The following is a 55,436-nucleotide window of genomic DNA, read 5'->3' on the forward strand; positions in this document are numbered from 1 at the left end:
ATCGACGTCTACTCGCTGCGCCAGCCGCTGGGCGTGGTAGCGGGCATCACCCCGTTCAACTTCCCGGCCATGATCCCGCTGTGGAAGGCCGGGCCTGCCCTGGCTTGCGGGAATGCCTTCGTACTCAAGCCGAGCGAGCGCGACCCCTCGGTTCCGGTGCGCCTCGCTGAGTTGTTCCTCGAGGCGGGCCTGCCGCCCGGGGTCTTCCAGGTGGTGCACGGCGACAAGGAAGCGGTCGACGCGATCCTGCATCACCCTGACATCCAGGCGGTGGGCTTCGTCGGCAGTTCCGACATCGCTCAGTACATCTACAGCCATTCAGCCGCCACCGGAAAGCGTTCCCAGTGCTTCGGCGGCGCCAAGAACCACATGATCGTCATGCCGGACGCCGACCTCGATCAGGCCGTCGACGCACTGATCGGCGCCGGTTACGGCAGCGCCGGCGAGCGCTGCATGGCCATCAGCGTCGCCGTCCCGGTCGGCGAGCAGACCGCAGACCGGTTGCGCGCCAGGCTGGTCGAGCGAATCAACGGCCTGCGCGTCGGACACAGCCTGGACCCGAAGGCCGACTACGGCCCGTTGGTCACCGAGGCCGCACTCAACCGGGTACGTGACTACATCGGCCAGGGCGTGGAAACCGGTGCCGAACTGGTCATCGACGGACGCGAACGCGCCAGCGACGACTTGACTTTCGGCGACGCCAATCTCGAAGGCGGCTTCTTCATCGGACCGACGTTGTTCGATCATGTCACTCCGGACATGTCGATCTACACCGACGAGATCTTCGGGCCCGTGCTGTGCATCGTCCGCGCCCACGATTACGAAGAGGCACTGCGGTTGCCGTCCGAGCACGAGTACGGCAACGGCGTGGCGGTCTTCACCCGTGACGGCGACACCGCGCGCGACTTCGTCGCCCGGGTGCAGGTCGGCATGGTCGGCGTCAACGTGCCGATTCCGGTTCCGGTGGCCTATCACACCTTCGGCGGCTGGAAGCGGTCCGGTTTCGGCGACCTCAACCAGCACGGTACGGCGTCGATCCAGTTCTACACCAAGGTCAAGACCGTCACCTCCCGCTGGCCCTCCGGCATCAAAGACGGTGCCGAATTCGTCATCCCCACAATGAATTAGCGGCATGTTTACCCTTAACGACGAAGAACGGGTGATCACCGAGACGGCGGCAGCCTTCGCCGACAAGCGGATGGCGCCCTACGCACTGGAATGGGATGCCACCAAGCACTTCCCCACCGACGTGCTGCGCGAAGCCGCCGAGCTCGGGATGGCGGCGATCTACTGCCGCGACGACGTCGGTGGTAGCGGACTGCGCCGCCTCGACGGGGTGCGCATCTTCGAGCAGCTGGCTATCGCCGACCCGGTCACCGCGGCGTTCCTGTCCATCCACAACATGTGCGCCTGGATGATCGACCGCTACGGCACCGACGAGCAACGCAAGGCGTGGGTGCCGCGGCTGGCGAGCATGGACGTCATCGCCAGCTACTGCCTCACGGAGCCCGGCGCGGGCTCCGACGCCAGCGCGTTGAGCACGCGGGCAGTGAAGAACGGCTCGGATTACGTGCTCGACGGGGTCAAGCAGTTCATCTCCGGCGCCGGGGCATCCGACGTCTACGTCGTGATGGCGCGGACGGGCAGCGAGGGCCCGCGCGGCATCTCCGCCTTTGTCATCGAAAAGGACACGGCGGGGCTGAGTTTCGGCGCGCTCGAGGAGAAGATGGGTTGGCATGCCCAACCCACCGCGCAGGTGATCCTGGACGGCGTGCGGGTGCCGGCGGACGCCATGCTGGGCGGGACCGACGGCGAGGGCACCGGATTCGGCATCGCGATGAACGGCCTCAACGGCGGACGGCTCAACATCGCCGCCTGCTCGCTGGGGGGCGCCCAGTCCGCCTTCGCCAAGGCGGGCGGCTACGTCCGCGACCGTCAGGCATTCGGCTCCGCCCTGCTCGACGAACCCACCATCCGGTTCACCCTGGCCGACATGGCCACCGGACTGGAGACATCGCGAATGATGTTGTGGCGGGCGGCAAGTGCGCTGGATGAAGATGCCGCCGACAAAGTCGAGTTGTGCGCGATGGCCAAGCGCTACGTCACCGACACCTGCTTCGAGGTGGCCGACAAAGCGCTCCAGCTGCACGGCGGCTACGGCTATCTGCGCGAGTATGGTCTGGAAAAGATCGTCCGCGACCTGCGGGTGCATCGGATCCTGGAAGGGACCAACGAAATCATGCGGGTGGTCGTCGGCCGAGCCGAGGCCGCGCGCTTCCGGGCCAGCGCCTAGAAGGGCACTATGACAACACGTCTCGCGATCGCGTTCTTGGGGCTCGGCAACATGGGCGGGCCCATGGCGGCGAATCTTCTTGGCGCGGGCCATCTCGTGCGCGGCTACGATCCGGTACCCGCAGCCGCCGCCGCAGCGGCCGACAAGGGCGTGACACTGTTCGACACCGCACCCGAAGCGGTGGCCGACGCAGACGTCGTCATCACGATGCTGCCCAGCGGCGAGGTGGTCAAACGTTGCTACGCCCAGGTGCTGCCGGCCGCACGCCACGGGGCGTTGTTCATCGACAGCTCCACCATCTCCGTCAACGATGCCCGCGAGGCGCACGCGCTGGCCGGGTCGCACGGAATGCAGCAACTCGACGCACCGGTCTCCGGTGGGGTGAAGGGCGCGACGGCCGGAACGCTGGCGTTCATGGTCGGCGGCGAATCCGACGCCCTGGAACGTGCCCGCCCGGTGCTGGAACCCATGGCGGGCAAGGTCATTCACTGCGGAGCCGCCGGCGCCGGCCAGGCCGCCAAGGTCTGCAACAACATGGTGCTGGCGGTAGAGCAGATCGCGATCGGCGAGGCGTTCGTCCTGGCCGAGAAGCTCGGCCTGTCGGCGCAGTCGCTCTTCGACGTCATCACCGGGGCAACCGGCAACTGCTGGGCGGTGCACACCAATTGCCCGGTGCCAGGCCCGGTTCCGACATCACCGGCCAACAACGATTTCAAGCCCGGCTTCGCGGCGGCTTTGATGAACAAGGACCTGGGCCTGGCCATGGACGCGGTGGCCTCCACCGGTTCGGCTGCTCCGCTGGGCACCCACGCCGCCGAGATCTACGCTCGATTCGCCACCGACCACGCCGACAAGGACTTCAGCGCGGTCATCGAAATGCTGCGCAACGGCTGAGTCAGAAGTCACCGGCGTTGCGGCGCAACGTCTCGATGGACGACACCAACGCGCTGGACTCGGAAGCGTCCATACCGATATCGGCGAACACCTGCTCGTTGAGGGTCACAGTGGCATCCTCGACCGTCGAGCGGCCCAGTTCGGTGATCTCCACCAGCGTGGTGCGCCCGTCGGTGGGGTGCGGCGCCCGCCGTACCAGTCCATCGGATTCCAGCCGCCGGATCGCATGCGTGACGCTGGTGACGTGCACCTGCAGGCGGTCCGATGCTTTGGTGATCGGCAGCGACCCGGTCCGGCTGAACGCGAGCAAGCGCAGCAACTCGTAGCGGGAGAAGCTCAGATCGTAGGGACGCAGCGCGGTCTCGACGCGGGCCAGCAGGATCTGGTGCGCGCGCATCACCGACGTCACCGCGACCATGCCCTGCGAGACATCGCCCCATCCGGCGCGTTCCCAGTTGGTTCGCGCCACGGCGATCGGATCGCGCTTGTGAGAGTCGGCCACGCCCTTTCTTACCGCACCGGGCAAGCTAGATCGAACGCTCGAGCAGAACTTGGCCGCTGTCGGCGGCCACTACCCGCACCGAGGCGATCTGATCCATCGGCGTCGAGATGCTGCCCGCCGGGGTGGCCATATGGCCGGGTTCGGCCACCCAGGTCGCCAGCCGGGTCTGGCTGCCGTCTCGACCCACCACCACCATGGCCAGCGTGTCGTGATGAGCGTCCGGCGGAGCCAGGCAGAAGCACTGCAGGTTGATGAAGGTGCCCCAGTGCTCGTTGGACAGCGACACCGTCGAGGTCAGCATCTTGGTGCCCACCTGCGCCATCGGCTGCGCCGCGACGGCCACCGGCTGCGACTGCGTCCCGACATAGGTGTTGACCCCCACCAACACACCGATACCCAGTACGACGGCCGCCGCAGCGGAGGCCAGCCAGGTCAGCCGGGTACGGCGACGGCGCCAGCGCACCGCCTCCAGCAATGACGGCACTAGCTCCGGTGTCCTCGGCGCCGGACCGGCCTCGTTGATCGCGACCACGTCTTCGCGGCTCAGCTGCGACAGCAGCGCCGGTACCCCGCTGAGTTCGGCGACGGCTTCGCGGCACGACGCGCAATCCGCCAGATGCGTTTCGAATTCCCGCCGTTCGGCAGCCGACAGCGACCCCAGCACATAGGCGGCATCCCACGTCGCGTAGCGGTGCGCGTCGCCGGGCTGATCGTGTCTCACCTGTCCCGTCATGTCATCCACCTCCTGTCACCCTCAAGCTTGGGGAGCCGCGTCATCGCGTGACTCCCAGTTCCTGCAGAGTGAGCCGTAGCGCGCGCACGGCATAGTGCAGGCGCGACTTCACGGTTCCCTCTGCGATTTTCAAATCTGCCGCAATCTGGGCGGTGGTCCAGCCACGGTAGTACGACCGCTCGATCACGGCGCGGTGCTCGACCGACAGCTGGGCCATCGCCTCGGCGATCAGCAGCCGGTCCAGCGCCGCATTGACCTCGTCCGGCGTGGACTGTTCCGGCGTGCCCTCTTCGTCGGTCGAGCCGACGACGTTGCGGTACCGGGCGCTGCGGCGATCGTCGATGATCATGTTGCGGGCAACGGTGAACAACCATGCCCGCGCCGAGCGCTCGGTATCGCCGATGACCTCCGGATGCTGCCAGGCCCGCAGCAGCGTCTCCTGGACGACGTCCTCGGCTTGACTGGCGTCTCCGGTCAATCGCAACGCATACCGCCACAACACCGCGGCGTGTTCGTCATAGAGCGCTTTCATCAGAGCGGCCTCAGCAGCCCCGGTGCCGGCCACACGAGCCACCTGATCACCTCCCGCTACTCATACGAGTCAAGAAGGCGGTTAGTTCAAAAGCGTAAGAACACGCGGGCCATCTTCTGTCACGGCCACGGTGTGCTCCCAGTGCGCGGCGCGGGAGCCGTCGACGGTGGTGACCGTCCACTTGTCGTCGAGGACGACGGTCTTTCCAGTTCCCAGCGTCAGCATCGGCTCGATGGCCAGCACCGAGCCCACCGCCAGCGCGGGACCCCGGCCGGGCGCTCCCTCGTTGGGCAGGAAAGGATCCATGTGCATCTGCCGGCCGATACCGTGGCCGCCGTAACCTTCGACGATGCCGAATGCGCGGTCGTAGCGGGCCGCGGCGGCATGGGTACCGGTTTCGATGGCATGCGCGACGTCGGTCAGCCGGTTACCGACGACCATCGCGGCGATTCCGGCCTCCAGCGATTCCCTGGTCGCCTGCGACAACGCCGCGTCGGCGGGGATCAGGTCGCCGACGCCGAATGTGACTGCCGCGTCGCCGTGCCAGCCGTCCAGCACCGCCCCGCAGTCGATCGACACCAGGTCGCCCGGTACCAGAACCTCGGCAGCGGACGGGATGCCATGCACGACACGGTCATTCACGGACGAACAGATAGACGCCGGGTAGCCGTGGTAGCCGAGGAACGACGGGATGGCGCCGGCTTCGCGTATCACCGACTCGGCGATCTCGTCGAGACTCAGCGTGGAGACACCCGCTACCGCAGCCGCTTGAACGGCCTTCAGCGCGGCGGCGACGACAGCGCCGGCCGCGGCCATCGCATCGAGCTCACCGGCGGTCCGCTGCGGTACCACTTTGCGGCCCCGCAGCCGTGCCAGGGCGCCCACGATTACTTGCCGAGGGCTTGGAGCGCGCGGGCGAACACCTCATCCAAGCTACCGACGGCGTCGACAGTCTTCAGCTCGTCGCTGTAGTAGTCCAACAACGGGGCGGTCTCTTCCCGGTACACCTTCATCCGGTTGCGGATGACCTCTTCGGTGTCGTCGGCGCGGCCACGGCCCGTCAGCCGGGTCAGCAGCTCGTCCTCGGAGACCCGGAATTCCACCACCGCGTCGATGTCGGTGCCGCGGCGTTCCAGCATCTCGTGCAGCGCCTTGGCCTGTTCCACCGATCGCGGGTACCCGTCGAGGATGAAGCCGTTCGCGGCGTCCGGGTCATTGAGCCGGTCGTCGACGAGTTCGTTGGTCAGCGAGGACGGCACCAGGTCGCCGGCGTCCAGATAACGCTTGGCCTCCACGCCGAGCTTGGTGCCTTCTTGGATATTGCTGCGGAACAGTTCGCCGGTCGAGATGTGCGGAATCCCCAGCTTTTCGGCCAGCTTCTCTGCTTGCGTCCCCTTGCCCGCCCCAGGCGGTCCCAGCAATACCACTCTCACTTGAGGAACCCTTCATAGTTGCGCTGCATGAGCTGACTCTCGATCTGTTTGACCGTATCCAACCCGACGCCAATCATGATCAGAACCGCGGTACCCCCGAAGGGTAGATTCTGTATCCCGCCGCTGTTGCCGATCTGCAGGAACAGGTTGGGCAGCACGGAGATGACACCGAGGTAGATCGAGCCGGGCAGGGTGATCCGGCTCAGCACAAAGCGCAGATAATCGGCGGTCGGGCGCCCGGGACGAATGCCGGGAATGAAGCCGCCGAATTTCTTCATTTCATCGGCACGCTCATCGGGATTGAACGTGATCGACACGTAGAAGTACGTGAAGAAGATGATCAACCCGAAATAGATGCTGATGTACACCGGGCTACTCGGGTCGGAAAGGTAGCTTCCGACGAATTTGTCCCACCAACTGTGACCGCCACCGCCACTGCCACTGCGGACCAGCTGGGTGATCAGATTCGGAATGTAAATCAGCGAGGACGCGAAGATGACCGGGATGACGCCGGCCTGGTTGACCTTCAGCGGAAGATAGGTCGAGGTGCCGCCGTACATCCGCCGGCCCACCATCCGCTTGGCGTACTGGACCGGGATGCGCCGCTGGCCCTGCTCGACGAACACCACGCCGACGATGATGACCAGCGCGGCCGCACAGACGGCCGCGAAGATCATGCCGCCCCGGCTCTGCAGGATCTGATTGCCCTCGGCGGGAATGCGCGCGGCGATGCCGACGAAGATCAGCAGCGACATGCCGTTGCCGATACCGCGCTCGGTGATCAGCTCGCCCATCCACATCACCAGTGCGGCGCCGGCCGTCATCACCAACACGATGACGATCTCGGAGAAGATGGTCTGGTTGGCCAGGATGTCCAGGGAGCAGCCCTGCAGCAGCCCGCCGTTGGCGGCCAGCGCCACGATGCTGGTGGCCTGCAGGACGGCCAGCGCGATCGCCAGGTAACGCGTGTACTGCGTCATCTTGGCCTGCCCGGCCTGGCCTTCCTTGCGCAGCTCTTCAAAACGCGGGATCACCACGGTGAGCAGCTGCACGATGATGCTGGCGGTGATGTAGGGCATCACCCCCACCGCGAAGACGGTGAGCTTCAGTAGCGCTCCGCCGGAGAACAGGTTGATCAGCGAGTAGATCTGACCGGCCTGGCCACCACTGGCTTCCTTGATGCACTGCTGCACGTTGGGGAAGTTCACGCCGGGTGAGGGCAGCGCGGCGCCGACGCGGTAGAGAACGACGATGCTCAGCGTGAAGAGGATCTTCCGTCTCAGGTCGGCTGTCCGCAGCGATGAGATGAAAGCCGAAAGCACTCTTCCTCCTGCGCAGCCGAACTCTGGTCGCGGCATGCCAACCGGGACTGGCCGGCTGGTTCCAATGTCTGACGTTGTCTAGGTCTGATACTTCCTGGGTTCATCCCGCGTCACGTGCCCAACACCAGCAGGCCAGGACGTACGGCCTGCAAGATCCAAGCGCGTCAAACCGTGTACGAGACTAACAGCTGGTGCGCGCCGGTCCGTCCAGGGTGGCCTCCGCTTACCGAAGCGCGCCGGTTTCCGCGTGACGACGATGCACAGCGCAGCCGTGCGGAGGAGTCGCGCAATCCGACCGAAGCGTACAGTCTGGGTAGTTCGTTATATTTGCTAAGTATCAGATCGCACTTCGGGAGCAGGTAGATGACCCAGACGGGCAGCGCACGATATGAGGGCGACACCTGGGACCTGGCGTCCAGCGTCGGTCTGACGGCCACCATGGTCGCGGCGGCGCGTGCCGTGGCAGCCAGGGATCCGCACGGTGCAGGGGCGGTGGCCTCGGACTCGTTCGCCGAGCCGCTGGTACGCGCGGTGGGCGTCGACTTCTTCTCCCGGCTGGCCAGCGGCGAGCTGGAACTGGCCGAACTGGACGAAGAAACGGCGACCGGCACGGTCCACTTCGCCAACGCGATGGCCGTGCGAACCCGGTTCTTCGACGACTTCTTCACCTCGGCCACGCAGGCCGGCATCCGGCAGGCCGTCATCCTGGCCGCGGGCCTGGACTCGCGTGCCTACCGGTTGCCCTGGCCGCCGGGCACCACCGTGTTCGAAGTCGATCAGCCCCAGGTGATCGAGTTCAAAACCGCGACGTTGTCCGGCCTGGGCGCGCAACCGACCGCGGACCGGCGCACGGTGGCGGTCGACCTGCGCGAGGACTGGCCGGCGGCGTTGCGTGCGGCCGGCTTCGACCCTTCGCAACGCACCGCATGGATTGCCGAGGGGTTGCTGGGCTACCTGCCCGCGGACGCCCAGGATCGGCTGCTGGATCAGATCGGTGCGCTCAGCATCCCGGGAAGCCGATTCGCGACCGAGGGGCTGTTGGACATCAACAAGCTCAATCAGGACGAACTGCGCAGCCGGATGAAGCGTCAGAACGAGCGGTGGAGCCGTCACGGTCTCGACTTCGACATGGCCGCGCTGGTGTATTTCGACGATCGCACCGACGCCGGCACCTATCTGTCCGCTCAGGGCTGGCAGACCACCAGCATGCGTAACTCGGAATTGTTCGCCAAGCACGGTTTGGAGCCGGCCTCCGGCGACGATGCCCCGTTCGGCGAGGTGGTCTACCTCAGCGCGGAGCGGCTTGCGGAAGGAACGGGCCATGGCGAGCACTGAGCGATCCGCCGGGGACACCTGGGACCTGGCCTCGAGCGTGGGCGCAACGGCCACGATGGTCGCGGCCGCCCGCGCGGTGGCTTCCGCGCAGGACAACCCGATCATCAACGACCCCTTCGCGGCGCCACTGGTCCGGGCGGTGGGCCTGGATTTCTTCACCCGTCTGGTCGACGGCGACCTGCCGATAGAGCAGTCGCTGCCGGACGCGGCCGACGGACGTGACCTCCAGTTCGAGACAGACTCGATCGCGGTCCGTACCCGCTTCTTCGACGACTTCTTCCTCGACGCGACCCGCGTCGGGGTGCGGCAGGCCGTGATCCTGGCCGCCGGCCTCGATGCCCGCGCCTACCGGCTGTCCTGGCCGCGCGCCACCGTCGTGTACGAGGTCGACCAGCCCGAGGTCATCGCTTTCAAGAACTCCGCGATGACGGCGCTGGGCGCCACACCCTCGGCGCACCGCAAGGCGGTCAGCATCGACCTGCGCGACGACTGGCCGGAAGCCTTGCGTAACAATGGATTCGACCCCACCAAGGCGACCGCCTGGAGTGCCGAAGGTCTGCTGATGTACCTCCCGCCGGAAGCTCAGGACCGGCTCTTCGACAACATCACCGCGCTCAGCGGACCAGGTAGCCGGATTGCCACCGAATACCACCCGGACTCGGGCGTGCCGATGAGTCAGCGTGCCCAGCAGTTCAATCAGCGCTGGGCCAACCTCGGCTGCGACATCAACCTGTCGAACCTGTTCTACGACGGTGAACGCAACAACGTCGTGGACTATCTGGACGCGCACGGCTGGACGGTGACCACCCGGCCGCGGCGGGAGTTCTACACCGACTACGGGCGCGTCTTCCCCGACGACCCCGATTCGGCCACGATGCGCAACATCGTCACGGTTATCGCGACGCGCTGAAGCCGTAGAGGTCGAAGCCGTGCGGCAGCGGCTTCGCCGGATTCAGCCGATCCCCCGACAGACTGGTGGCGCCGGCGTCGATCAAGTGGGCCAGCACCGTCTGACCCAGGAAAATCGACAGGTCCGCCCCGGGACAGACCTGCGGTCCGTGGCTGAAGAAGTTGTATGACCAGTCGCTGCCCGCATCTCCGCTGACCCACTCGCCCGGTGAGAACCGGTCGGCGTATGGAATGCGCTGCCGGTTGCGGTGATTGAAGACGTTGTAGATCAGCACCTGGGTTCCCTCGGGCAGCACGGCACCGCTGGGAAACTCGACGTCCCGGGCGGTGACCCGGCCGAACAACTGGGTGGTGGGCCACAACCGCATCGTTTCGAACAGGCACCCTGCCAGATACTCCAGCGAGGCGATGCCGGTGGCCGAGCCGATGTCCGCATCGGCCATCTCAACCTTGACCTCACGCAGCTGCTCGTCATGGCTCGCCAGCACGCCGAGCGTACGGAAAGTGTTGGCCGCCAGGGTGTCTCCCATTGCGAACATCCAGTGCACCAGCTGGCCGGCCGGGGCGGAGCCGGGGTCCGGCGCCTGCGGGATCAGTGCGGCCAGACTGCCTTCCGCGGGACTGTCGAGATAGCCCGCTATCCGTGCGATGAACTCGTCGTACTGGGGCGCCGGCTCATCGGGCATTTTATTGCCGGCCGACATCATCTCGCTGAGCGTCTCGGTGAGTGCCTCGTCGTCGGCCGCGGGATCGCCGAAAAGCACCCGCCGGGTCATCCGTTGAAAAGCCTTGTTCGCCGCCGGCCAGTCGATCTTGTCGCCGGCCAGCTCCCGTGCGGTCTGGGCTGCGACATCGACGAACGGCTGCGCCAGCCGGTGTACCGGTTTGCCGGTATCCAGCACTGCTTCGGCGAAATTGCGCCGCTGCTGCCACTCCTGCCCCCGCGAGAGGGTCAGGGCCTCAGGCTGAAACGCCTTCATCCCCTTACGTTTCGCCTCCGGGTCGGAAGCGAACGGGTCCGGGGAGCCGCCCAGCACGAAGTGCAGATCGTCGGGATGGTGCACCAGCAGGGCCTCGTCCTTGGCGACTCGCACGTAGAACGGCGCCGGGCCGTAGCTCCGCACCATGCCCTCCACCAGCCGGTAGCCGAGGTAGTCGGCCCCGACGGTGGAGGCGACCCGGCTGGGCAGCTGCCGCTTGTTGAACAGCCCCAGCACAACATTGGGAACCGCGACCTGGGCCGTGAACCTGATGCCTTCCAGTGTCGATGCGTGCTTGAAATCCTCACCCACGGATCAGGACCCCCACGGAATGTAGGCACGGACGGTGTCGGCGAGTTGCACCACTCGGCGCTTCTTTCCCTCGGCCGGCGCACCCAGCTTGGGCCACGGCGCGAACACCCGCTCCACGTCGCCGATCACCGTCTCGAGCTCCGGATAATGGCGCAGCAGAACGTCTTTCATCGTGGTGTGGTTCACCCAGTCATAGCCGATTTGGGTGTACACCTCGGGCCGGAAGTCCTTGGTGAAGAACCGGTCGCTCTTCAGCCGCCGCGACGCCATCAGGATGAAGATGCGGAACGCGGTGTCGGAGAAGCCGAAGCCCTTAGGCGGCTGCTCGGCCTGCATGCCGATCTGCAAATCCACCGCATCGACGTCGCCGTTGTAGACCTCGTTGATCTCTTTGGCCCACTGCTTGTTCGGAGTGATGTCGTCGATGGTCTTGCGCCTGGGCATCCGCAGCGCTTCCCGGAAGTCGTTGTAGCGGGGCACCCCCCGTTCCCGGTCGCGCACGATGTCCAGCGTCGCGAGGTCGGTGATCTGGCCGTCTACCCGGGTCAGCTGCCGTAACGCGTTCGGATAGTTGTGCAGGCACACCGCTCCCGCGCTGGCCAAACCGAACGAATACCACATGTCGCCGAATTCCATCCGGTCCATGAAGTCGCGGGTGAAACGTCCCTGCAGTTCCGTGAATTCGCGCTTCTCCAGGTGCTCTCCGGATGCCAGCGAGAAGAAGTTCCAGTCGTCGGGGATCAGCGGGTGCATGCGGTAGACCGAGACGAATTCCTCGGTCAGGGAGAACGGCGCGGAGTGGTGATCGGTGGGCGAGCCGATGATGCCCGACAACGCTTCGCTGTCTCCGACCCGACCGATGCGGTCACGGAACGTCTCACCCAGGGCGCCGTACCAGTTGGCATTCATGCCGATCTGCAAGGCGGGGTGGCGCAATACGCACGTGGTCCATTCGACCGTGTGGATCTTGGCGATCAGCGCGGAGACCACCAGGACTCCGAGTTCGAAGAGGCGCTGGTCGTCGAAACTGGGGTAGGCCTTCTTCAGGGCGTCGCACACGGCGTTGTGCTCGCGAGCAAAGAGGGTGTGCAGGATGCCCACCCCGACCCACCAGTTCTCCCGCATGCCGGTGAGGTCGATCCCGGGGATGTCACTCTTGGGCAGCCGGCCGTCATCGCCGACCTTGATCTTGCCGTCGACGAAGGTTCGCACCTCGGCTTGGCGTTCCTTGCCGCTGCCATAGATCTGCGATCCGTCCCACCAATGCGTTTCGACGTTGTTGAACACCGGCGCCGGGCAGCCGTCGATGATCTCTCCGCGCGGCGGGATGGTGCAGCGGATCCGCATCGGATCCTCGGGGAACTCGTCACCCTTGCGCAGTGGGATATCGATTGTCTTGTCCGCCAGTCCATCGCCGTGGAAGAACCAGTTGTGGTTTTCGAACTGCAGCCACGCGGCGGCCAATGCGTTGATGATTCCCGCGGGCTTGAATTCGTCGCGCGCCATCAGCCGCCGGCTGATGAGCCGCGGGTCCGGGTCGAGCAATCGCTTGGTGTGGGTGACAGTGTTCGCCAGCGGAACATTGCGGCCGAAACCTGTTCCCTTTGCCCCCATCCACGGTTCGGAGAGGTCGTTCCACGTGCCGTCCGGGGTGCGCGCCCGCTTGACTTCCTCGGTCGCTTCTCCGAGATCATCTTTGGGACGGATTCCATCACCCTCGAACAGGTTGTGGTCGCGCAGATCATTGCGCAGTCCGGCCAGCGCCTTGAGCTGCAGAACCAGCGAGGGATGCTCATACCATTGACGACTCACCTGGACCACCGTTCTGTAGAAGTTGCCAAGGCCCATTGGGAGTGCGAGGAAAACGCAAGAGGCATAACGAATTTAGCGCCGATCGGGCATGTTGGCTCAACCGATGGCACATAAACCCCCGCCAGTGGGCTGTGACGGTAATACGGACGGCTCGATCTTAAGCGCGTGTGACGAGCGTGTAAATGAACTGACGAAGATTCCGCGCGGCGTCAGCCGCAGCGGGGTCGCGTCCCGGCGTGTTACCCGGCGTTGGCCGCAGGCGCCCGAACGACCATCGGCACGGCCGGGAAGGCCCAGGCCATCTCTGAGCGCGACTTGCGCAGCGCCGCCGTGCCGTAGCCCTTCTTCCGGTGCTCGGGATGGATCCAGATCCTGACGTTCACTTCACCGTTGAGGAGTTCGCCGAACACCATGCCGACCTTCTCGCCGGCGTCGACGGCCACGAACCACACGGCCTCTTCGTCGTGCAGACGCTTGAGCGCCTTGCTGATCTCGTCGTCGATGCTGCCGGCGGGTGCACCGGAGCCGTCGCCGGCGGCCTTGATCTCGTCGGTGCGGGTCGTGAAGATGTCACGGTCCTGCGCGGCGGAGAAGGGACGCAGCTCGAGGGTCTCCCCCGAACTTGCCGGCCGGTCGCTGAGGGCGAAGCTGAGTTGCTTGTTCAGGTCGTCGAGCTCCGCGAGGATCTTCGCGCGCGCGTCCTGGGTCAGTTGATCGAACGACATACTCATCACGGCTTCGGCAGCAAGATGAGAGGTACCGAGCAATTGCACGATCGCCTCGACGGCGGCGGGCTTGTTCTTGGCCTCGACTATGGCATCGGCGACCTCATGCCGGCGTTCCAACGCGGCAAGCAAAGCGTCTGCGATCTCTCGACGGGCTGCGGTCTGGTCGTGGTCAGTCATTGCACTAGCGTAGAACGACAGAGCACTCACCGCGCCACCAGGCGGAGCCCAATTAGGGCGACCCGCAGCCCCCGGCCCACGCCCGCGCTTGCGATCGCGGCTAAGCCAATCTGGAGCCACTCAGCTCCAAGAAGCGGCGGTACCGATCCTTGGTCGGCCCCACCCACGCGGAGCGGGGTTCGACGACCCGCTCCACCGCGGCCCAGCGGGACGCGTCGGTGATCACCGATTCCAGTCCCACCGCCATCCGGGCGAGGAAGGCGGCGCCCAGTGCCGCCCCCTCGGCCACCGCAGACACCTCCACGGGCCGCCCGGTCGCATCTGCGATGGCCTGCATCCAGGGCTGCACGCGGGTTCCGCCGCCGGAGGCGACGATGCGGCGCACCGGCGCACCGCTCAGCTCGAGGATCTGCCGTACGACGAAACCCGACGCTTCGTAGGCCGCCCGCCGCACCGACGCGGCGTCTTGGGTGAGGTCCACACCATGTAGCGCCGCACGCCGGTCCGGATCGTGGAACGGCGTGCGTTCACCGCGGATGTAGGGCAACCACACCGGCACCCGCCTCGGGTCGGCGCCCAGCGGATCCGCTTGCGCGACAACACGATCCACCCAGCCCAGGAACATACCGCCGGCGTTGCTGGCCCCACCGATCTGACTCTTGCCGACCGCGGTGTGCGGGATCGTCCACAACCCGGGCACCTGCCGGGCCTCGGCAACGGTGATCCACACAATCAGGGTGGTGCCACACAAGACCAGGACGTCGCCCTCGTGATCCGCTCCCGCGACGATCTGTTCGCACAGGGCGTCGATCGCGCCGGTGGCCAGCACCGCCGACGAACCGCGGACCTGCCCGACCGGTCTCCCGAACGTCTCGACCCGCGGCATCTGGTCGACGGTGGCGCCACGGTCGGCGAGGGCGGCCGCATTCCAGCCCGCGCCGTCGAACAGCGGGAGCGAGGTGATCGCGGTGGCGAAGTCGATCACCGCCTCCCCTGCCAGCGCGTGATTGGCGACGGCCGGCGCCGGCCAGTAACCGGCCGCGCCCGGCGCCTCGGCCGCCGTCCACCGCAGGAATTCGGCGGCCTCGCCGACCGCGGGCACCGGCTGCTCGGCGGCGTCGGGTACCCGGCCGCGACTGTCGCCGTACAACAGCCCCGGCGTGATGGGACTGCCTTCGGAGTCGACGGCCGTCAACGACGGCACCATCGACGACACGGCCACCGCTTTGGCATCCGGCCGGTTCAACCGGCCGAGGGCGGTGACGGGTCCCTCGCGCCACGCCTCTTCGGCGTTGTGTTCCAGCCGGTCGGGGGCCGGCACCAGTAGCTGATGCGGAATCCGCGCCCGCGCGTGCACCCGGCCGCTCTCGTCGACCGCGACCGCCTTGGCCGCCGTAGTGCCGACGTCGATGCCGATTGTGACGTCTTCACGTGACACGGGCGCCACGGTACGCCAGCATGGAGTTTCGTGACGTCCCGACCACGCGCCCTGGTGACGGCCCCACTCCGCGGCCCGGGTTTCGCCAAGATCCGCCACCTGGCCGACGTGGTCTACGACCCCTGGATCGACCAGAGCCCGCTGCGCATCTACAACGCCGAGCAACTGGCCGAACGGATCAGCACGGAATCGGCCGACATTGTTGTGGTGGAAAGTGATTCGGTCAAGGGCCCGGTGTTCGAGCTGGGGCTGCGTGCCGTTGCGGCCACTCGCGGCGACCCCAACAACGTCGACGTCGCCGCGGCCACGGCGGCCGGCATCCCGGTGCTGAACACCCCGGCCCGCAACGCCGACGCGGTCGCCGAGATGACCGTCGCCTTGCTGCTGGCCGCCACCCGGCGCCTGGTGGCGGCCGACGCGGATGTCCGCAGCGGCAACATCTTTCGCGATGGCACCATCCCGTATCAGCGGTTCCGCGGCTGGGAGATCGCCGGACTCACCGCCGGGCTGGTGGGACTGGGCGCGGTCGGCCGGGCAACCCAGTGGCGGCTGGCAGGCCTGGGCCTGCGGGTCATCGCACACGACCCCTACTGCGCCGACGCCCACCACACCCTCGAGCAGTTGCTGGCCGAATCCGACGTCGTCTCCCTGCACGCACCGGTCACCGACCACACCGTCGGGATGATCGGGTCCGAACAGTTCGCCGCCATGCGTGACGGCGTGGTGTTCCTCAATTCCGCACGGGCCCAGCTGCACGACGTCGACGCCCTCGTCGACGCACTGCGGACCGGCAAGGTGGCCGCCGCCGGCCTGGACCATTTCGCCGGCGAATGGCTGCCCACCGACCACCCGCTGACCGCGATGCCCAATGTCGTGCTCACCCCGCATATCGGCGGCGCCACGTGGAACACTGAGGCGCGGCAGGCACAGCTGGTTGCCGACGACCTGGAGGCGCTGCTGTCCGGCGAGAGGCCCGCCCATATCGTCAACCCGGAGGTGCTGGGCTCATGAAATTCGTTGAGAATGCCGAAGATGCTGTGCTGGCGGCCGCCAAGGACATGCTGCGTCGTGGTCTGGTGGAAGGCACCGCGGGCAACATCTCCGCCCGGCGCTCCGACGGCAACCTGGTGATCACGCCGTCGTCCGTCGACTACGCCGACATGGCCCTCGACGACCTGGTGCTGGTCGATCCGGACGGCGCCGTACTGCGGGCCAGGGACGGCCGCATGCCCTCGACCGAGATGCAGCTGCACCTGGCGTGCTACCAGGCGTTCGACGACATCGGCAGCGTCATCCACAGCCACCCGGTGTGGGCCACCATGTTCGCCGTCGCGCACCAGCCCATCCCGGCCTGCATCGACGAGTTCGCGGTGTACTGCGGCGGCGACGTGCGCTGCGCCGAATACGCCGCGTCCGGTACCCCCGACGTCGGTGCCAACGCGGTCAAGGCGCTGGAAGGGCGGGGGGCCGCGCTGATCGCCAACCACGGCCTGGTGGCGGTGGGACCACGGCCGGACAAGGCCATGCATATCACCGCGCTGGTCGAGCGCACAGCGCAGATCGCTTGGGGCGCAAAGGCCCTCGGTGGATACGTGCCGGTTCCCGAGGAAGTGAACCGGAACTTCGCCGGTGTCTACACCTACCTGCGCGGCCGGTGAGAGCCCGCGCCGACTGTGAAGTTTTCCACGCGACACGCGGCGGACACGTCGGGTAATTCACGCTCGGCGAGGAGGACGTAATGGATGCCGTCGAGCTGGGACGCGCCAGACTGACCCGGGTACTGGAGCTGCGCTTCGACCTGCCGACCCGGGTCTTCCCGCACACCCCGGCAGCCGGATGGCGCGACAACGAGGTGTTGGCACCGGACTTCTTCGATCCGGGCACCGATCAGTTGCATATCGCGATCCAGAGCTGGGTGATCGAAGTCGACGGACTGACCGTCGTCGTGGATACCGGCGTCGGCAACGACCGGACGCGCCCGCAGATGCCGCCGCTGGACCAGCTGAACACCGGTTACCTCGCGGCGCTGCAATCGGCCGGCGTCGACCGCAATGCCGTCGACGTGGTGGTCAACACCCACGTCCACTCCGATCACGTCGGGTGGAACACCATGCTGCACCACGACGCGTGGTTGCCGACGTTCCCGAACGCCCGGTACCTGGTGCCGCAGGCTGACTACCGCCACTTCCACCCCGACGGGGCAGCGGCACAACAGGATCCGCGCACCGAGGAGGAAGCGCTGCAACAGCTCGGTAACCGGCTGGTGTTCGAGGACAGCGTCCTGCCGGTGGATGCGCAAATCGTCCAATGGTCAGACGACTACGAGATCAGCCCTGCCCTGCGATTACGCCCCGCGCCCGGGCACACCCCCGGCTCCTCGGTGCTGTGGCTCGACGCGGGCCGGCCGGCGGTCTTCGTCGGCGATCTGACCCACAACCCGATACAGGTGCGCCGCCCCGACGACCCCTGCGCCTTCGACATCGACCAGGCCGCCGCTGCGGTCACCCGCCGCCGGATCTTCGCCGAAGCCGCCGCGGCCGGGGCGGCCGTCGTACCCGCGCACTACCCGGGTCACGGAGGAGCGACGCTGCGCGCCGTGGACGACCGATTCGAGGTCGATCGCTGGCTGGACATCGAGCCGCTCTAGCGCAGGGTCACCGGCACTGATTCGTACACGGTCATGTTGTTGGCCAGGTGCGGCAGCCGCAGCCTGGGTTCGCCGAGTTCGATCGTGTTGGTAGGCAACAGAATTTCGTCGAGGGCCGCCCTGACCTCGGCGCGGGCCAGCATTGCACCCAGACAGTGGTGGGCACCGCCACCACCAAAAGACTGATGCGGGTTGGGATCACGGCGGACGTCAAAGCGGTAGGGGTCGGCGAAGACGTCCTCATCGCGGTTCGCCGACCGCAGCATGGTGACCACGCGGGCACCCTCGGGAATCAGGGTGTCGCCCAGCGTCACATCCTTCGTCGCCCCGCGTACCCAGAAGATGATGGGCGTGGAGTAGCGGATCACCTCTTCCACCGCGGTGGCGCGTGCCTGCGGATCGTTCCGGTACAACGCGATCTGGTCTGGGTTGGCGACGAACGCCCGGATGCCGTCGCACAACGCGTTGCGTGTGGTGTCAGCGCCGGCCAAGCCGAGGATGAAGAAGAAAATCTCCAGCTCATTGGCCGGCAGCAGGAAGCTCTCCCCCGAATCCGCGGTGATCTCGGTGGTGCACAGCGCACTCCAGATGTCATCCACGGGATGGTCACGCTTGTGGGTGGTCAGCTCACTGGCGTACTGGAACAACTCCAGGAAGGGCATCAGGTCGTCACCGTCGGGAACCGACATCTGCCCGCCCGCGGTCTTCAACACTTTGTCGATGAGTGCGAACACACGCGGCCGGTCGGCTTCGGGAATCCCGACGATATCGCCGATTACCGAAATCGGAAGTCCCGCAGCAAGATCTACGAATTCGCCGCCACCGTCGCGTAACAATGCGCCGGCCATCGCCTTGGCGCGGGCGCGAATGCCGTCCTCCAATTTCGCCACGGCCCGCGGCGTGAAGGCACGGGTGATCACCCTGCGGCGGATGGTGTGATCCGGCGGATCCAGACTCACGATGGCCGGGTACGCGTCGAACAGGGGCACATCCTGAATCAGTGGCCCGCGAGTTGCCGTGAACGATTCATAATCGCGATGCACACGGGCGACGTCGGCATGCCTGGTGCAGACCCAGAATTCCCGGCCTACCGCGGATTTGACGTCATCGGTGAGTTTCTGGTGGAAGACCGGCGTACGGGTCCGCAACTGCTCAAACAGCTCGTCGGGGAACTCCGAAGCCCACAACCCGGGCTCGGCCAAGTCGACCGCGGTGTCCGTCACGATCCCCCCTGTATCTCGTTGCGCAGGCCGCTGAGGATCAGGCGCAGGCCATAGGAGAACTTCTCATCGCTGGGCCCGTCGTCGGTGCGGCGCAGGTGCTCAAGCTGCACCGAGCCCAACAGGTGGACATACAACGCAGCGTGCGCCGCCTCGAAATGCTCGGCGCGCAAACTCGATTCATGCAGGATGCGGCGAGTGGCACGATCCATCTCGGTCGCCGCCGCGGTGTGCGGGTGTCCCTGCAGCAGGCCGGCGATCCCCGGAACCTCGACGAGCACCTGCCACGCGTTCATATAGAGCGCGACCAGTCGGGATTCCCAGTCGCCGTGCAGTGGCACCACGATCTGCGCCAGTACCGATTCGATCAGCAGATCGAGCAGTTCGGACTTGTCGCGCACGTGGTAGTACACCGACGACGGCCGGGTGCCTGCTTCGGCCGCCAGCTCCCGCATCGTCACCTTATGCACACCGACTCGCTTGGCCAACTGCCACAGGTGCTTGGTGAGGTGGTCACGATCCAGTGCGCCGTAACGCAGTACCGGCGCGTCCATTCCTGCCCCCGTTTCGAACAACGTTCTGATTAGAACAGTGTTCGAGTCGGGCTGTCAACGGTTACCGTGGGGCATGCGGCGCGTGGTGCAATGGTCGACCGGCAATATCGGCAAGCGGGCACTGGGCATCCTGCTCGAGCGCGACGACTTCGACGTCGTGGGAGTCCATGCATTCGGCGGGGACAAAGTGGGTTGCGACGCCGGGACCCTGGCCGACCGAGAACCCTTGGGGCTGAACGCGACCGACGACGTCGACGCACTGCTGGATCTGGCCCCGGACTGCGTCAACTATATGCCGCGGGTCATCGACTTCGAGCTGGTGGCCAGGATGCTCCGCCAGGGGATCAACGTCGTCACGACGGGAGATTTCCTGACCGGCACCCACCACCCGGCCGAGCGTGCGGCGCTCGAGACGGCGGCCCGGGCCGGCGGTGCCACGTTTCTCGGCACCGGTTTCGAGCCCGGATTCATCAACGTGGTGGCCGGCTTCCTCACCGGTGCATGCCGCCGGGTGCACAGCGTCAAGCTGGTGGAGACGCTGGACTGCACCACTTATCCGGTGCGGGACGCCTGGCGGGTGCTGGGTTTCGGCAAGCCCCCCCGCCAGCGGATTGTGCCGATCGACCCCGCCGCCCAACGCTTCGGCCTGGGTTACTTCGAAACGCTGGACATGGTGGCCGCCATGCTGGGCGCCGAGCTCGAGGCCAAAGAGGCGTTCGTGGAGAACGCGGTGGCCAAAGAGGATGTGGAACTCGGCTGGATCACCTACAAAGCCGGCACCGTCGCCGGTCAGCGCCGAACCTACCGCGGGCTACGCAATGGAAAGACGGTGGTCGAACTGGCCATCTGCTGGACCATGAGCAGTGACGGGCTCGATCCGCAATGGAACGATCCCGAAGGCTTCAGCATCGTGATCGACGGGCAGCCATTCGTCGACGCGACGATCCGCTTCGGACGTGCCGGTCAGGACGCGATGACCGTGTTGATGGACAGCACCGCCGTGGCGGCCGTCAACGCCATCCCGTTCGTCTGCGACGCCGCCCCCGGCGTCATCACGCCGATTGACCTGCCTGTCACCGGATCCTACGGGGCCCTGGGCTAACCCCCTTTGGGGCCGCCCTGCGCCCAGCCCCTGTGCCCAGCCCCGGTGCCGCCGACTGTGAATCTCAAGACGCGACACGCCCGTATCGCGTCGGGCATTTCACAACCGGTGCGCGTGGCCGGCACGCCACTGACGGGGCGAGCCGCCGTGCGCCCTGCTGAAGAGCCGGCTGAAGTATCCGGCGTCCGCTATGCCGACACGCCTGGCGACCTCGCCAACGGGGAGATCGGTCTCGGCCAACAGGTCACGCGCTTCGGCCATGCGCCGCTCGATGATCCACTCCTGCACCGTCCGTCCGGTGCGACGGCGGACGACCGTCGTCAGGTGACCCGGCGTCATGCCGACTTCGCCGGCCACATCGCGCAGCGACAGCGGTTCGCCGATCCGGCGGTCGATCACAGCGAAGACATCGGCCAACAACGGTTCGCCGCTGCGCCGCAGATCGCCGACGATGTCGCCGGCCACGCGGGCAAGTTCGATCAGCAGCAGCGTCAGGTGCGCGAGTGCGGCCTGTCGATAGCTTTCCTGACGCCCGGTCACTTCGCTTTCGATGGACCGGATCGTGCCTTCCCACAGTGTCTTACGATCGTCGCGCACCTGCAGGCGCAGCACCCCGCCGCTTTCTCCGTGCAGGAACGGAAACAGCAGCGGATGTGTCCGCCAAGCCGGCCAGGGCGATCGCCCGTCCTCGCCGAGGGCAACCGGATCGAAGAAGACCGCGATCCCATCCCCGACCGGAAAAACCTGCTTCGGGTCCAGCACCTTTCCCGGGGCGGCCACATAGACCACGGCCGCCGCCGGCACGTACCAGAGCGCGGGGAAGTCGTGGATATGCGGCCGGCCTTCAGCGAACTCGTGATAGCGAACCACCGACACGGGGGGTATCTCGGGGTCGGTCCGGTAACCGTAGACCGGCACGCCATCACGGTGCCGGCGGAGCCGGGTGGCTTGGGTCATACTGCCAAAGATAATCCAAGTTGAGGCAATGATCACCCAATCATGCTGTCGAACAACGCGTAAATATGGTCCTTATGACCAATCATCATCCAAATGATTTTCTGCCTGCGACCGGTCACCAGGCGCTGCTGCCCGCATATGACCTAATGTCCCGCTTGCTGGGCTTCACCAGCGTCTATCAACGGCTTATCGAGCAGGCCGAACTCGCCGACGGACAGCGCGTACTGGAAATCGGTTGCGGCACCGGGAATGTCATCATCAAAGCCAAGCGATCTCGGCCTGGGATCGACGCGGTCGGGTCCGATCCCGACCCCCGGATCCTCGACCGGGCACAGCGAAAGGCAGCCGGTCTGACCGGAATTCGGTTCGATGCCGCCTATGCGCAGCGTTTGCCCTACGCCGATGGCGAGTTCGACCGGGTGCTGTCGTCGATGATGCTTCACCACGTTGGCGCAGACGCCAAAGCCGCTGTGGCCGCCGAGGCGTTCCGCGTGCTGCGGCCGGGTGGACGCCTGCACCTCGTCGACATCGCCGGCGGCGCGCACACTCACCACGGTCTGCTTGCACGACTGGTGAAGCGAAATCCACATTTCAGTGACAACATCGGCGACGCGATTCCGCGGCTGCTGAACGAGGCCGGGTTCGAATGCAGAGAGGTTGCCCGGCAGACGCAGCGTGTGGTCGGACAGCTCGCGTACTACCAGGCGATCCGCCCGGCGTAGATGCTCTCGCGCACCTAGCGCTGATCGATCGCCACCTTCGGTTTCACACCGTGGGCGAGTGCCCTCACCGTTGCGCCATGCCGGCAATGAATGCGTCGAGATCGGTGTTCTTGGCATCGACCACCGCCTTGAGGTCGGGCAGGTAGTGCTCGAATCGATCACTGTCGATGGCAGCGATGATGCCCTCGGCAACCTCTTCCGGCGTGACCTTGGGGCCGCGGTACTCGGGCGGTTCATTGTCGGGCTGGTCCCAGATCTCGGTGTCCACCGGGCCGGGCTGGATCAACTTCACCGACACCCCGGTGCCCGCCAAGTCGATGGCCATCGCCTCGCTCCAGCCGCAGAGGGCGAATTTGCTCGCGCAGTAGGCGGATTCAGCGGCGATGCCGAGCCGTCCGGCGACGCTCGACACATTGATGATGGTGCCTGCCCGTCTGGCAAGCATGCGCGGCAACAGAGCCAGTGTCAGCCGCATCGGAGCGAGGAAGTTGACCTGCATGACACTCTCGACCTCGACCGGCTTGAGCGCGGTCACCCTGCGCCGCTTGGGGATTGCGGCATTGTTGACCAGTACGTCGATGCCGCCCATGGCGTGCCAGGCTTGCAGCGCCAGCCTACTGGCGGTAATGCCGTCGGCGAGATCGGCGACCCACATCATCGAATCCGGTGAGCCGCGAAGGCAGTCAGCCAGGACCTCCGTCAGCCGGTCTTCACGACGCGCGACCACCCCCACCACTGCGCCCCGGGAGGCCAGCGCCCTGGCCAGAGCCGCGCCGATTCCCGATGACGCCCCCGTGATGAGCACGCGTTTGCCGTCCACCTTGTCATTTAACAAAGTCGGGTTACTCATCGCTTCAGCGTGCCTTAATTAGACCGTCAAATGGTACCGATTCGGTCCAACTTTCCGGGGGTGGAAATGCCACAGATCGAAGCGGCGTTGTATACACGGCACTAACCCCGACAGATAGGACAGACATGCCACGGGCTGACGACGACAATTGGGATCTCGCGTCGAGTGTCGGCGCCACCGCGACCATGGTCGCCGCGGGGCGCGCGATGGTGACCATGGCCCCTGACGGCTTGATCAAGGATCCGTTTGCCGAACCACTGGTGCGGGCGGTCGGCGTCGACTTCTTCGTCAAGATGATGGACGGCGAACTCGACCCCGCGGCGTTCGAGAACATCACACCCGAACGTGTCCAGGCGATGATCGACGGAATGGGCGTGCGCACCAAGTACTTCGACGAATACTTCGCCGACGCCACCGGTTCCGGTATCAGGCAGGTCGTGATCCTGGCGTCCGGACTCGACGCGCGCGCCTATCGGCTGCCCTGGCCGGACGGCACAGTGATCTACGAGATCGACCAGCCTCAGGTCATCGAGTTCAAGACCACGGCGCTGGCCGACGTCGGGGCCGAGCCGACCGCGACTCGGCGCACCGTCGCGATCGACCTGCGCGGCGACTGGCCCACCGCGCTCAAGCAGGCCGGCCTGGATACCAGCCAGCCCACCGCGTGGCTGGCCGAAGGGCTGCTGATCTACCTTCCCCCCGAAGCCCAGGACCGGCTGTTCGACAACATCACCTCTCTCAGTGCCCCCGGCAGCACCGTCGCGACCGAATTCGTACCCGGCATCGTCGATTTCGACGTGGAGAAGGCGTCGGAGATGTCCGGCCGATTCCGAGACCACGGCGTCGACATCGACATGGGCTCGCTGGTCTATTCCGGTGCCCGCAATCACGCCGTCGACTACCTGCGCGACAAGGGCTGGAAGGCCGACGGGGTGACGCGGACCGAACTGTTCACCCAGCGCGGGCTGCGCATTCCCGGCCCCGAAGACGATGACCCGCTGGGCGAGATCGTCTACATCAGCGGCCGCTTCGAAAGCTAGCGGCGCACGCTCAGAAGCGCGCCTGGCCCAACCACTGCACGCGGGCACCGGTCATCGTCTGCTCGACGTGGTCGACGATTCCGGCCACCGAGCGGGTGAGCAGCGCGCCGACGGCTTCGGACAGCGAAGCAGCGCCCGGTTGTGACGACGCCCGCGGCCGCAGCATGTCCAGCAGCGACGAGCCGGGGTAACTCAACACGCGCACCTCGGTGTCCGGGTCCAGCCCGGCCAGCACCTTGGCGCGGCGCACCGCGGCGCGGAAACCACCGAGCTCGTCGACCAGACCGCGCTCAAGCGCGTCGGCGCCCGTCCAAACCCGCCCGCGCGCAACGATATCCACGTCCTTGGTGGTCATGTTGCGGCCGTCGGCGACACGCTGCACGAAGTCGGTGTAGAACAGGTCGGCGTCGGCCTCCTGCCTGGCCTGCTGCTCCGGCGTGAACGGGGTGTCGATCGACCAGGCATCGGCGTTGGCGTTGGTGCGGACCGTGTCCGAGGCCACCCCCAACCGGTCTTTGAGGTCGCGCACCACCAACTTCCCGGTGATGACCCCGATGGAACCGGTGATCGTGCCCGGGTTGGCGACGATCGCGTCGGCAGCCATCGAGACGTAGTAACCGCCGGACGCGGCTACCGAGCCCATCGACGCCACGACCGGCTTGCCGCGCTCGCGAGCTCGTTTCACCTCCCGCCAGATGGTCTCCGATGCCGTGACCGAGCCGCCGGGACTGTCCACCCGGACCACGATCGCCGACACCGAATCGTCGGCGGCGACCTCGCGCAGTGCCGCCGCGATGGTGTCCCCGCCGGCATTCGACGGACCGAGAGGCAGGCCCTGCGGACCGCCCCGGCCGTTGACGATCGTTCCTTCGACGGTGACCACAGCGATGGTGGGCTTCGCCCGGCGCCCAGGAATTGCGGGCACCGGCGGTGCCAGACGCGGCCGGGCCGCACCCGCATAGCGCGCCAGATACATCCGCGGCGGCTTCTCCTCGGCGTCGACGTCACCGTTCGACGAACCGTCCCCGACGCCGACCAACTCCGCCACGCGGGAGTATGCCTCGTCCCGGAATCCGATCCGATCGACCAGCCCGGAAGCCAGCGCGTCGTCGCGCATCAGCGGCGCGCGGTCGGCCATGGCGTCGAGCGACTCAACGGCGATCTTGCGTGATTCGGCCACCGCCTGCCACACCTGACTCTGCAGGCTCTCGAGCATGCGGGTGACCGCCTCGCGGTGCGCATCGGTGAAGCCGTCTTCGGTGAAAAGGTTTGCCGCAGATTTGTATTCGCCGCGGGCTACGAACTGAGCCTCGATGCCCGCCTTGTCCAGCGCATCGCGCAGAAACATCGCATTGGCCGCGAAACCGATCAGCCCGACTCCCCCGGACGGCTGCATCCAGATCTCCCGGAACGCCGACGCCAGGTAGTAGGACAGCGTGCCCGGGTAGGTTTCCGCCCATGCCACGGACGGCTTGACGGCGCTGAACGCCGCAATGGCGTCGCGCAATTCCTGGACCGCCCCGATCGGCGAGGGCGGCAGCTGCACCCGGGCGATCATCCCCGCCACCCGCGGGTCCTCGGCGGCGCGGTGAATCGCGGCGACCGTCTCCCGTAGCGACATCTGACGGCCGCCGCCGGTGATGATGGTGAACGGGTCGAAGCCGGTGGACTCCGGTGGCGTGCTGCGCAGGCTCAACTCCAGCACGCAACCATTCGGCACGCCGTGGTGGCGAGCGGTGTCCACCCGGTCGAAAAGGGCACGGACTTCGCCGGCGCCGGGCAGCGTAGGTAAAAACGCGAACATCTTTGAAGCCTACCGATCGGCGCCGGCCCGGCCCGTACGGTGGAGCCCGTGAGGTACTCCATCGCTATCCCTCAACTCGTTCCGGGCGACTTCGACGCCGAAGGGCTGCGCTCCTATCTGGCCCGCGCCGAGCAACTGGGGTTCGAGGGTGGCTGGGTGCTCGAACAGATCATCGGCGCCTCACCGCTGCTGGCTCCGCTGGAACTGCTGGCGTATGCGGCGGCGTGTACGACGCGACTGCGCCTGGGCGTCGCGGTGCTGGTGACGTCGCTGCATGATCCGTTGCAGCTCGCTTCGTCGATCACCGCGGTCGACCGCCTCAGCCACGGCCGGCTCGACATCGGGGTCGCACCCGGTGGCGGCCGCCGCAAGTTCGCCGCCTTCGGCGTCGAAACCGATTCCTACATAAGCTATTTCACCGAAGGCCTGCAGCTCATGAAAGCGGCGTGGTCCGACGAGCCGCGGGTGACGTTCCACGGCAGGTTCCGCGATGTCGACGACCTGCCCATCCAGCCCAAGCCGGTCCAGCGGCCCCACCCGCCGCTGTGGTTCGGCGGCACCGCACCCAAGGCGCTGGCCCGGGCGGTCCGGCACGGCGACGCCTTCCTCGGCGCCGGTTCGTCATCCACGTCGGACTTCGCCCAGGCGGTGCAAACCGTGCGTCGCGAACTCGCCGAACAACAGAAGGACCCGGCGGGCTTCACCATCGGCAAGCGCGTGTACCTGATGGTCGACGACGACGCCGACCGTGCCCGCGAGCGGGTGCTGGCCGGGTTGCGTCGCATCTACGGGAGCATGGCCGGGATCGAGACGGTCCCGGTCTACGGCACACCGTCCGATGTCGTCCGCGGACTCCGCGAAGTGATGTACGCGGGCGCGCAGATGCTGCTGTTCAATCCCGTCGGCGAAAATGTCGCGGAGGACCGGGAGCAGATGGATCGCCTTGCCGCGCAGGTCATTCCGCGGTTGAGTTAGGTTGCGCGAGCTGGGGGCACCGCCCGCTTGCGGCGGAACGTAAAAGCTCCCGACACGCCGGGCGTGCGGGAGCTTTTACGTCTGCTCGCGGTATGAAAGCTCGCGGTGTTACAGCTCGGTGGCGCTGCCGCCGGCAGCGGTGATCTTCTCCCGAGCGCTGCCACTGAACTTGTGCGCGGTCACATCGACGTTGACGGTCAGCTTGCCGTCGCCGAGCACCTTGACCAACACGTTCTTGCGAACCGCGCCCTTGGCCACCAACTCGTCGATACCGACCGCGCCGCCCTCGGGGAACAGCCGGTTGATGTCGCCGACGTTGACCACCTGGTACTCGGTGCGGAACCGGTTGCGGAAGCCCTTCAGCTTGGGCAGCCGCATGTGGATGGGCATCTGCCCACCCTCGAAGGTCGACGGGACGTTCTTACGGGCCTTGGTGCCCTTGGTGCCGCGGCCCGCGGTCTTACCCTTGGAACCCTCACCGCGGCCGACTCGGGTGCGCGCGGTCTTCGACCCGGGCGCAGGCCGCAGGTCGTGCAGCTTGATGGTCACTTGGCCTCCTCCACCTCAACCAGGTGGCTCACCACGGAAATCAATCCACGCGTCTGCGCGTTGTCTTCGCGGATCACCGAGTGGCGAATCTTGCGCAGACCCAGCGTGCGCAGGCTCTCGCGCTGCTTCCAGCGCGCACCGATGGTGCTGCGCACCTGGGTGATCTTCAACTGACTCATTGTGCTGTTCCCTCTCGCGCTGCCCCCGCATTCAAGCTAGCGGCCAGCGCGTCACTTTCGCGGCGGGCCTTGAGCATCCCGGCCGGAGCGACGTCCTCGATGGGCAGGCCGCGCCGAGCGGCGACCTCTTCGGGACGCTGCAGCATCTTCAGCGCGGTCACGGTCGCATGCACCACGTTGATCGCGTTGTCGCTACCCAGCGACTTCGCCAGGATGTCGTGCACGCCAGCGCATTCCAGCACCGCGCGGGCCGCACCACCGGCGATCACACCGGTACCCGGGCTGGCCGGTCGCAACAGCACGACGCCGGCTGCGGCCTCGCCCTGGACCGGGTGCGTGATGGTCCCGCGGATCAGCGGCACCCGGAAGAAACCCTTGCGGGCCTCCTCGACGCCCTTGGCGATCGCGGCGGGAACCTCTTTGGCCTTGCCGTAGCCGACGCCGACCATGCCGTTGCCGTCGCCCACGATGACCAGGGCGGTGAAGCTGAATCGCCGACCACCCTTGACCACCTTGGAGACACGGTTGATCGCGACGACCCGCTCCAGGTAGTTGCTCTTGTCGCCGTCGCGATCGCGGTCGCGTCCGCCCCGGCCACCGCCGTCGCGGCGGCCCCGTCCGTCACGCGAGTCGCGGCCGCCGTCACGGCTGTCGGGGCCCTGACCCCCAGCGGATTGTTCCGCCATTATGCGGTCCTTCCGTTCATCAGGCTGCTGCTGCTCATCAGAATTGCAATCCGTTCTCGCGGGCAGCATCAGCCAATGCCGCAATCCGTCCACCGTAGGTGTAGCCGCCGCGGTCGAAAACCACGGAGTCGATGCCGGCAGCCTTGGCCCGCTCGGCGATCAACTGACCGACCCGCACGCTACGGGCTTTCTTGTCCCCATCCAGACCCCGCACGTCGGCTTCGATCGACGAAGCCGCGGCCACGGTGGTGCCAGTCAGGTCGTTCACCAACTGCACGTGAATGTGCCGTGATGACCGGTTGACCACCAGCCGAGGACGCTCCGCGGTGCCGGAGATCTTCTTGCGCAACCGTGCGTGCCGGCGCAACCGCGAGACCCGGCGGGTCGCGGATACGCTCTGCCCCACGGGCTTTTGCGCTTCAACCTGTGTCTGCGCCATGACTACTTACCTGTCTTTCCGACCTTGCGGCGGATCTGCTCACCCTCGTAGCGCACGCCCTTGCCCTTGTACGGGTCGGGACGGCGCAGACGGCGGATGTTCGCCGAGATTTGGCCGACCTTCTGCTTGTCGATCCCAGAGACCGTGAACTTCGTCGGAGCCTGCACGGCGAACGTGATGCCGTCCGGCGCCTCGATCACCACCGGGTGGCTGTAGCCGAGTGCGAACTCCAGGTTGCTGCCCTTGAGCTGCACGCGGTAACCCACGCCGTAGATCTCCATCTTGGTGGTGTAGCCCTCCGTCACGCCCGTGACGAGATTCGCCACCAGGGTGCGGGACAGCCCGTGCAGCGAGCGGTTGCGCCGCTCATCGTCCGGGCGGCTGACCACGATTGCGCCATCGTCGTTGCGCGCCACCGTGATCGGCTCGGCGACCGTCAACTCCAGGGCACCCTTGGGACCCTTCACCGAGACGTTCTGGCCTTCGATCGTTACGTCGACTCCGGCGGGAATCGGAACCGGTTGCTTACCAATACGCGACATTGCTTCAAACTCCTCTTACCACGCCCTACCAGACATAAGCGAGGACTTCGCCGCCCACGCCTTGTCTGGCTGCCTGACGGTCGGTGAGCAGGCCTGACGACGTCGAAATGATCGCCACGCCAAGGCCTCCCAACACCCGCGGCAGGTTGGTCGACTTCGCGTACACCCGCAGGCCCGGCTTGGACACCCGCTTCAGACCGGCGATGCTGCGCTCGCGGCTGGGGCCGTACTTGAGCTGGACGACCAGCGACTTGCCGACGCGGGCATCCTCGGTGCGGAAGTCGGTGATGTAGCCCTCGCTCTTGAGGATCTGGGCGATGTTGGCCTTGATCTTGGAGTGCGGCAGGGTCACTTCGTCGTGGTACGCCGAGTTGGCGTTACGCAGACGTGTCAGGAAGTCTGCGATTGGGTCAGTCATAGTCATTGGGCGCTACTCCTCACCAACTGCTCTTCTGCACGCCGGGCAATTCGCCCGCATGCGCCATCTCGCGCAAGCAGATCCTGCACAGCCCGAACTTGCGGAAAACCGCACGCGGACGGCCGCATTTGCTGCAGCGTGTGTAGCCGCGCACCGCGAACTTGGGCTTGCGGTTGGCTTTGTTGACCAGTGCCTTCTTCGCCATCTGCTCAGTTCTCCTTGAAGGGAAAGCCGAGGGCCCGCAACAGCGCTCGTCCTTCGTCGTCGTTAGTCGCCGAGGTGACGACGCTGATGTCCATGCCGCGGACCCGGTCGATCTTGTCCACGTCGATCTCGTGGAACACCGACTGCTCGGCGAGGCCGAAGGTGTAGTTGCCGACACCGTCGAACTGCTTGGGCGACAAGCCGCGGAAGTCACGGATACGGGGCAGCGCGATCGAGGTGAGCCGGTCGAGGAACTCCCACATCCGGTCGCCACGCAGGGTGACCCGGGCGCCGATCGGCATGCCTTCGCGCAACTTGAACTGCGCGATGGACTTGCGCGCCTTACGGATCTCCGGCTTCTGGCCGGTGATCAGCGACAGGTCGTTGACGGCGCCGTTGATCAGCTTGGCGTCCCGGGCCGCCTCACCGACGCCCATGTTGACGACGACCTTGGTCACCGTCGGGATCTGCATGACGTTGGCGTAGCCGAACTGCTTGTGCAGCGCGTCCCGAATCTCGTTGCGATAACGCTCTTTTAGACGCGGCAGCGTCTTCTCTGCAGTTGTCATCGTCAGATGTCCTTGCCGTTGCGCTTGGAGATGCGGACCCGCTTGCCGGTCTCCTCATCCACGCGGTAGCCGATGCGGGTGGGCTTGCCGTCGGAGTCGACCACCATCACGTTCGACACGTGAATCGGAGCTTCCTGGGTGACGATGCCACCCGAGCGCGCGCCGCGCTGGTTGGTCGAGACCGCGGTGTGCTTCTTGATCCGGTTGACGCCTTCGACCAGCACCCGGTTGCGATCCGGGTAGGCCTGAATGACCTTGCCCTTGGCACCCTTGTCCTTGCCGGCGATGACCAGCACGGTGTCGCCTTTGTGGACCTTCACCTACAACACCTCCGGGGCAAGCGAGATGATCTTCATGAACTTCTTCTCCCGCAGCTCGCGACCGACCGGTCCGAAGATGCGGGTGCCGCGCGGGTCGTTGTCGGGCTTGATGATCACCGCGGCGTTCTCATCGAACTTGATGTAGCTGCCGTCCGGGCGCCTGCGCTCCTTGACGGTGCGCACCACGACGGCCTTCACGACGTCACCCCGTTTGACGTTGCCGCCGGGGATGGCGTCTTTCACCGTGGCGACGATGATGTCGCCGATGCCGGCATAGCGTCGCGACGAGCCGCCGAGCACGCGGATGCACAAGATCTCCTTGGCGCCGGTGTTGTCGGCGACCTTCAGCCGCGATTCCTGCTGAATCACTCGATCTCCTGACCTGGTGGACGTGTGCGCGGCAGGCTAGGACATGCTTTTTGAGCACCTGACGTGCGCGGTCTTGAAAAACGGTTGTCACCGAAGGGCACGCGGGGCCAGTCTGCACCGGCCGAGGTCTGCCCAAGGCAACCCCTAGAGTCTAGGGGACGGTCCGCTCAGCACCAAATTGCCGCAGACCGCCCGCTGCCGCCGGCGAGTATTTTTGGTCGTATGCGGCTGCGGGGGACCTATTCGGGTTACAGCATCGGCTGCGCGTTGACCTGGGCAGTGGTGCTGACTGTTGTGGCGCTGGCCTACCCCGACCGCCTGTATACCTTCCTGATCTTCGCCGGCGGCTGGCTCATCGGATGGATCTCGGCGACGATCGCCCGATCGGTTTATCCGCCGGCGAAAACCAGGCACTGACTGCCCCGCGCCCTAGTCCCCCTGCCGGTGCCAGGCCAGGATGTAGAGGATCAACGCGGTCGCGAGGCCGATCAGCACCCAGATGACCACGGCCTGGTCCACCCAGGAACCGGCGGGCGGGGAACCGGGCAGGATGTTGCGCAACGGCACCACCGCGAACAGCATCGCGGCGTACCAGGTGGAAAACGGCGGCAGGAACTTGCGCCGGCCGGTCAGCATCTGGATGGCCACGAACAGGGCCAGCGTCGGAAGCGCTACCAGCACCAGGCAGATTCCCAGATCAAAGACCAGTGGCCCCTTGGCGCGCTTGATGGTGATGATCACGTTGTCGGGGCGGTTTGGATCGTGGCTGTCGCGCCCGACCCGGGTCGCCGACACGTCCCAGCCTTCCAGCACGCCGGTCACCTCCACCCGGGCCGGCTTGTACTGACGGCCGTCGCCGGCTCCGACGAGCACGTCAGCCTGGATCGTGTCGGTCGTGTAGGTGTCGAACGGCCAGTCGCCAGGCTCGCCGTGCGCCGGAATGGTGGTCGCCACCTGTGCCGGCGACTTCCCCACCGGGTACTGCAGATCACCCAGGTCGTTCTGCGGGAAAAAGCGCACCGAGGTATCGGTGTTCAACACGTTCAACCGCGGGTCGATCATCGAATCATCGGGTTTGACAAGTACTTTCACGTCCAGACGATGTTCGACGGCGTGCAGTTGCTCGATGCGCACCAAAACCACACTGTTGTCCGTGGTCGTCATGTCGGGCTCCGGCAGCGGTCCGGGCGAGGTGGCCAGCAGGTGGTAGCCGAACAGCGACAGCAGGTAGACGACGACAACGCTCACGACGACGGAGACGTCGAGTACCAGGTGGCGGCGGCGCCCCCTGAGGGCGGCGTCCTCGGGGCTGTGCGCGGGCAACGCGAATGTCTTGGCGATGTCGAACTCCGAATCCGGGCCGAACTCGGAATCCGCGTCTTCGGGCCGAGTCCCCGCCGATGCGAGTTCCCTGTGCACTGTCACTGCGGCAGATTAGCAACAGATTTGTTTGCTAGCAGCCTTTGATACAACGTGCTACACGGCCGTAACATAACCCTTCACCTGGGTTAACACAGCAGCAAAAGGTGCGCCCTTAAGGACTTTATGCCCTTGCTCGTCGGCCCTCAGGCCCGGTCTCGATACCACGCCACGATGTAGATCACCATGGCGGCGGCCAATCCCAGCAACACCCAGATCACCAACCCTTGGTCGATCCAGGCACCCGTCGGCGGCGAGCCGGGCAGGAAGTTGCGCAACGGCACCACCGCGAACAGCATTGCCGCGTACCAGGTGCCGAACGGCGGCAGGAACGGCCGCCGGCGCGTCACCATCTGGATGGCGACGAACAACGCCACCGCCGGAAGCGTGATGAGCACCAGGCAGATACCGATGTCGAAGATCCGCTGCGCCCTGGTCCGCTTCAGCGTGATGACGACGTCGTTGGGGCTGTCTTCAACCCGGGCCACGTCGATGTCGAAACCGTCCGCCGATCCGTCCACCTCGATCTTGGCGGCTTCGTAGTGGCGGTCGTCGCCGGCACCGACCAGCCACTCCGCCCGGATCGGGTCGGTGGTGTAGGTGTCCAACGGCCAGTTGCGCGGCTCACCGCGCGCCTCGATGGTGGTGTTTTTGGGTTCGGGCGCAGTGTCGAGGTCGTAGGTCACCTCCCCCATGTCGTCCTGCAGGGGGAAGCGCACCGCGGTGCCGGTAGTGAGTCGGCCGGTCTTCTTGTTGACGATCGCTTCGTTCGGCTTGAGCACCAGCGTCACGTCGAGCAGGTTGTCTTTGTTGCGCAGGTTGTCGATGTGCACCTTCACCACGGTGTCCTTGGGGGATCGCAGGTCCACTTTGGGCAGCGGGTGCGGCGCCAGCCACTGATAGTTCAGGAGGGTGAAGGTGTAGAACGCGACGAAGCCGATGAGAATCGACGAGTCGAGCAGCAGGTGCTTTCGCACCGACATGTGTTTGCGTTCGGGAGCTTCCGACTCAGGCGTGGCAGCGTCGGGAGACACGAAGTCAGATGGTAGATCAGTCTCCCTGCCGGACCCAAGCGACGATGTACAGGCTCATCGCGGTCACCAGCGCGATCAGCACCCACTGCACGATGGCCTGGTCGATCCACGAGCCCGGTGGCGGAGCGCCCGGAAGGATGTTGCGCAGCGGGACGATGGCGAACAGGTTTGCGGCGTACCAGGTTGCGAACGGCGGCAAAAACTTCCTCCTGCCCAGAGCCATCGGGACGGCCACCAGCAGGGCCAGGGTGGGCAGCGCGATGAGCACCAGGCAGATGCCCAGGTCGAAGATCAGCGGGCCCTTGGCCCTTTTGAAAGTGATGACGACGTTTCCGTTGTCCATGGCGCGTGAGGTGGGAAGCGCGGCGGGATCATGCACGCGGTTGACGCTGATCTCCCACCCATCGAGCGATCCGGTCACCTCCACGCGGGCAGGCACCTTCTTCAGGTTGTCACCGGGGCCCACGAACGCGTCGGCGGCAATCGGTTCGGTGCGGTAGGAGTCGAAAGGCCAGTTGCCGGGATCGCCGTGGGCTTCCACGGTGGTGATCAGCTGTGCCGGCGCCTTGCCCTTCGGGTAGTGCAGGTCGCCCAGGTCGCTGGTGGGATACAGCCGCACCGCGACGTCGGTGCCCAGCACGTCGAAGCGGTTGTCGTACGACGAAATGCTCGGATAGACAAGCACAGCCACGGTCAGCCGGTTGGCTACCGGCTTCAGCTCCTCGAGGCGCAGCTGCACGATCGTGGCATCGCCACCACCCTGGCTGAGGTCCAGCGGCGGCAGCGGCCCCTCTGACCTCTGCAGGAAGTGAACGCCGACCAGCGAGAGGACATAGAAGATGACGATGACCGTCAGGATGATGATGCCCACCAGGATGCGGGGCTTCTGCTGCTTCCTGCCCGCCGGCTTCTTCTTCTTCTTCTTGGGCGGCTTCTCCGCTGCCGGGGTGGGTTTCTCCGGCGTAGGGGTGGGTGGGGCTTCGGTGGTCACTACGCACCTCCGCTCACCACGCCGCCTCCGTCGAGGCGCAGTCAGATGCTAGCGAACTCACCGAACCCCCGCGCCTCGACTGAATTACGTTCACCCGCAATACATCTGGCGGCAATCCAGGGGCCGGATCCGCTGCCCGCCGCGGCACGCCAGACGTTCATCCAGAGCGGGCTATCGGTTCACCGGGCGTTTGCCTGTAGGCCTATTCCGGCAGTTGTAAATGTCAGTGTGCTCCGACCGTCTGCCGTCAGCCTGCTGGCCACGGGTGCGCTGGTGCTCTCAGCCTGCACCACCGCGCAGGCCACTCTCCCCTACGTCAGCGGGGCCAAGGTGGACTGCGGCGGTAAGCAGACGCTGCTCGCCAGCGGCTCCACCGCACAGGCCCATGCAATGACACGGTTCGTCGATGCCTACCACAAGGCCTGCACCCAACAGACGCTCAACTACAACGCCATCGGCTCCGGCGCCGGGATCAACGAATTCCTCTCCGGCAAGACCGATTTGGCCGGCTCGGACACGCCCCTGTCAGGTGACCAGTACGCCGCCGCCAAAGAGCGGTGCGGCGGGGCCGATGCCTGGAACCTTCCCGTAGTGTTCGGCCCCATGGCCATCACGTACAACCTGGCCAACGTGGACACCCTGGTGCTCGACGGACCCACCCTCGCCAGAATTTTCAACGGCACCATCACGCGCTGGGACGACCCCGCGCTCACCGCGCTGAACGCGTCGATGCCGGCCGAAGACATCCGCGTCGTCTACCGCAGCGACGCGTCCGGCACCACCGACAACTTCCAGTCCTATCTGAACGCCGCGTCGGCCGGCGCGTGGAAACAAGGCACCGGCAAGGCATTCAACGGCGGCATCGGCATCGGCGCCGTCGGCAACAAGGGCACGGCGGAGTTGGTCAAGACCACCGAGGGTGCGATCAGCTACAACGAATTGTCCTTCGCGCTCGAACAAGGTCTCTACGCCGCAGAGATCAAGACACCCGCCAGCCGCCGGTCGCTGCGGCCGGTGCGGATCGGCACCGACACCGTCGGGAAGACCATCAGCGGGGCCAAGATCGTCGGCGAGGGCAACAATCTTGTGCTCGACATCTCGTCGTTCTACAACCCGGCCCAACCGGACGTATACCCGATCGTGCTGGCCACCTACGAGATCGTCTGCTCCAAGTACCCCACAGCCGATGTCGCACTCGCGGTCAAAGCGTTCCTGCAGGCCGCGATCGGGCCGGGTCAGGTCGACCTGAACAGGGTCGGCTACATCCCGCTGCCGCCCGGATTCCAGGCCAGGGTGTCCGAGGCCGTCGACGCGATCGGCGCGGTGGGCGGCTCGCTGCAGGCGGAGTGAAGTCCCGGGGCGGACCTCAGTCCGACTGTTTTCGATAGGCCAGGATGAACAGCGTCATCGCGACGATCAGTGCGAGCAGCACCCACAGCGTGATGGCCTGGTCGACCCATGACCCTTCCGGCGGCTTCCCGGGGAAGATATTTCGCAATGGCACCACCGCGAACAGCATGGCGGCGAACCACGACACGAACGGTGGCAGAAACTTCTTCTTGCCCAACGCCATCGGGATGGACACCCACAGCGCCAGGGCGGGCAGGGCGAGCAGTACCAGCACGATGCCGACGTCGAAGATCAGCGTGCTCTTGGACCGGTGCAAGGTGATGATCACGTTGTCGGGCCGCGGGGAGCTCTGAGTGGATTCACCGACCCGTCGCACGGTCACGTCCCAGCCGCCCACCGATCCGATCACCTCGACGCGCGCGTCCTCGACCGAGCGGTTCTCCCCAGTCCCGCCGAAGACCTGCGCGGAGATGGTGCCGGTGCTGTAGGAGTCGAAGGGCCAGTTGGCCGGATCGCCTTCCGCGTCCAGGTAGGTGGCCTGTTGCGCCGGCGACTTGCCGACCGGGTACTGCAGGTCGCCCAGGTCGTTCTCCGGATACATCCGGACAGTCAGATCCTGGGTCAACACGTGGAACTTCTTGTCGAACTTCGAATCCTCCGGAACGACAAGCACACTCACCTTGAGGCGGTTGTTGACCGTGTCCAGCTCCTCGACCTTGACCTGCACCACGGTGTCGTCGGTGGTGCCGAAGTCCGGCTCGGGAAGTCCTTCGGCCGAGGTGGCCAGCAGGTGCACACCGACCAGCGAGAGCACGTAGACCACAACCACGGCCAGAATCACGCCGAGGTCGATCAGAATGCGCCTGCCCCGCGAGGAAGACTTCGGCGGCGGCGATGCCGGCGCCGACGGGGTGGGCGGTGCCGGGGGTGCGGGCGGCGGGGCCTGGTGGCTCATCGGTCGCGGCCTTTCGGTGACAACACGGGCGAGGTCGGTGAAACTCGTCACACACTAACCGGCGACCAGGCACCGAGCGACACATACACGCATTTGTTCAGTGCGACTTTGAATCCAACACGCACCGGAAGCCGATATGGGTGGTTGCGGTGTCCTGCGATTGCGGCGATCGCGCGGCGGGCCGGTAGCGGTGGCAGTACTCCGGCGCACACAGGTGCGATCCGCCTTTGAGGGTCTGGCTGACTGTCGGATCGGCCGGACCGGTCGGCGTGCAACAGGACTTGGGCGGCTGCGAGATTCGGTGGTGTGCGCTGAACTCGGTCGTCGTCCACTCCCAGACGTTGCCGATCATGTCGACCAGGCCGAAGCCGTTGGCCGGGAACGTCCCCACCGGCGAGGTGCCGATCCAGCCCAGCGCACCGTCGTTGCGATACGGGAACCTGCCCTGCCAGGTGTTGGCCATCAGCCGGCCACCGGGCTTCTCTTCGTCCCCCCATGCGTAAGTCCCCGTCGCTCCGGCGCGGGCCGCGTACTCCCATTCGGCCTCGGTCGGCAGCCGCCGTCCGGCCCAGCGGGCGTAGGCTGCCGCATCGGGATAGGCCACCTGCACGACGGGATGCTCAGGCCGGTCAAGTACATCACTGCCTGCCCCGAACGGCCGGCGCCAGCAGGCTTCCGGAGCCCAGTCCCACCACTGCCGCCAGTCGCGCAGATCGACCGGACCCGCCGTCGGCCGGAACACCATCGCCCCCGGAACCAGGTCCGCCGGGTTGGCGCCGGGATACAGCGCCGGGTCCAGCGCCTGCTCCGCCACCGTCACATAGCCTGTGGCGTCTACGAATTCGGCGAATTGCGCATTGGTCACCGGGTGACGCTCCACCGCGAACGGGGCCACGGTCACGGTGTGGATCGGCGCTTCCTCGGGATAGAAGCTCGTCGACCCCATCCGGAAGGACCCGCCCGGAAGTTCAACCAGCTCCGTCAGCACCACCTCAGGGTATGACGACCGCGAAGTCCTGGGTCAAACTGGACCTCGCCTCCTTGAAACCGGGCGTGCCCACGTGCGCTTGCACATGGATGGTCACCAAATATTGCCTGGTGTTGGTCCAGATGTGGGTGACCCGATCGGCGAAGTCGATTCCGCCGGAGGGCCCTTGCAGTGTGCCGGTGAGTTGCTGACTGCTGTAGCCACAGAACGGCGAACCGGTTATCGAGAACTTCAGCCGCGGCAGGGCACCGCCGGCCGTCGCCGTGTGGCGCAGGAACGCGCTTTCGGGCGTCAGGTCGGTGGCCGCGATGGTCACCGTCGCCGACAGGGTGTCGGGACCGCTCGCCGTCAGTGCCGTGTCACCAGCGCCGGGAGCTGAAGTCCAGCCGCGCGGCACGCTGATCGTGATCCGGGGCGCCTCCGGGTCGGACACCGTCGCCACGGTGGGCTCGCCGTCGCCGGTCGGTGCGACGACGCAGGCCGCGTCGTCCGGCGGTATGCGGTCGGGGTGGGTCGGCGCGATGCCGGGCACCGGTTCGGCTGGGTCCGGATGCGGTGGCGCGGCCCCCGAGCCTCCGCCGTGGGTTTGGCAACCGGTCAGCGCACCCAGCAGGCAAACCAGGGCCACCAGCCGTCTCGCCGACATCTCAGTCGCGCGAAAAGGCAAGCGCAAGATCCTTTTCCACGTCTTCGTAGGGCCGGCCCGACAGGTCGATGGTCACCTCGGCGACGCTGGCCCCGGTGAGCACGAACGGCGCCTTGTACTTGCTGGACACCGCCGAGCCGCCGTTGCGGCCCACCGTGATACCGGCACCGGCCAGCCCGAACGTTCCGGGATGGGTGACGACGTCGGGAAGCGTGCCGACGGGGTGTTCGTCGAAATACAGCGTCACGGTGCCGATCGGCGTATGGCTGTCGGCGACGGTGCCGGTCCGCTCGTAGCGGACACCGAACAGGTGCCGGCCCAACGGAATCGGGCCGTTGGACTGGATCTGCTGGTGGCGTTCGCCGAGGAAGTTGTACACGTATTGCAGGCGGCCGTCCTGGATGAACAGTACGTGCCCGCCGTGCGCTCCGCCCTGTTTGTAGAGCACTCCTTCGGCCCCGGTGGTGTCCACCGTCACGTCGGCCAGCACGGCGAAGGAGCGGCCACGGATCTCCGCGGCGGCGCCGATGCCGACGTCAGCGCAATCGGGGTAGTAGACGTAACTGTCCCGCTCGCCCACCAGGTAGGGCCGCGACCGCATCATGGTTTCCATGATGTTGAGGTCCGACAGCGGCAGTCCGTTGTACTTCTCGGCCTCGGAATACCACAGCGCCTTGAGTTCCTCGAGCTTCTCCGGCTGCTCGGCGGCCAGGTCGTGGCACTGACTGCGGTCGGCTTCGATGTGGAACAGCTCCCAGCGGTCGGCGTCGAAGTGCGACCAGCCGGCCGGGGTGGCGGCGTGGACGGTGTTGGCGAACCATCCCTCATGCCAGATCCCGCGGGTGCCCAGCATCGTGTAGAACTGGGTCTTCTTACCGGTGTCCGCGCCCGAATCATCAAGGGCCGCCTTGAAACTCACTCCGTCCAGCGGCTTCTGCGGAATGCCTTTGACGGTATCCGGCGGCGTCATGCCCAGCAGGTCGTAGACGGTCGGCGTGATGTCGCTGACGTTGACGTAGTTGTCCCGGACCTCGCCGTGCGCGGCGATGCCGTTGGGCCAGGAGATGATTGCGGTGTCCGCGATCCCACCCTCGTGCGAGGCGTAGCGCTTGAACAGCTTGTAGGGCGTGTTGAAGGCCATCGCCCACCCGATCGGGTAGTGGTTGTAGGTCTGCGGTCCGCCGAGCTGATCGAAGAGCTTCATGCTCTCCTCGACGCTGTCGATGTAGCCGTTGAAGAACTTGCCTTCGTTGACCGATCCGTTCGGGCCGCCTTCGCCGCTGGCCCCGTTGTCGGAAATCACCACGATGATGGTGTTGTCGAGCTGGCCGGACTCTTCCAGGTAGTCGAGGATCCGCCCGATCTGCGCATCGGTGTAGCTGAGGAAGCCGGCGAACACCTCGGCCATCCGGCTGAACAACTTTTTCTCTTCGTCGTTCAGGGAATCCCAGGGCCGCACCGTGTCCTGCAGCGGCCACTGCTCGCCGTTGGGCCCCTTGACGTCGAGGTAGGGGTTGATCGGCGACAACTCGGTGTCGGGCGGCACGATGCCCATCGCCTTCTGCTTTTCCAGCGCGATCTCGCGGTACTTCTCGTAGCCCATGTCGAACACACCGTCGTATTTGTCGGCCCATTCGGTGAAGACGTGGTGCGGCGCGTGACCGGCGCCGGGGCAGACGTAGCTGAACCACGGTTTGTCGGGCGCGATCACCTTGGCGTCGCGGATGAACTGAATCGTCTTGTCCGCGAGGTCTTTCGACAGGTGATAGCCCTCCTCCGGGGTGGCAGGCGGGTTCACCGGATGGTTGTCGTACATCAGGTCGGGGTACCACTGGTCGGTCTCGCCGCCCATGAAACCGTAGAAGCGCTCGAAGCCGCGCGAAGTCGGCCAGTGCCGTTTGGTGGCGGCCATGCTGGACTCCTCCAGCGGCGTCAAGTGCCACTTACCCACGCAGTAGGTGTTGTAGCCGTGCTCGGCAAGCACCTCGGAGAGCAATGCGGTATCGGCCGGGATACGCCCGTTGCAGTTGGGGAAGCCGTCGGTGAACTCTTCGATAGTGGCCATGCCGACGGTGGTGGCGTTGCGGCCGGTGAGCAGCGACGCGCGGGTCGGGGAGCACAGGGCAGTCGTGTGGAACTGCGACAGGCGCACGCCGCGCTCGGCGATCCGCGTCATCGCCGGCATCTCCACCAGTCCGCCGAAGCAGTCCCAGGTCGCGATCCCGGTGTCGTCCCATACCAGGTACAGGATGTTGGGCGCATTCTCGGGCGCGGTCGGCGCCGCGTAGGGGCCCCAGTCCGGTTCCGAATCACGAATGTCCAGCTCGATCTTGCCCTGGAATTGACTCGACTGCCCCGTCATATACCGCCAGCCTTACCGTTGTATTGACCACCCGAACGACCGAGGACATTACACGCGCTAGGTAGTAATCGGCTGAGATTCTGCGGGCATCTCCCGGGGTTGGCGTCAGTGCATCCGGACCATCAAACTGCTCAGCCCGTTGCGCCGGTTGCTGCCGACCCACTGCGGCGGCGCTACCACCTCGATGCCCTCGAACCGCGGCAACAGTTCCTCGAAGAACACCCGCAGCTCCAGGCGGGCCAGGGTGGCGCCCAGGCAATAGTGCACGCCCTGCCCGAACCCCAGATGCGGATTGGGCTTTCGGGTGATGTCGAATTCGTCGGCCCGGTCGAACACCCTGGGGTCGCGGTTGGCCGAGGCATCCCAGACCAGTACCTTCTGGCCCGCCTCGATGCGGTGCCCGGCGAGGGTGACGTCACGAGTGGCGGTGCGCCGCTTGGACGGTGACGGAGTCGTCCATCGCACGAATTCCTCGATCGCCGTGGGCAACATGCTGATGTCGTGGCGAAGCCGGCGCCATTGATCGGGCTGTTCGGCCAGGGCGAGCAGGCTGACGGAGGTGACGCTGCGGGTGGTGTCACTGCCCGCGCTGAACAGCTGATGAAAGAACAGATACACCTCTTCGTCCGACATGAACGGCCTGCCGTCGACGGTGGCGTTGGCCACGATCGACAACATGTCGTCGGCCGGCGCGGCCCGCTTGCGCGCGATCAGCTCACGTCCGTATTCGTCGCGCCGGGACTGTGCGTCGGTGCCGTAGATCCATGAGACGAACTCCGTGCGGGAGCCGCGGAAGTTCAGGCCGGCCTCGATCTCTTCGAACAGCCAGTGCCGGTCGACCTCGGGCACCCCGAGCAGAATGCAGATCATCTGCGTGGGCAGTTCGGCTGCGACGTCGACGGCGAAGTCGAATACCTCGCCAGGTTTGATCTGATCGAACAACCGGCGCGCCCGGCGACGCAGGTCGTCCTCGATCCGGCCGATCACCCGGGGCCCCAGACCGGAGCTGACCAACCGCCGGATAGCGCCGTGCCGCGGGTCGTCCATCATGTTGATAAGCCGGCCGGACACCGGGAAGTCTTGCAGCAAGGTGCCGCCGAACGGCCGCTTACCGCCGGTCTCTGACGAGTACGTCGTCGAATCACGCAGCACGGCAATGGTTTCGGCGTACGTTGCGACCGACCAGAAGCCTTCGTCATCGGGCGTGTGCTCGGTGGGCTCATGCCAGAACACCGGCGCCTCACGGCGATGGGACTCGAAGATGTCATACGGGAAGCCGTCGGCGAAATTGTCCGGGTCGGTGAGGTCCACACCGAGCAGGCTGGGCGTTGAGCAGATTGTCATGCAGATCCGTTCGGGCTCGGGCCGAAGCTACCGATGACCCCGACGTGCGCAGGCACCGCCGGGGTCGGTAGCAACCAACTCGGCGTCTCTACTCGCAGACGTCGGTCGCGCTGTAAATCGGCGCCGTGTAGACGATCTCGTGCTCGCCGAACAACATCTCGTGGGACATAACTTCTCCTTCAATTCGCTGGTTGAATCGTGCAATTCGAAACTAACGATTCAACTCCGCCGGCGATGTCCCCTGATGAGCCGTGGATGGGGTGGTTTCTGCTGTCCCCCGATCGGTGGACGGGTTTTACACCCCGCCCGCGAAATGCTGTGTGAGAGAAGCAAAAACCCCCGTTTCGCCGCTGAAACGGGGGCTTGTGCGTCTGCTCGCGAGAGCTACTTGGCCTTCTCGAGGATCTCGACGAGGCGCCAGCGCTTGGTCGCCGAGAGCGGCCGTGTCTCCATCAGCGAGACGCGGTCGCCGATGCCGGCGATGCTGTTCTCGTCGTGGGCCTTGACCTTCTTCGTCGTCCGAATGATCTTGCCGTACAACGGGTGCCGCACACGGTCCTCGAGCTCGACAACGATGGTCTTCTGCATCTTGTCGCTCACCACGTAGCCGATGCGGGTCTTGCGACGACCGCGCGGCTTGGGGTTGGCCGGAGTGTGCTTGGGGCCCTTGTCTTTTGCGGGGGCGTCCGCTTTGGGAGCCGCTTTCTTCGCCTCTGCCATCACGATTCCTTACCGTCAGACCCATCGGGGCCGCTAGCCAGACCCAGTTCTCGTTCCCGCAGCACCGTGTAGACGCGCGCGATCTCCTGACGCACCGTGCGGAGCCGGCGGTTGTTGCTCAGCTGGCCGGTCGCCATCTGGAAGCGCAGGTTGAACAGCTCTTCCTTCGATTCGCGGACCCGCTCCTGCAGCTCCTCGTCGGTGAGCTCGCGCAGTTCGCCAGGGGAAATTCCCACTGCCATCAGAACTGCTCCTCTCGGGTAACAATGCGTGCCTTGATCGGCAGCTTGTGGATCGCTCGGGTGAGCGCCGCACGGGCGATCTGCTCGTTCGGGTAGCTCAGCTCGAACAGCACTCGTCCGGGCTTGACGTTCACCACCCACCACTCCGGCGAACCCTTACCCGAACCCATTCGGGTCTCGGCGGGCTTCTTGGTCAGCGGCCGGTCGGGGAAGATGTTGATCCACACCTTGCCGCCACGCTTGATGTGCCGGTTGATGGCGATACGAGCGGACTCGATCTGCCGGTTGGTGACGTAGGCGTGTTCGAGCGCCTGGATGCCGTAGTCGCCGAAGTTAACCGCGGTGCCGCCACTGGCGATACCGCGCTGGCGCGGGTGGTGCTGCTTGCGGTGTTTAACCTTGCGGGGAATCAACATGATTCAGCTCTCCGTGCTCTGCGCTTCTGCGGGTGCCGCAGTTCCGGCGTCGGCCGGAGCCGCGGCTTCGTCGCCGCCGGCTGCCCGGCCCGCGTCGGTACCGGTCGCCGTGGTGCCCGAGGCGCCGCTGCGGCGCGGACGGGTGCCCGACGGCCGCTCACGCCGCGGACGGTCGGCGGCCGGCGCGGCAGCGGCCAATTCGCGCTTGCCTCCGACGATGTCGCCCTTGTAAATCCAGACCTTCACGCCGATCCGGCCGAAGGTGGTCTTGGCCTCGTACAGGCCGTAGTCGATGTCCGCCCGCAGGGTGTGCAGCGGAACGCGACCTTCGCGGTAGAACTCCGAGCGACTCATCTCAGCGCCGCCGAGACGGCCCGAGCACTGCACCCGGATGCCCTTGACGTTGGGCTGGCGCATGGCCGACTGAATGGCCTTGCGCATCGCCCGGCGGAACGCCACCCGGTTGCTGAGCTGCTCTGCGACGCCCTGAGCCACCAATTGTGCTTGCGACTCCGGGTTTTTCACCTCGAGGATGTTCAGCTGGACCTGCTTCTTGGTCAGCTTCTCCAGGTCGGCGCGGATGCGGTCAGCCTCGGTGCCACGGCGGCCGATGACGATGCCCGGCCGTGCGGTGTGGATGTCGACCCGGACCCGGTCGCGGGTCCGCTCGATCTCCACGTCGGCGATGCCGGCCCGCTCCAGACCCGACGACAGCAGCCTCCGGATCGCCACATCCTCCTTGACGTACTCGGAGTACTGCTTGTCGGCGTACCAGCGGGACTTCCAGTCGGTGGTGATGCCCAGGCGGAAGCCGTGCGGATTGATCTTCTGGCCCACTAGTCTGAGCCTCCCTTCGCTTCAGAAGCCTCAGCAGTCTTTGCGGGTGCCTTCTTGGCGGGCGCTTTGGCCGCCGCTTTCTTGGCGGGTGCCTTGGCGGCGGCCTTACTGCCCTCGGCCCGCCGGGTGCGCGACGACTTCGAGGAACGCTCGTCCTTGCTCGGCCGGCTCTCGACGATCACCGTGATGTGGCTGGTGCGCCGCCGGATCCGGAACGCACGGCCCTGCGCGCGGGGGCGGATCCGCTTGGCGGTCGGGCCCTCGTCGGCATACACCGTGGCCACCACCAGGGTGGTGGGGTCCAGACCGTTGTTGTTCTGCGCGTTGGCCGCGGCACTGGCGATCACCTTGGCCACGGGCTCGCTGGCCGCTTGCGGCGCCCAGCGCAGGATGTCGAGGGCGTCAGCCACCGAACGGCCACGCACCAGGTTGATGACGCGGCGCGCTTTCGTGGGCGACACCCGCACGAACCGCGCCACCGCGGTCGCCGACGGATATTCAGTGGTAGTACTCATCGCCGCTTACTCTTCCGGTCGTCCTTGATGTGTCCCTTGAAGGTGCGGGTGGGCGCGAACTCCCCCAGCTTGTGACCCACCATCGATTCGGTGACGAACACCGGCACGTGCTTGCGGCCGTCGTGCACCGCGAACGTGTGGCCGATGAAGTCCGGAATGATGGTCGACCGTCGCGACCAGGTCTTGATGACCTGCTTGGTGTTCTTCTCGTTCTGCACGTCGACCTTCTTGAGCAGATGGTCGTCGACGAACGGACCCTTCTTCAGGCTGCGTGGCATGGTTGGTTACTCCTACCGGCCGTGCTTCTTGCCGGTACGCCGGCGTCGGACAATGAGCTTGTTACTGGCTTTGTTCGGATTGCGGGTACGGCCCTCGGGCTTGCCCCACGGGCTGACGGGGTGACGACCACCGGAGGTCTTACCCTCACCACCACCATGCGGGTGGTCGACCGGGTTCATCACCACACCACGGACGGAGGGGCGCTTGCCCTTCCACCGCATACGACCGGCCTTGCCCCAGTTGATGTTCGCCTGCTCGGCGTTACCCACCTCGCCGACCGTCGCGCGGCAGCGGACGTCGACTCGGCGGATCTCACCGCTGGGCATGCGCAACGAGGCGTAGGTGGCTTCCTTGCCGAGCAACTGGATGCTCGAGCCGGCCGAACGCGCCAGCTTGGCACCGCCGCCGGGCCGCAACTCCACCGCGTGCACCAAGGTGCCGGCCGGGATGTTGCGCAACGGCAGGTTGTTGCCGGGCTTGATGTCGGCGTTGGCGCCCGACTCGACGATGTCGCCCTGCGAGAGACCGTTCGGCGCAATGATGTAGCGCTTGTCCCCGTCCAGAAAGTGCAGCAGCGCAATCCGGGCGGTGCGGTTCGGGTCGTACTCGATGTGCGCGACCTTGGCGTTGACGCCGTCCTTGTCGTTGCGACGGAAGTCGATCACCCGGTAGGCGCGCTTGTGGCCGCCACCCTGGTGACGGGTGGTGATCCGCCCGTGCGCGTTACGGCCGCCCTTGCTGTGCAGCGGGCGAACCAGCGACTTCTCCGGAGTCGATCGGGTGATCTCGGAGAAATCCGACACGCTGGCGCCGCGACGACCCGGGGTCGTCGGCTTGTACTTGCGAATTGCCATGTCTAATCAGATCTTTCTCTCGCGCTCGGCCCTAGGCCGGGGCTCCGAACAGGTCAATCTGCTTGCTGCCCGGTGCCAGGGTGACGATGGCGCGCTTGGTGCTCTTGCGCGTCCCGTAACCGGACCGGGTGCGCTTGCGCTTGCCCTGCCGATTCGCGGTGTTCACCGAGGCGACCTTGACGGCGAAGATCTTCTCGATAGCGATCTTGATCTGCGTCTTGTTCGAGTCGGGGTGCACCACGAACGTGTACACGTTGTTGTCCAGCAGCCCGTAGGACTTCTCGGAGATGACCGGCGCCAGGATGATGTCGCGGGGGTCAGCGATGGTCGCCATCAGGCCGAAACCTCCTCGGAAGACGCCGCATTGGCGGTGTTGGCGGTATTGCTCGCGATGTAGGCGTTCAGCGCCTCGACGCTGAACACCACGTCGTCGGCGCGCAGCACGTCATAGGTGTTCAGCTGGTCCGGCGGCAGGATATGCACACCGGGCAGGTTGCGCACACTCTTCACGCCGGCCTCGTCGGCCCGGCCGACGACCACCAGAACCTGCTTGCGATCGGTCAGGGTGCCCAGAAACGCCTTGGCGCTCTTGGTCGACGGGGTCTGCCCCTCCACCAGCTCGGTGACCGCGTGGATGCGTCCGTTGCGGGCCCGGTCCGACAGCGCCCCGCGCAGCGCGGCGGCGATCATCTTCTTGGGCGTGCGCTGGCTGTAGTCGCGCGGCTTGGGACCGTGCACCACGCCACCACCGGTGAACTGCGGGGCCCGGGTCGAACCCTGGCGGGCCCGGCCGGTTCCCTTCTGCCGGTACGGCTTGCGGCCTCCACCGCTGACATCACCGCGGGTCTTCGTCGAGTGCGTACCCTGACGTGCCGCGGCGCGTTGCGCCGTGACCACCTGGTGCATCAGTGCGATGTTGGCCGGTGCGTCGAACAGCTCGGCGGGCAGCTCGATCGAGCCGTCGACCTTGCCTGCCGGCGTCTTCACGTCAATCTTGAGAGTCATTACTTCTCACCTCGCTTGATCGCGGTGCGGACCACGACCAGTCCACCGGTGCGGCCGGGAACCGCGCCCTTGATCAACAGCACGCCGTTGGCGGCGTCGACCTTGTGCACCACCAGGTTCTGCACGGTCACCCGGTCGTTACCCATCCGGCCGGACATCCGAGTGCCCTTGAACACCCTTGCCGGAGTGGCACATCCGCCGATGGAACCCGGGCGGCGGTGCACTGCCTGGGCGCCGTGGCTGGCGCCCTGCCCGCGGAAACCGTGCCGCTTCATCGTCCCGGCGAAGCCCTTGCCCTTGGAGGTGCCGGTGACGTCGACGTAGGCGCCGTCGGCGAAGATCTCCGCCGTCAGCTCCTGGCCGACCTCGTACTCGGCCGCCGCCTCCGCGTCGTCCAGCCGCAACTCCGCCAGGTGCCGGCGCGGGTTGACACCCGCGGCCGCGTACTGGCCGGTGACCGGCTTGTTGACCTTGCGTGGGCTGATTTCGCCGTAAGCCAGTTGCACGGCGCTGTATCCGTCACGCTCCGGGGTACGCACGCGGGTCACCACGTTCGGCCCGGCCTTGACGACAGTCACCGGCACGACTCTGTTGTTCTCGTCGAATACCTGCGTCATGCCCAGCTTGGTACCCAGAATGCCTTTTCTCGCCATTGCTGCCCAAGCTCCTACTGGATGTTGACGTCGACGCTGGCCGGAAGATCGATGCGCATCAATGCGTCAACGGTCTTCGGCGTCGGGTCGAGGATGTCGATCAGACGCTTGTGTGTACGCATCTCGAAGTGCTCCCGCGAGTCCTTGTACTTATGCGGAGAGCGGATGACGCAGTACACATTCTTTTCCGTCGGCAGCGGCACCGGTCCTACGACGCTGGCCCCGGTACGGACGACGGTCTCGACGATCTTGCGCGCCGACGCGTCAATAGCCTCATGGTCGTAGGCCTTGAGCCTGATGCGGATCTTTTGTCCCGCCACGCTTCTCCTACCTCTTCTCCCACACTGTCAGCCCGTGATCGGACTTCGAGCCTCGAACTGTGAGTCCTGTATCGGACCCGGTGCCCCCCGGCGCGCGGATCGACCACCCTCGCCGAGGGCCGATCTAGCGTTGCGCCGGATACTGCGCCGCTGTTTACCTGTCGTGGTTCAACCGCTCCCCGCGGTCGGGTGTGTCACCCGCACGCAGCCTTGTAGGCGGCCGAAATAGTCGCGCTCCAAGGTGGGGACCGGACGCGCCCATGGTGGGCGCTGGTCGTATGCCCGGCCAGGGGTAAACCTGGCGCAAGGCAACCTGAACAGTATGCCTCAGATCACCGCGTCGGCCAAATCCCGGGTCGTGAACGCCGGCCGGCCTGCGGTGCAGCGCCCCCGGTCTGCGCCGGACGGTCCAGACCCGTCGCCGCCAGCGACCCTACCAGCGCTTTTCCCTGCCGCTCCCCGGTCTTCTGACAGCACCGGCAGGCGGGCGTAGGCTGCCAGGCCGTGACGGGACCGAATCCGGGAGAACCTGACGCCGCCCAACCCATGATCGACTGGATCAACGGCGCACCACCGGCCGAATTGGCCGCTGAACTCATGGCAGCCTTCGGTCCCGACGCACCCAGGCGTGTTCCGGCCCTCGCGTTGTCCGACTTCAGCGAGTGGATGTTCCGCGGCTTCCCGCCCCTCAGGGGTCTGATCAGGCCGGCCCGTCCGGTGCGGGAAGCGCTGTTGGAAGCCATTCAGCTGTTGGAGCATTCGGAACTGGCGTACGTCCGATGGATCCTCGAGAACGAATTCCAGTGGAGCGCCACCCGCCTGGGCCTGGCAACACTCGAGGAAGGCAAGGCCGCGGTGCGGCAGCGGATCAGGGACCGGACCGGCCTGTAGTGCCGGGGCTCACGCCCCAGTCGATTCGATGTCCGGGCCCGGGCCCGCGCCGCGCCGGCACTGGACTTCGAGGAAACCGTCGACCGCGGCGCGCGCCGTCTCGCGGTAGTCGAAGTCAGGCAATGTGCTCAGCCGGCCCAGCACCAGTGGTCCGATCAACAGGGCGATGGCGCTGGACCGGTCCACCTCACCCAGTTCGGCAGCCTGCGGGCCGTCGAACAGAGCGTCGAACGGGGCGGCGTACTGCTGAGCGATGCGCTCACGCAGGCCGGTGATCGCGTTCTGCGCGCCCAGTGAACGGCCGGGCGCGGGCAGCTGCTGCAGGTCGGGGCCCAGCGCCAGCCACGCCATCGCAGTCAGCACCGCGGGGGCTTCGGCGATGAGGTCGGCCTGTGCCAGCACGAGGGCCAGCAGCCGGTCGCGCAGCGATCCTTCGGCCGGAGGCATCGGCGCGGCCGGGATGAGACTGCTGAATGTTGCTGCGAGCAAATCATTTCCGCTGGGGAAATGGCGGTAGAGGGTGGCCCGGGCGACATTGGCGGCACGCGTCACCGCGTCAACGGTCACCGCGCTGGGTCCCCCGCTGCGCAGCAATGCCGCGGCGGCTTCCAGCAAACGGGCCCGCGACCGTGCCGGACGGGGGTCCCGGTAACTGCCCTCAGAGATTGTGATGCACCTCCGTGTTTGGAAACGAGATCAATGGTCTACCTACGAGACCATTAGTCTCGGTCACTACTTCGCCACCAAGAGGGGGCGCCGCACATGGTCCAGACCCTAGTCCGAACCGACGAGCGCAGGAACGAAGCCGGTCCCAGTACCCGGGCGCAGCGCTGGACGCTGACCGTCGCGTGCCTGGGCGTCTCCTTGGTGGTCGCCTCGATGACGGCGCTGAACACCGCCCTCGGGGACATTGCCGTCGCCACCTCGGCCACGCAGACGCAACTGACGTGGGTCGTCGACGGATACACCGTGGCGCTGGCCTGCCTGTTGCTGCCCGCCGGCGCCGTCGGTGACCGGTATGGCCGCCGGGGCGCGCTGCTCGCGGGCTTGACGATCTTCTCGCTGGCCTCGATCGCGCCGGCGCTGCTGCACTCCCCGACCCAGATCATCGCCGGACGCGCCCTGGCCGGTGTGGGCGCCGCGTTCGTCATGCCGGCCACGCTGTCGCTGCTGACGGTGGCCTATCCAAAAGAGCAGCGGCTCAGGGCAGTTGGCATCTGGGCCGGCACCGCGGGATCCGGCGGGGTGGTCGGCATGCTCGGTTCCGGCCTGCTGCTCCGGTTCTGGGAATGGCATGCCATCTTCTGGTCGCTGGGTGCGGGCGGTCTGGTGATCTTCGCTATGGCATGCACGATCTCGTCCTCCCGCGACGACGACGCACCCCGCGTCGACTGGTGGGGCGCGGCACTGATCGGCGCGGCCGTCGCGATCGGAGTGTTCGCGATCCTGCAAGCGCCGACACGGGGCTGGGACGACATCCAGGTATGGGGCGGGCTCATGCTCGGGACGGCCATCGCCGCGCTGTTCGCCGTGGTCGAATTCCGCAAACGGCACCCGCTTCTGGACGTACGCCTGTTCGGCGACGCGAGTTTCGCGACCGGGGTGGCAACCATCGTGGTGCTGTTCGGGGGCACCTTCGGCTTCTTCTTTCTCGCCATGCAGTACGTCCAGCAGATCATGGGGTACTCGCCCCTGATGACCGCGGTGGCGCTCGGGCCGTTCATGGTGCCGCTCGGTATCTGCTCGGCGCTGTCGTGGTGGTACGTACCGAAACTGGGTCTGCGTCTGGTCTTGTTCCTGGGCACGCTGATGATGGCGGTGGGCTTCCTGTGCATGCTCGTACTCGACCTGCACTCGTCCTACCTCGATTTCGCCTGGCCCACGCTGATCCTGAGCACCGGCATCGGTTTGTGCACGGCCCCCACGACGTCGGCGATCATGGCTGCCGTTCCGGACGAGAAGCAGGGGGTGGCCTCTGCCGTGAACGACACCGCGCGCGAACTGGGCGGGGCCCTGGGCATCGCCGTGGCCGGCTCGATACTCGCCGGGCGCTACAGCCGCGAGTTGCTGCCCACCCTGACGGCGTTCCCCGAACCGGTGCGCGGGCCGGCCGCGGATTCACTGGCGACGGCCGTCGAGGTAGCCAAAAAGCTTGGGCCTCAGGGTGATTCTTTGGCGGCGCTGAGTCAGCGGGCTTTCCTGGACGCCATGCACGCGTCGACGGTCACCATGGCTGTCATCGTCGCCGTGACCGCCGTGCTGATCGGGTTCTGGGCTCCCGGGCGCGACGGGCGCCAACTGCGGCTGGCTCGGCGAATCCGGGCCGGCCGCACACGGGCCGGATCCCGCTGAGCGAAAACGCCGCGGCCGGCGCCCGGTAGGGCTACCATGCAGAAAGGGGGAAGGTCGTAACGGGCGTCGAACACGATCCATCCTTGGCTGGGGGGCCATATGTCGTATGTAATCGCTGCGCCGGAGTACGTGGCCGCGGCAGCAACGGATCTGGCGAACATCGGCTCAGCGATCAGTGACGCCAACGCCGCGGCCGTACTTCCCACCACGGGTGCGTTCCTCCCCGCGGGCACCGACGCGGTGTCGACGGAACTCGCGGCGCTGTTCGGTGCACACGCCGAGGCTTTCCAGGCGCTCAGCGCGCAGGCGGCGGCCTTTCACGACCAGTTCGTGCAGCTGATGAATCTGGGCTCCCAGTCCTACGCGGTCACCGAGGCGGCGAACGTGTCGGCCGTTCAGACCGAGGCCGTCAACGTGCCGCAGCAGACGCTCGGACGCTCGGTCCTGAGCGACAGTGTTCATGCGGTGCCGGCGGCCGCGGTGGCGGCGCAGACGATGGCCATCAGTTCGGCGGCAGCAGCCGCACCGGTGAGCTCGGCGATGGCGCCGGCGGTAACCCCGGTGGGATCGGTGGGGGCGGCAGTAGCGGCGGGGGCGGTGCGCCCGGCGGGTCCGGCGATCCGTCCAGCCTCGCCGGCCGCGAGCCCCGCACAGCCCGTCGACATCGAGGAGACGGCGACGGTGTCGGCACTGCCGGCGCCGCTGGCCGCACGGGCGGTACCGGCAGCCGCGCTGACGCCCGCTCCGGTGGCTCGCGTGCAGGAAGCCGGGGAAGCCGCCCCGGCGTCGAGCTGATCGGGCACCCGCTCACCGGACGAAGTCGGCCGCGCGGTGGCCGAGCATGACGATGGTGGCGTGCGGTCCGCGACTGGGGATCACCGGCAAGATCGATCCGTCTATTACCCAGAGGTTTTCGAAACCCATTACACGACACTTGTTGTCCACCACTGCATCCTGATCACCTACTGCACCCATCGGAGCACTGCCACACAGATGTTGTGATGTCGACCAGACCGCAGGACCTGTTGCGCTGCCGCAGAATTCACGAGCCAGCTCGCTTCCGGCACGCAGGTCCGCGACGTCGTCCGGCTCACTGTCATAGCGATGCTCGATGCGCGGCGGCGTGTCGGGATCCGCAGACATCAGGGAGATACGCCCCCGCGATCGGGGGCGCATCAGCGCCACACCGATGTGCGGCCAATCCTTATGTCCGGCAGTGCCATCGCCGGTCATAGCTACGAATCCCCCTGTGTATGGCCGTATCTCGATGCCATCGGCGGTGCTGAGCACCACCTCCAGCACCGGATGGTCCGACGCCACTTCCCAGCTGGTCGGCATCACCCATTCCGGATGATCGCTGCACCGCAACCCAACCGGAAGTGCCGCAGCAACTTTCACGCCGACGGTGCGCAGCATTGTGGGATCGCCGATGCCCGAGAGCATCAAAAGATGTGCTGATCGAATTGCGCCTGCGCTCAGTATGATTCGGTCTGCCGTGAGCTCCACCGGGCCATCCGGCCCCACCGCCTGCACACCTAGGGCGGTGGCGCCGTCCAGGCGGAGCCGCATCACCCGGGTTCGGGCGAGCAGCCTCAGATTGGGGCGCTGCAGCGCGGGCAACAGGAATGCCGCCCCGGAGCCGGTACGGACTCCCTCGACGATGTTGAGCGGCACGGCGCCCACCCCCGCGGGCAGTTCGGGTCCGACGTCGTTGAGGTCGGTGACCCAGCTGAAGCCTGCCCGGCTGCTGGCGGCGACAAAGGCTTCGGTGACGCCGGTCAGGTCGCGCGTGCGACGCACCGGGATCCGACCGGTAGCGCCGTGCGCGGGGGTGGCGAAGTCGAGATCGGTCTCGATGGCCCGGAAGTGGTCGAGCACGTCGGCCCATGCCCATCCGGGGATCGCCATGCGCTCGAAGTCGCCCGGCAACCCCCGGCAGAAGTAGCCGCCGTTGACGGCGCCGGACCCTCCGACAGTGCTGCCGCGCACCAACGACACCTGCCGGGCGGGCTGGTCGGTGAGCGTGCTGAGGTAACGCTCGGCCAACGGGCTGCCGGCACCGATCGGCAGCTGCAGCCCGTTGCGGGTGCGCGCCAGCAGGTCGGCGTCGGCCAGTCCGGGACCTGCTTCCAGCACCGTGACAGTGCGGCTGGGATCGACGGAAAGGCGTTCGGCGACAACCGAACCGGCACTCCCGGCACCGACGATCAGCACATCGCTGTGCCGGGCGGCTGCGGTCAAGGTGGCGGTTACGTCCGGATCTGTGGCTTGAGCGCGCCGATGTTGCGTTCGCGCACCACTCCGTACCACAGGCCGATTCCGTAGGCCAGGTCGTCGATGCGCTTGAGCAGCAGGAAGGTCAGCAATCCGATCGGTTCGGCGTCCTCGCCGACGGCGTCCCGGCGGCGCAACCAGTCGGCCACCCCGTCCACGATCGCCGCGACCACCACGACGTGCCGGCAGTGCCGTGACAGCATCGCCGCCAGCAGGGCCACCGGCCAGTAGTGCCGGCAGATCGCCGATGCCAATTGCAGCGCCGCCGACCACAGTCCCCGGGTGGCGATCACGACCACGTCCCACAGGGAGGTCTCGACGGGTGAGTCGGCACCACGCAGGGCCTTGGCGATCCGGCGGCCGGTGAGGACGGCTATGACGACCGAGGCCAGTTGGGCCAGGCCGGTTCCGAGCGACATGAGGATCCAGGCCGTCAACGCCCAACCGGAGATCACCACCGGAGCGGTCTTGTCGGGATGCCGTACCGACAACGGCGCCGCCGAGCCCCCGTAGAACGCCTTGCGCGCGATCCAGTCCCGCAACTCGGTCCGGTGGTCGTGGGCAACCAGCGCGATGGGTTCGTACCGTAACCGGGCGCCGGCTTCGACCAGTCGCCAGCACAGGTCGACATCCTCGCCGGAGTGCATGGTCTCGTCGAACCCGCCGACCCCCCGGATCGCGGACGTCCGGCACACGATCGCCGCGCTGGGAACATAGGACACCGCGCTGTGCGGCAACACCGGCGCCTCGCGCAGACCCAGATCCAGTGACGAGTGCACCGCCTCGTAGCGGGCGATCACGTTCTCATCCTGCGCCAGGCCGACGATGCGGGGCGCCACCAGTGCAACCGTGGGATCACAGAAGTGGCCGAGCAGCGCTTCGAGCCAGCCGCGGCGTGGTGCCACATCGGAATCCAGGAACGCGACGAAATCAGTGGTGCACGCCGCCAGACCGGTGTTCCGGGCCGCCGCCGGACCCTTGTTGCGCACGTGGTGCAGCACCTCGATGTCGCAATGCGCTCCGGCGAAGTCTTCCAGTTCGATCGGGGTCGCAGACCCGTCGTCCACCACGATGACCCGCAGCCCACGCAGTGAGGCGACCAGCCGCCGGACGCCGGTTATGTTGTCCCGCACCGGGATAACGACCGTGACATCGCGGTGGGACGGGCCGGTGGCCGGGCGCGGGTGGGCCACCGTGGCGTCCAGCAGGGTGCGGGCCAGCTGGGCGCTGACCTCGTCGCGAACCTTCAGACGGCCGTCGCAGAGCATGCCCTGAGCGGCAGGCGCCAGCCGCAGCAGGCGGGTCGGCGAACCACCGAGCAGAGCCTTGCCGTCGCCGAGCACCCGCACGCGACGATCGACCTGCACGGCGAATCCATCCGGAAGCCGGGTCATCGGCGCGGTCACGTCAACATCCCGTCCGCACCAGGGGCCCACCGGTCGA

Annotated in this window: 65 protein-coding genes and 1 pseudogene (2 of these 66 only partly in view); 18 read left to right on the plus strand and 48 right to left on the minus strand. The window is 66.4% G+C overall.

Annotated elements, in window-relative coordinates:
* The 3 genes in view from QXH22_RS08210 to mmsB are tightly spaced (at most 9 nt apart) and all read left to right on the plus strand, a layout consistent with a single transcriptional unit that may run on beyond the window.
* Positions 1-1,128: the 3' portion of a CoA-acylating methylmalonate-semialdehyde dehydrogenase gene (locus QXH22_RS08210; protein WP_306275329.1), read on the plus strand. The gene continues 393 nt to the left of window position 1, outside the view; 1,128 of the gene's 1,521 nt are visible here — the last part of the coding sequence; its start codon lies off the left edge, out of view; it ends in the stop codon at positions 1,126-1,128.
* 4 nt (positions 1,129-1,132) lie between these two features.
* Positions 1,133-2,293 carry an acyl-CoA dehydrogenase family protein gene (locus tag QXH22_RS08215; protein WP_306242198.1) on the plus strand — a complete coding sequence of 387 codons (1,161 nt, stop codon included), beginning with the start codon at positions 1,133-1,135 and terminating at the stop codon, positions 2,291-2,293.
* Positions 2,294-2,302: 9 nt separating this feature from the next.
* Positions 2,303-3,187, plus strand: coding sequence for a 3-hydroxyisobutyrate dehydrogenase (gene mmsB, locus QXH22_RS08220; protein ID WP_306275330.1), 885 nt, complete (start codon positions 2,303-2,305; stop codon positions 3,185-3,187).
* 1 nt (position 3,188) lies between these two features.
* Here the strand turns inward: mmsB and QXH22_RS08225 are convergent, their stop codons facing one another.
* From QXH22_RS08225 to secY, 6 genes are read right to left on the minus strand one after another with little or no spacing between them, the layout of a single operon-like run.
* Positions 3,189-3,689 carry a MarR family transcriptional regulator gene (locus QXH22_RS08225; RefSeq protein WP_306242200.1) on the minus strand — a complete coding sequence of 167 codons (501 nt, stop codon included), beginning with the start codon at positions 3,687-3,689 and terminating at the stop codon, positions 3,189-3,191.
* A 25-nt stretch (positions 3,690-3,714) separates the two neighbouring features.
* Positions 3,715-4,422 carry an anti-sigma factor gene (locus tag QXH22_RS08230; protein WP_306275331.1) on the minus strand — a complete coding sequence of 236 codons (708 nt, stop codon included), beginning with the start codon at positions 4,420-4,422 and terminating at the stop codon, positions 3,715-3,717.
* A 40-nt stretch (positions 4,423-4,462) separates the two neighbouring features.
* Positions 4,463-4,996, minus strand: a complete 534-nt coding sequence (locus QXH22_RS08235; protein WP_306242202.1) for a sigma-70 family RNA polymerase sigma factor — start codon at positions 4,994-4,996, stop codon at positions 4,463-4,465.
* Between the two features lie 39 nt (positions 4,997-5,035).
* Entirely contained in the window at positions 5,036-5,839 is an 804-nt protein-coding gene (map, locus tag QXH22_RS08240) for a type I methionyl aminopeptidase (protein WP_306242203.1), read from the minus strand.
* A 2-nt stretch (positions 5,840-5,841) separates the two neighbouring features.
* Positions 5,842-6,387 (minus strand): adenylate kinase, encoded by a 546-nt coding sequence (locus tag QXH22_RS08245; RefSeq protein WP_306242204.1) that lies wholly within the window; start codon positions 6,385-6,387, stop codon positions 5,842-5,844.
* Positions 6,384-7,709: a preprotein translocase subunit SecY gene (secY, locus tag QXH22_RS08250; RefSeq protein WP_306242205.1), complete on the minus strand. Its 1,326-nt coding sequence runs from the start codon at positions 7,707-7,709 to the stop codon at positions 6,384-6,386. Before secY ends, QXH22_RS08245 begins: the two co-directional genes overlap by 4 nt.
* A gap of 363 nt (positions 7,710-8,072) precedes the next feature.
* On the opposite strand from secY, the gene QXH22_RS08255 reads away from it, so the two are divergent.
* Both QXH22_RS08255 and QXH22_RS08260 read left to right on the plus strand, forming a co-directional pair.
* Positions 8,073-9,044 carry a class I SAM-dependent methyltransferase gene (locus QXH22_RS08255; RefSeq protein WP_306242206.1) on the plus strand — a complete coding sequence of 324 codons (972 nt, stop codon included), beginning with the start codon at positions 8,073-8,075 and terminating at the stop codon, positions 9,042-9,044.
* A complete protein-coding gene (locus tag QXH22_RS08260; RefSeq protein ID WP_306242207.1) occupies positions 9,031-9,954 on the plus strand; it encodes a class I SAM-dependent methyltransferase in 924 nt (307 codons plus the stop codon). Before QXH22_RS08255 ends, QXH22_RS08260 begins: the two co-directional genes overlap by 14 nt.
* Here the strand turns inward: QXH22_RS08260 and QXH22_RS08265 are convergent.
* The 4 genes from QXH22_RS08265 to QXH22_RS08280 form a co-directional block, all read right to left on the minus strand.
* Positions 9,938-11,245 carry a cytochrome P450 gene (locus QXH22_RS08265; RefSeq protein ID WP_306242208.1) on the minus strand — a complete coding sequence of 436 codons (1,308 nt, stop codon included), beginning with the start codon at positions 11,243-11,245 and terminating at the stop codon, positions 9,938-9,940. The two genes, QXH22_RS08260 and QXH22_RS08265, sit on opposite strands and share 17 nt — an antisense overlap.
* 3 nt (positions 11,246-11,248) lie before the next feature.
* Positions 11,249-13,057: a peroxidase family protein gene (locus QXH22_RS08270; protein WP_306242209.1), complete on the minus strand. Its 1,809-nt coding sequence runs from the start codon at positions 13,055-13,057 to the stop codon at positions 11,249-11,251.
* A gap of 239 nt (positions 13,058-13,296) precedes the next feature.
* Positions 13,297-13,962 carry a GNAT family N-acetyltransferase gene (locus QXH22_RS08275; RefSeq protein ID WP_306275333.1) on the minus strand — a complete coding sequence of 222 codons (666 nt, stop codon included), beginning with the start codon at positions 13,960-13,962 and terminating at the stop codon, positions 13,297-13,299.
* 100 nt (positions 13,963-14,062) lie between these two features.
* Positions 14,063-15,400: an FGGY-family carbohydrate kinase gene (locus QXH22_RS08280; RefSeq protein WP_306242211.1), complete on the minus strand. Its 1,338-nt coding sequence runs from the start codon at positions 15,398-15,400 to the stop codon at positions 14,063-14,065.
* A 30-nt stretch (positions 15,401-15,430) separates the two neighbouring features.
* Here QXH22_RS08280 and QXH22_RS08285 point away from each other — a divergent pair, with 30 nt between their 5' ends.
* From QXH22_RS08285 to QXH22_RS08295, 3 genes are all read left to right on the plus strand, one after another.
* On the plus strand, positions 15,431-16,411 hold the full coding sequence (locus tag QXH22_RS08285; protein WP_306275334.1) for an NAD(P)-dependent oxidoreductase: 981 nt from the start codon (positions 15,431-15,433) through the stop codon (positions 16,409-16,411).
* Positions 16,408-17,058 carry an L-fuculose-phosphate aldolase gene (locus tag QXH22_RS08290; RefSeq protein WP_306242213.1) on the plus strand — a complete coding sequence of 217 codons (651 nt, stop codon included), beginning with the start codon at positions 16,408-16,410 and terminating at the stop codon, positions 17,056-17,058. Before QXH22_RS08285 ends, QXH22_RS08290 begins: the two co-directional genes overlap by 4 nt.
* An 80-nt stretch (positions 17,059-17,138) precedes the next feature.
* Complete coding sequence (locus QXH22_RS08295; RefSeq protein ID WP_306275335.1) at positions 17,139-18,047, plus strand: MBL fold metallo-hydrolase; 909 nt, start codon at positions 17,139-17,141, stop codon at positions 18,045-18,047.
* Here QXH22_RS08295 and QXH22_RS08300 read toward each other — a convergent pair.
* Positions 18,044-19,270 carry a cytochrome P450 gene (locus tag QXH22_RS08300; RefSeq protein WP_306242215.1) on the minus strand — a complete coding sequence of 409 codons (1,227 nt, stop codon included), beginning with the start codon at positions 19,268-19,270 and terminating at the stop codon, positions 18,044-18,046. The two genes, QXH22_RS08295 and QXH22_RS08300, sit on opposite strands and share 4 nt — an antisense overlap.
* Positions 19,267-19,821 carry a TetR/AcrR family transcriptional regulator gene (locus tag QXH22_RS08305; protein ID WP_306242216.1) on the minus strand — a complete coding sequence of 185 codons (555 nt, stop codon included), beginning with the start codon at positions 19,819-19,821 and terminating at the stop codon, positions 19,267-19,269. Before QXH22_RS08305 ends, QXH22_RS08300 begins: the two co-directional genes overlap by 4 nt.
* A 73-nt stretch (positions 19,822-19,894) precedes the next feature.
* On the opposite strand from QXH22_RS08305, the gene QXH22_RS08310 reads away from it, so the two are divergent.
* On the plus strand, positions 19,895-20,923 hold the full coding sequence (locus QXH22_RS08310; protein WP_306275336.1) for a dihydrodipicolinate reductase: 1,029 nt from the start codon (positions 19,895-19,897) through the stop codon (positions 20,921-20,923).
* A 99-nt stretch (positions 20,924-21,022) separates the two neighbouring features.
* Here the strand turns inward: QXH22_RS08310 and QXH22_RS08315 are convergent, their stop codons facing one another.
* Complete coding sequence (locus tag QXH22_RS08315) at positions 21,023-21,880, minus strand: helix-turn-helix transcriptional regulator (protein ID WP_306242218.1); 858 nt, start codon at positions 21,878-21,880, stop codon at positions 21,023-21,025.
* 74 nt (positions 21,881-21,954) lie between these two features.
* Here QXH22_RS08315 and QXH22_RS08320 point away from each other — a divergent pair, with 74 nt between their 5' ends.
* Positions 21,955-22,602, plus strand: coding sequence for a class I SAM-dependent methyltransferase (locus QXH22_RS08320; protein ID WP_371934169.1), 648 nt, complete (start codon positions 21,955-21,957; stop codon positions 22,600-22,602).
* A gap of 64 nt (positions 22,603-22,666) precedes the next feature.
* Here QXH22_RS08320 and QXH22_RS08325 read toward each other — a convergent pair whose 3' ends face one another.
* The gene (locus tag QXH22_RS08325) at positions 22,667-23,452 is read right to left on the minus strand and encodes an SDR family NAD(P)-dependent oxidoreductase (RefSeq protein WP_371934170.1); all 786 of its coding nucleotides are present in this window, start codon (positions 23,450-23,452) and stop codon (positions 22,667-22,669) included.
* Between the two features lie 125 nt (positions 23,453-23,577).
* On the opposite strand from QXH22_RS08325, the gene QXH22_RS08330 reads away from it, so the two are divergent.
* Complete coding sequence (locus QXH22_RS08330) at positions 23,578-24,492, plus strand: class I SAM-dependent methyltransferase (RefSeq protein ID WP_306242220.1); 915 nt, start codon at positions 23,578-23,580, stop codon at positions 24,490-24,492.
* A gap of 10 nt (positions 24,493-24,502) precedes the next feature.
* Here QXH22_RS08330 and sppA read toward each other — a convergent pair whose 3' ends face one another.
* Positions 24,503-26,296 (minus strand): signal peptide peptidase SppA, encoded by a 1,794-nt coding sequence (gene sppA / locus QXH22_RS08335; RefSeq protein ID WP_306275339.1) that lies wholly within the window; start codon positions 26,294-26,296, stop codon positions 24,503-24,505.
* Between the two features lie 48 nt (positions 26,297-26,344).
* Between sppA and QXH22_RS08340 the strand changes: the two genes are divergently transcribed.
* Positions 26,345-27,271 (plus strand): LLM class flavin-dependent oxidoreductase, encoded by a 927-nt coding sequence (locus QXH22_RS08340; protein WP_306242222.1) that lies wholly within the window; start codon positions 26,345-26,347, stop codon positions 27,269-27,271.
* 108 nt (positions 27,272-27,379) lie between these two features.
* Here the strand turns inward: QXH22_RS08340 and rplO are convergent, their stop codons facing one another.
* From rplO to rplN, 10 genes are read right to left on the minus strand one after another with little or no spacing between them, the layout of a single operon-like run.
* Positions 27,380-27,820 (minus strand): 50S ribosomal protein L15, encoded by a 441-nt coding sequence (gene rplO / locus QXH22_RS08345; protein ID WP_065164104.1) that lies wholly within the window; start codon positions 27,818-27,820, stop codon positions 27,380-27,382.
* The gene (gene rpmD, locus QXH22_RS08350; RefSeq protein ID WP_306242223.1) at positions 27,817-27,999 is read right to left on the minus strand and encodes a 50S ribosomal protein L30; all 183 of its coding nucleotides are present in this window, start codon (positions 27,997-27,999) and stop codon (positions 27,817-27,819) included. The genes rplO and rpmD overlap by 4 nt, the downstream gene beginning before the upstream one ends.
* Entirely contained in the window at positions 27,996-28,685 is a 690-nt protein-coding gene (rpsE, locus tag QXH22_RS08355) for a 30S ribosomal protein S5 (protein WP_306242224.1), read from the minus strand. The genes rpmD and rpsE overlap by 4 nt, the downstream gene beginning before the upstream one ends.
* Before the next feature lie 37 nt (positions 28,686-28,722).
* Positions 28,723-29,091, minus strand: coding sequence for a 50S ribosomal protein L18 (gene rplR / locus QXH22_RS08360; protein ID WP_306244428.1), 369 nt, complete (start codon positions 29,089-29,091; stop codon positions 28,723-28,725).
* Between the two features lie 35 nt (positions 29,092-29,126).
* Positions 29,127-29,666: a 50S ribosomal protein L6 gene (rplF, locus tag QXH22_RS08365; protein ID WP_306275340.1), complete on the minus strand. Its 540-nt coding sequence runs from the start codon at positions 29,664-29,666 to the stop codon at positions 29,127-29,129.
* 25 nt (positions 29,667-29,691) lie between these two features.
* Positions 29,692-30,090 (minus strand): 30S ribosomal protein S8, encoded by a 399-nt coding sequence (gene rpsH, locus QXH22_RS08370; RefSeq protein ID WP_065137374.1) that lies wholly within the window; start codon positions 30,088-30,090, stop codon positions 29,692-29,694.
* Positions 30,091-30,103: 13 nt separating this feature from the next.
* The gene (locus QXH22_RS08375) at positions 30,104-30,289 is read right to left on the minus strand and encodes a type Z 30S ribosomal protein S14 (protein WP_055580333.1); all 186 of its coding nucleotides are present in this window, start codon (positions 30,287-30,289) and stop codon (positions 30,104-30,106) included.
* Between the two features lie 4 nt (positions 30,290-30,293).
* Positions 30,294-30,857, minus strand: a complete 564-nt coding sequence (gene rplE, locus QXH22_RS08380) for a 50S ribosomal protein L5 (protein WP_306242226.1) — start codon at positions 30,855-30,857, stop codon at positions 30,294-30,296.
* A 2-nt stretch (positions 30,858-30,859) separates the two neighbouring features.
* Positions 30,860-31,177: a 50S ribosomal protein L24 gene (gene rplX, locus QXH22_RS08385; RefSeq protein ID WP_065043583.1), complete on the minus strand. Its 318-nt coding sequence runs from the start codon at positions 31,175-31,177 to the stop codon at positions 30,860-30,862.
* On the minus strand, positions 31,178-31,546 hold the full coding sequence (gene rplN, locus QXH22_RS08390; RefSeq protein WP_055580336.1) for a 50S ribosomal protein L14: 369 nt from the start codon (positions 31,544-31,546) through the stop codon (positions 31,178-31,180).
* A gap of 222 nt (positions 31,547-31,768) precedes the next feature.
* On the opposite strand from rplN, the gene QXH22_RS08395 reads away from it, so the two are divergent.
* On the plus strand, positions 31,769-31,963 hold the full coding sequence (locus tag QXH22_RS08395; RefSeq protein WP_306242227.1) for a hypothetical protein: 195 nt from the start codon (positions 31,769-31,771) through the stop codon (positions 31,961-31,963).
* A 12-nt stretch (positions 31,964-31,975) separates the two neighbouring features.
* Here QXH22_RS08395 and QXH22_RS08400 read toward each other — a convergent pair whose 3' ends face one another.
* From QXH22_RS08400 to QXH22_RS08410, 3 genes are all read right to left on the minus strand, one after another.
* Positions 31,976-32,887: a DUF4436 domain-containing protein gene (locus QXH22_RS08400; protein ID WP_306244430.1), complete on the minus strand. Its 912-nt coding sequence runs from the start codon at positions 32,885-32,887 to the stop codon at positions 31,976-31,978.
* 224 nt (positions 32,888-33,111) lie between these two features.
* A complete protein-coding gene (locus tag QXH22_RS08405; RefSeq protein WP_306275342.1) occupies positions 33,112-33,999 on the minus strand; it encodes a DUF4436 domain-containing protein in 888 nt (295 codons plus the stop codon).
* 16 nt (positions 34,000-34,015) lie between these two features.
* Positions 34,016-34,990: a DUF4436 domain-containing protein gene (locus QXH22_RS08410; protein ID WP_371934171.1), complete on the minus strand. Its 975-nt coding sequence runs from the start codon at positions 34,988-34,990 to the stop codon at positions 34,016-34,018.
* Positions 34,991-35,218: 228 nt separating this feature from the next.
* Between QXH22_RS08410 and pstS the strand changes: the two genes are divergently transcribed.
* Complete coding sequence (pstS, locus tag QXH22_RS08415; RefSeq protein WP_306275344.1) at positions 35,219-36,340, plus strand: phosphate ABC transporter substrate-binding protein PstS; 1,122 nt, start codon at positions 35,219-35,221, stop codon at positions 36,338-36,340.
* Between the two features lie 16 nt (positions 36,341-36,356).
* Here pstS and QXH22_RS08420 read toward each other — a convergent pair whose 3' ends face one another.
* The 16 genes from QXH22_RS08420 to rpsJ form a co-directional block, all read right to left on the minus strand.
* Positions 36,357-37,295, minus strand: coding sequence for a DUF4436 domain-containing protein (locus QXH22_RS08420; RefSeq protein ID WP_306242231.1), 939 nt, complete (start codon positions 37,293-37,295; stop codon positions 36,357-36,359).
* A 97-nt stretch (positions 37,296-37,392) separates the two neighbouring features.
* Positions 37,393-38,283 (minus strand): formylglycine-generating enzyme family protein, encoded by an 891-nt coding sequence (locus tag QXH22_RS08425; RefSeq protein ID WP_306242232.1) that lies wholly within the window; start codon positions 38,281-38,283, stop codon positions 37,393-37,395.
* 4 nt (positions 38,284-38,287) lie between these two features.
* Positions 38,288-38,950: a hypothetical protein gene (locus tag QXH22_RS08430; protein ID WP_306242233.1), complete on the minus strand. Its 663-nt coding sequence runs from the start codon at positions 38,948-38,950 to the stop codon at positions 38,288-38,290.
* On the minus strand, positions 38,931-41,291 hold the full coding sequence (locus QXH22_RS08435; RefSeq protein ID WP_306275347.1) for an arylsulfatase: 2,361 nt from the start codon (positions 41,289-41,291) through the stop codon (positions 38,931-38,933). Before QXH22_RS08435 ends, QXH22_RS08430 begins: the two co-directional genes overlap by 20 nt.
* Positions 41,292-41,396: 105 nt before the next feature.
* A complete protein-coding gene (locus tag QXH22_RS08440; protein ID WP_306275349.1) occupies positions 41,397-42,635 on the minus strand; it encodes a cytochrome P450 in 1,239 nt (412 codons plus the stop codon).
* 384 nt (positions 42,636-43,019) lie between these two features.
* Positions 43,020-43,355: a 30S ribosomal protein S17 gene (rpsQ, locus tag QXH22_RS08445; RefSeq protein ID WP_205876466.1), complete on the minus strand. Its 336-nt coding sequence runs from the start codon at positions 43,353-43,355 to the stop codon at positions 43,020-43,022.
* The gene (gene rpmC / locus QXH22_RS08450) at positions 43,355-43,597 is read right to left on the minus strand and encodes a 50S ribosomal protein L29 (protein ID WP_065137386.1); all 243 of its coding nucleotides are present in this window, start codon (positions 43,595-43,597) and stop codon (positions 43,355-43,357) included. Before rpmC ends, rpsQ begins: the two co-directional genes overlap by 1 nt.
* Positions 43,597-44,013: a 50S ribosomal protein L16 gene (gene rplP / locus QXH22_RS08455; RefSeq protein WP_055576361.1), complete on the minus strand. Its 417-nt coding sequence runs from the start codon at positions 44,011-44,013 to the stop codon at positions 43,597-43,599. Before rplP ends, rpmC begins: the two co-directional genes overlap by 1 nt.
* Before the next feature lie 3 nt (positions 44,014-44,016).
* A complete protein-coding gene (rpsC, locus tag QXH22_RS08460) occupies positions 44,017-44,850 on the minus strand; it encodes a 30S ribosomal protein S3 (protein WP_306242237.1) in 834 nt (277 codons plus the stop codon).
* A complete protein-coding gene (gene rplV, locus QXH22_RS08465) occupies positions 44,850-45,365 on the minus strand; it encodes a 50S ribosomal protein L22 (protein WP_306242238.1) in 516 nt (171 codons plus the stop codon). The genes rpsC and rplV overlap by 1 nt, the downstream gene beginning before the upstream one ends.
* The gene (gene rpsS, locus QXH22_RS08470; RefSeq protein WP_011739061.1) at positions 45,362-45,643 is read right to left on the minus strand and encodes a 30S ribosomal protein S19; all 282 of its coding nucleotides are present in this window, start codon (positions 45,641-45,643) and stop codon (positions 45,362-45,364) included. The genes rplV and rpsS overlap by 4 nt, the downstream gene beginning before the upstream one ends.
* A gap of 12 nt (positions 45,644-45,655) precedes the next feature.
* Positions 45,656-46,498, minus strand: coding sequence for a 50S ribosomal protein L2 (gene rplB, locus QXH22_RS08475; RefSeq protein ID WP_306242239.1), 843 nt, complete (start codon positions 46,496-46,498; stop codon positions 45,656-45,658).
* 31 nt (positions 46,499-46,529) lie between these two features.
* Complete coding sequence (gene rplW, locus QXH22_RS08480; protein ID WP_055576365.1) at positions 46,530-46,832, minus strand: 50S ribosomal protein L23; 303 nt, start codon at positions 46,830-46,832, stop codon at positions 46,530-46,532.
* Positions 46,832-47,503: a 50S ribosomal protein L4 gene (rplD, locus tag QXH22_RS08485; protein ID WP_306242240.1), complete on the minus strand. Its 672-nt coding sequence runs from the start codon at positions 47,501-47,503 to the stop codon at positions 46,832-46,834. The genes rplW and rplD overlap by 1 nt, the downstream gene beginning before the upstream one ends.
* The gene (gene rplC, locus QXH22_RS08490) at positions 47,503-48,156 is read right to left on the minus strand and encodes a 50S ribosomal protein L3 (RefSeq protein ID WP_306242241.1); all 654 of its coding nucleotides are present in this window, start codon (positions 48,154-48,156) and stop codon (positions 47,503-47,505) included. Before rplC ends, rplD begins: the two co-directional genes overlap by 1 nt.
* Before the next feature lie 14 nt (positions 48,157-48,170).
* A complete protein-coding gene (gene rpsJ, locus QXH22_RS08495; protein ID WP_003873519.1) occupies positions 48,171-48,476 on the minus strand; it encodes a 30S ribosomal protein S10 in 306 nt (101 codons plus the stop codon).
* 163 nt (positions 48,477-48,639) lie between these two features.
* On the opposite strand from rpsJ, the pseudogene QXH22_RS30455 reads away from it, so the two are divergent.
* Positions 48,640-48,855, plus strand: a pseudogene (locus tag QXH22_RS30455) (hypothetical protein); the annotation flags it as partial.
* Between the two features lie 125 nt (positions 48,856-48,980).
* Entirely contained in the window at positions 48,981-49,367 is a 387-nt protein-coding gene (locus QXH22_RS08500) for a hypothetical protein (RefSeq protein WP_306242242.1), read from the plus strand.
* Positions 49,368-49,376: 9 nt separating this feature from the next.
* Here the strand turns inward: QXH22_RS08500 and QXH22_RS08505 are convergent, their stop codons facing one another.
* Positions 49,377-50,039: a TetR/AcrR family transcriptional regulator gene (locus QXH22_RS08505; protein WP_371934212.1), complete on the minus strand. Its 663-nt coding sequence runs from the start codon at positions 50,037-50,039 to the stop codon at positions 49,377-49,379.
* 90 nt (positions 50,040-50,129) lie between these two features.
* Between QXH22_RS08505 and QXH22_RS08510 the strand changes: the two genes are divergently transcribed.
* Both QXH22_RS08510 and QXH22_RS08515 read left to right on the plus strand, forming a co-directional pair.
* Entirely contained in the window at positions 50,130-51,719 is a 1,590-nt protein-coding gene (locus QXH22_RS08510; RefSeq protein WP_306242243.1) for an MFS transporter, read from the plus strand.
* A 99-nt stretch (positions 51,720-51,818) separates the two neighbouring features.
* Positions 51,819-52,514: a PE family protein gene (locus tag QXH22_RS08515; RefSeq protein ID WP_306275352.1), complete on the plus strand. Its 696-nt coding sequence runs from the start codon at positions 51,819-51,821 to the stop codon at positions 52,512-52,514.
* Positions 52,515-52,526: 12 nt separating this feature from the next.
* On the opposite strand, the gene mftG is transcribed toward QXH22_RS08515, so the two are convergent.
* The 3 genes in view from mftG to mftE are tightly spaced (at most 8 nt apart) and all read right to left on the minus strand, a layout consistent with a single transcriptional unit that may run on beyond the window.
* Positions 52,527-53,960 carry a mycofactocin system GMC family oxidoreductase MftG gene (gene mftG / locus QXH22_RS08520; RefSeq protein WP_306275353.1) on the minus strand — a complete coding sequence of 478 codons (1,434 nt, stop codon included), beginning with the start codon at positions 53,958-53,960 and terminating at the stop codon, positions 52,527-52,529.
* Positions 53,961-53,968: 8 nt separating this feature from the next.
* Positions 53,969-55,387 carry a mycofactocin biosynthesis glycosyltransferase MftF gene (mftF, locus tag QXH22_RS08525; protein WP_371934213.1) on the minus strand — a complete coding sequence of 473 codons (1,419 nt, stop codon included), beginning with the start codon at positions 55,385-55,387 and terminating at the stop codon, positions 53,969-53,971.
* 8 nt (positions 55,388-55,395) lie between these two features.
* Positions 55,396-55,436: the 3' end of a mycofactocin biosynthesis peptidyl-dipeptidase MftE gene (gene mftE, locus QXH22_RS08530; protein ID WP_306242247.1), read on the minus strand. 688 nt of this gene lie beyond the right edge of the window; only the last 41 of its 729 coding nucleotides appear in the window; its start codon lies off the right edge, out of view; the stop codon is at positions 55,396-55,398.

This window comes from Mycobacterium sp. TY814 (assembly GCF_030755175.1).
Taxonomy (GTDB): domain Bacteria; phylum Actinomycetota; class Actinomycetes; order Mycobacteriales; family Mycobacteriaceae; genus Mycobacterium.

Bases quoted from the DNA above. Each gene is read 5' to 3' on its own strand.
- rplW (WP_055576365.1), bottom strand. From the start codon at position 46,832: ATGGCGACCATCGCTGACCCCCGCGACATCATCCTGGCGCCGGTCATC.
- rplB (WP_306242239.1), bottom strand. From the start codon at position 46,498: ATGGCAATTCGCAAGTACAAGCCGACGACCCCGGGTCGTCGCGGCGCC.
- QXH22_RS08435 (WP_306275347.1), bottom strand. From the start codon at position 41,291: ATGACGGGGCAGTCGAGTCAATTCCAGGGCAAGATCGAGCTGGACATT.
- rpsQ (WP_205876466.1), bottom strand. From the start codon at position 43,355: ATGGCAGAGGCGAAGAAAGCGGCTCCCAAAGCGGACGCCCCCGCAAAA.
- QXH22_RS08420 (WP_306242231.1), bottom strand. From the start codon at position 37,295: ATGAGCCACCAGGCCCCGCCGCCCGCACCCCCGGCACCGCCCACCCCG.
- QXH22_RS08310 (WP_306275336.1), top strand. From the start codon at position 19,895: ATGCGGCGCGTGGTGCAATGGTCGACCGGCAATATCGGCAAGCGGGCA.
- QXH22_RS08255 (WP_306242206.1), top strand. From the start codon at position 8,073: ATGACCCAGACGGGCAGCGCACGATATGAGGGCGACACCTGGGACCTG.
- QXH22_RS08290 (WP_306242213.1), top strand. From the start codon at position 16,408: ATGAAATTCGTTGAGAATGCCGAAGATGCTGTGCTGGCGGCCGCCAAG.
- QXH22_RS08510 (WP_306242243.1), top strand. From the start codon at position 50,130: ATGGTCCAGACCCTAGTCCGAACCGACGAGCGCAGGAACGAAGCCGGT.
- rpmD (WP_306242223.1), bottom strand. From the start codon at position 27,999: ATGAGTCAGTTGAAGATCACCCAGGTGCGCAGCACCATCGGTGCGCGC.
- QXH22_RS08315 (WP_306242218.1), bottom strand. From the start codon at position 21,880: ATGACCCAAGCCACCCGGCTCCGCCGGCACCGTGATGGCGTGCCGGTC.
- QXH22_RS08395 (WP_306242227.1), top strand. From the start codon at position 31,769: ATGCGGCTGCGGGGGACCTATTCGGGTTACAGCATCGGCTGCGCGTTG.
- QXH22_RS08330 (WP_306242220.1), top strand. From the start codon at position 23,578: ATGCCACGGGCTGACGACGACAATTGGGATCTCGCGTCGAGTGTCGGC.
- mmsB (WP_306275330.1), top strand. From the start codon at position 2,303: ATGACAACACGTCTCGCGATCGCGTTCTTGGGGCTCGGCAACATGGGC.
- sppA (WP_306275339.1), bottom strand. From the start codon at position 26,296: ATGTTCGCGTTTTTACCTACGCTGCCCGGCGCCGGCGAAGTCCGTGCC.
- rplD (WP_306242240.1), bottom strand. From the start codon at position 47,503: ATGACTCTCAAGATTGACGTGAAGACGCCGGCAGGCAAGGTCGACGGC.
- rplC (WP_306242241.1), bottom strand. From the start codon at position 48,156: ATGGCGAGAAAAGGCATTCTGGGTACCAAGCTGGGCATGACGCAGGTA.
- rpsS (WP_011739061.1), bottom strand. From the start codon at position 45,643: ATGCCACGCAGCCTGAAGAAGGGTCCGTTCGTCGACGACCATCTGCTC.
- QXH22_RS08260 (WP_306242207.1), top strand. From the start codon at position 9,031: ATGGCGAGCACTGAGCGATCCGCCGGGGACACCTGGGACCTGGCCTCG.
- mftF (WP_371934213.1), bottom strand. From the start codon at position 55,387: ATGACCCGGCTTCCGGATGGATTCGCCGTGCAGGTCGATCGTCGCGTG.
- rplV (WP_306242238.1), bottom strand. From the start codon at position 45,365: ATGAGTACTACCACTGAATATCCGTCGGCGACCGCGGTGGCGCGGTTC.
- rplE (WP_306242226.1), bottom strand. From the start codon at position 30,857: ATGACAACTGCAGAGAAGACGCTGCCGCGTCTAAAAGAGCGTTATCGC.
- QXH22_RS08320 (WP_371934169.1), top strand. From the start codon at position 21,955: ATGACCAATCATCATCCAAATGATTTTCTGCCTGCGACCGGTCACCAG.
- rpmC (WP_065137386.1), bottom strand. From the start codon at position 43,597: ATGGCAGTGGGAATTTCCCCTGGCGAACTGCGCGAGCTCACCGACGAG.
- rpsE (WP_306242224.1), bottom strand. From the start codon at position 28,685: ATGGCGGAACAATCCGCTGGGGGTCAGGGCCCCGACAGCCGTGACGGC.
- QXH22_RS08325 (WP_371934170.1), bottom strand. From the start codon at position 23,452: ATGAGTAACCCGACTTTGTTAAATGACAAGGTGGACGGCAAACGCGTG.
- QXH22_RS08215 (WP_306242198.1), top strand. From the start codon at position 1,133: ATGTTTACCCTTAACGACGAAGAACGGGTGATCACCGAGACGGCGGCA.
- rplP (WP_055576361.1), bottom strand. From the start codon at position 44,013: ATGTTGATTCCCCGCAAGGTTAAACACCGCAAGCAGCACCACCCGCGC.
- QXH22_RS08440 (WP_306275349.1), bottom strand. From the start codon at position 42,635: ATGACAATCTGCTCAACGCCCAGCCTGCTCGGTGTGGACCTCACCGAC.
- QXH22_RS08375 (WP_055580333.1), bottom strand. From the start codon at position 30,289: ATGGCGAAGAAGGCACTGGTCAACAAAGCCAACCGCAAGCCCAAGTTC.
- rpsH (WP_065137374.1), bottom strand. From the start codon at position 30,090: ATGACTATGACTGACCCAATCGCAGACTTCCTGACACGTCTGCGTAAC.
- QXH22_RS08515 (WP_306275352.1), top strand. From the start codon at position 51,819: ATGTCGTATGTAATCGCTGCGCCGGAGTACGTGGCCGCGGCAGCAACG.
- rplF (WP_306275340.1), bottom strand. From the start codon at position 29,666: ATGTCGCGTATTGGTAAGCAACCGGTTCCGATTCCCGCCGGAGTCGAC.
- QXH22_RS08275 (WP_306275333.1), bottom strand. From the start codon at position 13,962: ATGACTGACCACGACCAGACCGCAGCCCGTCGAGAGATCGCAGACGCT.
- QXH22_RS08230 (WP_306275331.1), bottom strand. From the start codon at position 4,422: ATGACGGGACAGGTGAGACACGATCAGCCCGGCGACGCGCACCGCTAC.
- QXH22_RS08305 (WP_306242216.1), bottom strand. From the start codon at position 19,821: ATGGACGCGCCGGTACTGCGTTACGGCGCACTGGATCGTGACCACCTC.
- QXH22_RS08295 (WP_306275335.1), top strand. From the start codon at position 17,139: ATGGATGCCGTCGAGCTGGGACGCGCCAGACTGACCCGGGTACTGGAG.